The sequence below is a fragment of the Xanthomonas sp. NCPPB 1128 genome (genome assembly GCF_001043115.1).
In the GTDB taxonomy this organism is placed as follows: Bacteria; Pseudomonadota; Gammaproteobacteria; order Xanthomonadales; family Xanthomonadaceae; genus Xanthomonas_A.
The window spans coordinates 57,672-110,476 of sequence record NZ_LFME01000013.1 but is presented as its reverse complement, the minus strand read 5'-3'; the positions used below and the strand labels follow the sequence as shown (position 1 = coordinate 110,476).

Annotated in this window: 52 protein-coding genes and 1 pseudogene (1 of these 53 only partly in view); 16 read left to right on the top strand and 37 right to left on the bottom strand. The window is 68.7% G+C overall.

Annotated elements, in window-relative coordinates; genetic code table 11:
• Positions 1 to 868: TonB-dependent siderophore receptor (locus ACP93_RS10490; protein ID WP_048490641.1), on the top strand; the 868-nt coding region annotated here is incomplete at its 5' end.
• Positions 869 to 1,373: 505 nt separating this feature from the next.
• Here ACP93_RS10490 and ACP93_RS10485 read toward each other — a convergent pair.
• The 6 genes and pseudogenes from ACP93_RS10485 to ACP93_RS10460 all read right to left on the bottom strand — a co-directional run bounded on the left by ACP93_RS10485 (position 1,374) and on the right by ACP93_RS10460 (position 5,142).
• Entirely contained in the window at positions 1,374 to 1,769 is a 396-nt protein-coding gene (locus tag ACP93_RS10485; RefSeq protein ID WP_048490620.1) for a hypothetical protein, read from the bottom strand.
• Between the two features lie 46 nt (positions 1,770 to 1,815).
• Positions 1,816 to 2,583 (bottom strand): LytR/AlgR family response regulator transcription factor, encoded by a 768-nt coding sequence (locus ACP93_RS10480; RefSeq protein ID WP_048490619.1) that lies wholly within the window; start codon positions 2,581 to 2,583, stop codon positions 1,816 to 1,818.
• A pseudogene (locus ACP93_RS10475) lies at positions 2,576 to 3,895 on the bottom strand (histidine kinase). The gene ACP93_RS10480 and the pseudogene ACP93_RS10475 overlap by 8 nt, the downstream one beginning before the upstream one ends.
• Before the next feature lie 165 nt (positions 3,896 to 4,060).
• Complete coding sequence (locus ACP93_RS10470) at positions 4,061 to 4,279, bottom strand: hypothetical protein (protein ID WP_048490618.1); 219 nt, start codon at positions 4,277 to 4,279, stop codon at positions 4,061 to 4,063.
• Positions 4,260 to 4,709, bottom strand: coding sequence for a type II 3-dehydroquinate dehydratase (locus ACP93_RS10465; protein ID WP_048490617.1), 450 nt, complete (start codon positions 4,707 to 4,709; stop codon positions 4,260 to 4,262). Before ACP93_RS10465 ends, ACP93_RS10470 begins: the two co-directional genes overlap by 20 nt.
• 10 nt (positions 4,710 to 4,719) lie before the next feature.
• Complete coding sequence (locus ACP93_RS10460) at positions 4,720 to 5,142, bottom strand: hypothetical protein (protein ID WP_048490616.1); 423 nt, start codon at positions 5,140 to 5,142, stop codon at positions 4,720 to 4,722.
• A 280-nt stretch (positions 5,143 to 5,422) separates the two neighbouring features.
• Here ACP93_RS10460 and ACP93_RS10455 point away from each other — a divergent pair, with 280 nt between their 5' ends.
• The gene (locus ACP93_RS10455) at positions 5,423 to 7,015 is read left to right on the top strand and encodes an APC family permease (protein WP_048490615.1); all 1,593 of its coding nucleotides are present in this window, start codon (positions 5,423 to 5,425) and stop codon (positions 7,013 to 7,015) included.
• Between the two features lie 13 nt (positions 7,016 to 7,028).
• Here the strand turns inward: ACP93_RS10455 and ACP93_RS10450 are convergent, their stop codons facing one another.
• Both ACP93_RS10450 and ACP93_RS10445 read right to left on the bottom strand, forming a co-directional pair.
• A complete protein-coding gene (locus ACP93_RS10450) occupies positions 7,029 to 7,481 on the bottom strand; it encodes a hypothetical protein (protein WP_228136008.1) in 453 nt (150 codons plus the stop codon).
• Between the two features lie 83 nt (positions 7,482 to 7,564).
• Positions 7,565 to 9,238, bottom strand: a complete 1,674-nt coding sequence (locus ACP93_RS10445) for a M28 family metallopeptidase (RefSeq protein ID WP_048490613.1) — start codon at positions 9,236 to 9,238, stop codon at positions 7,565 to 7,567.
• Between the two features lie 303 nt (positions 9,239 to 9,541).
• On the opposite strand from ACP93_RS10445, the gene ACP93_RS10440 reads away from it, so the two are divergent.
• From ACP93_RS10440 to ACP93_RS10425, 4 genes are all read left to right on the top strand, one after another.
• Positions 9,542 to 10,945 (top strand): cellulase family glycosylhydrolase, encoded by a 1,404-nt coding sequence (locus tag ACP93_RS10440; RefSeq protein ID WP_048490612.1) that lies wholly within the window; start codon positions 9,542 to 9,544, stop codon positions 10,943 to 10,945.
• Positions 10,946 to 11,209: 264 nt separating this feature from the next.
• Complete coding sequence (locus tag ACP93_RS10435) at positions 11,210 to 12,670, top strand: glycoside hydrolase family 5 protein (RefSeq protein ID WP_048490640.1); 1,461 nt, start codon at positions 11,210 to 11,212, stop codon at positions 12,668 to 12,670.
• 161 nt (positions 12,671 to 12,831) lie between these two features.
• On the top strand, positions 12,832 to 15,729 hold the full coding sequence (locus ACP93_RS10430; protein ID WP_048490611.1) for a M16 family metallopeptidase: 2,898 nt from the start codon (positions 12,832 to 12,834) through the stop codon (positions 15,727 to 15,729).
• Positions 15,730 to 16,211: 482 nt separating this feature from the next.
• Entirely contained in the window at positions 16,212 to 16,994 is a 783-nt protein-coding gene (locus ACP93_RS10425; RefSeq protein ID WP_048490610.1) for a DUF72 domain-containing protein, read from the top strand.
• Positions 16,995 to 17,426: 432 nt separating this feature from the next.
• Here the strand turns inward: ACP93_RS10425 and ACP93_RS10420 are convergent, their stop codons facing one another.
• Positions 17,427 to 17,783: a hypothetical protein gene (locus ACP93_RS10420; RefSeq protein WP_228136007.1), complete on the bottom strand. Its 357-nt coding sequence runs from the start codon at positions 17,781 to 17,783 to the stop codon at positions 17,427 to 17,429.
• A gap of 332 nt (positions 17,784 to 18,115) precedes the next feature.
• On the opposite strand from ACP93_RS10420, the gene ACP93_RS10415 reads away from it, so the two are divergent.
• Both ACP93_RS10415 and treA read left to right on the top strand, forming a co-directional pair.
• Entirely contained in the window at positions 18,116 to 19,042 is a 927-nt protein-coding gene (locus ACP93_RS10415) for a GAF domain-containing protein (protein ID WP_048490609.1), read from the top strand.
• Positions 19,043 to 19,358: 316 nt separating this feature from the next.
• The gene (gene treA / locus ACP93_RS10410) at positions 19,359 to 21,059 is read left to right on the top strand and encodes an alpha,alpha-trehalase TreA (protein WP_048490608.1); all 1,701 of its coding nucleotides are present in this window, start codon (positions 19,359 to 19,361) and stop codon (positions 21,057 to 21,059) included.
• Between the two features lie 73 nt (positions 21,060 to 21,132).
• Here treA and ACP93_RS10405 read toward each other — a convergent pair whose 3' ends face one another.
• Positions 21,133 to 21,906: a lytic transglycosylase domain-containing protein gene (locus tag ACP93_RS10405; protein ID WP_228136006.1), complete on the bottom strand. Its 774-nt coding sequence runs from the start codon at positions 21,904 to 21,906 to the stop codon at positions 21,133 to 21,135.
• A gap of 441 nt (positions 21,907 to 22,347) precedes the next feature.
• Positions 22,348 to 23,346, bottom strand: coding sequence for a hypothetical protein (locus tag ACP93_RS10400; RefSeq protein ID WP_228136005.1), 999 nt, complete (start codon positions 23,344 to 23,346; stop codon positions 22,348 to 22,350).
• Positions 23,347 to 23,616: 270 nt separating this feature from the next.
• On the opposite strand from ACP93_RS10400, the gene ACP93_RS10395 reads away from it, so the two are divergent.
• Both ACP93_RS10395 and ACP93_RS10390 read left to right on the top strand, forming a co-directional pair.
• Positions 23,617 to 24,402, top strand: coding sequence for a transporter substrate-binding domain-containing protein (locus ACP93_RS10395; protein ID WP_048490606.1), 786 nt, complete (start codon positions 23,617 to 23,619; stop codon positions 24,400 to 24,402).
• 86 nt (positions 24,403 to 24,488) lie between these two features.
• The gene (locus tag ACP93_RS10390) at positions 24,489 to 24,962 is read left to right on the top strand and encodes a DUF4410 domain-containing protein (protein ID WP_048490605.1); all 474 of its coding nucleotides are present in this window, start codon (positions 24,489 to 24,491) and stop codon (positions 24,960 to 24,962) included.
• A 399-nt stretch (positions 24,963 to 25,361) separates the two neighbouring features.
• On the opposite strand, the gene ACP93_RS10385 is transcribed toward ACP93_RS10390, so the two are convergent.
• Positions 25,362 to 26,261 (bottom strand): AraC family transcriptional regulator, encoded by a 900-nt coding sequence (locus ACP93_RS10385; protein WP_048490604.1) that lies wholly within the window; start codon positions 26,259 to 26,261, stop codon positions 25,362 to 25,364.
• A gap of 303 nt (positions 26,262 to 26,564) precedes the next feature.
• Here ACP93_RS10385 and ACP93_RS10380 point away from each other — a divergent pair, with 303 nt between their 5' ends.
• Positions 26,565 to 26,921: a hypothetical protein gene (locus tag ACP93_RS10380; RefSeq protein ID WP_048490603.1), complete on the top strand. Its 357-nt coding sequence runs from the start codon at positions 26,565 to 26,567 to the stop codon at positions 26,919 to 26,921.
• Between the two features lie 15 nt (positions 26,922 to 26,936).
• Here ACP93_RS10380 and ACP93_RS10375 read toward each other — a convergent pair whose 3' ends face one another.
• The 4 genes from ACP93_RS10375 to ACP93_RS10360 form a co-directional block, all read right to left on the bottom strand.
• Positions 26,937 to 27,857: a CorA family divalent cation transporter gene (locus ACP93_RS10375; RefSeq protein WP_048490602.1), complete on the bottom strand. Its 921-nt coding sequence runs from the start codon at positions 27,855 to 27,857 to the stop codon at positions 26,937 to 26,939.
• Between the two features lie 267 nt (positions 27,858 to 28,124).
• Entirely contained in the window at positions 28,125 to 29,495 is a 1,371-nt protein-coding gene (gene cycA, locus ACP93_RS10370) for a D-serine/D-alanine/glycine transporter (protein ID WP_048490601.1), read from the bottom strand.
• Between the two features lie 138 nt (positions 29,496 to 29,633).
• Positions 29,634 to 29,999, bottom strand: a complete 366-nt coding sequence (locus tag ACP93_RS10365; protein WP_048490600.1) for a hypothetical protein — start codon at positions 29,997 to 29,999, stop codon at positions 29,634 to 29,636.
• A 184-nt stretch (positions 30,000 to 30,183) separates the two neighbouring features.
• On the bottom strand, positions 30,184 to 31,059 hold the full coding sequence (locus ACP93_RS10360; protein ID WP_048490599.1) for a DMT family transporter: 876 nt from the start codon (positions 31,057 to 31,059) through the stop codon (positions 30,184 to 30,186).
• A 331-nt stretch (positions 31,060 to 31,390) separates the two neighbouring features.
• Here ACP93_RS10360 and ACP93_RS10355 point away from each other — a divergent pair, with 331 nt between their 5' ends.
• The gene (locus ACP93_RS10355; protein ID WP_048490598.1) at positions 31,391 to 32,227 is read left to right on the top strand and encodes a class I SAM-dependent methyltransferase; all 837 of its coding nucleotides are present in this window, start codon (positions 31,391 to 31,393) and stop codon (positions 32,225 to 32,227) included.
• A 21-nt stretch (positions 32,228 to 32,248) separates the two neighbouring features.
• On the opposite strand, the gene ACP93_RS10350 is transcribed toward ACP93_RS10355, so the two are convergent.
• Complete coding sequence (locus ACP93_RS10350; protein ID WP_048490597.1) at positions 32,249 to 33,142, bottom strand: LysR family transcriptional regulator; 894 nt, start codon at positions 33,140 to 33,142, stop codon at positions 32,249 to 32,251.
• Positions 33,143 to 33,226: 84 nt separating this feature from the next.
• Between ACP93_RS10350 and ACP93_RS10345 the strand changes: the two genes are divergently transcribed.
• Together ACP93_RS10345 and ACP93_RS10340 are read left to right on the top strand one after the other, a co-directional pair.
• On the top strand, positions 33,227 to 34,060 hold the full coding sequence (locus ACP93_RS10345; RefSeq protein WP_048490596.1) for an NAD(P)H-dependent oxidoreductase: 834 nt from the start codon (positions 33,227 to 33,229) through the stop codon (positions 34,058 to 34,060).
• Between the two features lie 65 nt (positions 34,061 to 34,125).
• Positions 34,126 to 35,217: a DUF1615 domain-containing protein gene (locus ACP93_RS10340; RefSeq protein ID WP_048490595.1), complete on the top strand. Its 1,092-nt coding sequence runs from the start codon at positions 34,126 to 34,128 to the stop codon at positions 35,215 to 35,217.
• 27 nt (positions 35,218 to 35,244) lie between these two features.
• On the opposite strand, the gene ACP93_RS10335 is transcribed toward ACP93_RS10340, so the two are convergent.
• From ACP93_RS10335 to ACP93_RS10325, 3 genes are all read right to left on the bottom strand, one after another.
• A complete protein-coding gene (locus ACP93_RS10335) occupies positions 35,245 to 35,586 on the bottom strand; it encodes a hypothetical protein (RefSeq protein ID WP_228136004.1) in 342 nt (113 codons plus the stop codon).
• 112 nt (positions 35,587 to 35,698) lie between these two features.
• Positions 35,699 to 36,037: a DUF3817 domain-containing protein gene (locus tag ACP93_RS10330; protein ID WP_228136009.1), complete on the bottom strand. Its 339-nt coding sequence runs from the start codon at positions 36,035 to 36,037 to the stop codon at positions 35,699 to 35,701.
• Between the two features lie 190 nt (positions 36,038 to 36,227).
• The gene (locus tag ACP93_RS10325; protein ID WP_048490637.1) at positions 36,228 to 38,315 is read right to left on the bottom strand and encodes a beta-galactosidase; all 2,088 of its coding nucleotides are present in this window, start codon (positions 38,313 to 38,315) and stop codon (positions 36,228 to 36,230) included.
• A gap of 335 nt (positions 38,316 to 38,650) precedes the next feature.
• Here ACP93_RS10325 and ACP93_RS10320 point away from each other — a divergent pair, with 335 nt between their 5' ends.
• Positions 38,651 to 39,868, top strand: a complete 1,218-nt coding sequence (locus tag ACP93_RS10320; protein WP_048490592.1) for a glycoside hydrolase family 30 protein — start codon at positions 38,651 to 38,653, stop codon at positions 39,866 to 39,868.
• 149 nt (positions 39,869 to 40,017) lie between these two features.
• Here the strand turns inward: ACP93_RS10320 and ACP93_RS10315 are convergent, their stop codons facing one another.
• From ACP93_RS10315 to ACP93_RS10310, 3 genes are all read right to left on the bottom strand, one after another.
• Complete coding sequence (locus ACP93_RS10315; protein ID WP_048490591.1) at positions 40,018 to 40,842, bottom strand: alpha/beta fold hydrolase; 825 nt, start codon at positions 40,840 to 40,842, stop codon at positions 40,018 to 40,020.
• Between the two features lie 101 nt (positions 40,843 to 40,943).
• Complete coding sequence (locus tag ACP93_RS21755; protein ID WP_131721614.1) at positions 40,944 to 41,171, bottom strand: hypothetical protein; 228 nt, start codon at positions 41,169 to 41,171, stop codon at positions 40,944 to 40,946.
• A gap of 309 nt (positions 41,172 to 41,480) precedes the next feature.
• Positions 41,481 to 42,116 carry a DUF2076 family protein gene (locus ACP93_RS10310; RefSeq protein ID WP_048490590.1) on the bottom strand — a complete coding sequence of 212 codons (636 nt, stop codon included), beginning with the start codon at positions 42,114 to 42,116 and terminating at the stop codon, positions 41,481 to 41,483.
• 248 nt (positions 42,117 to 42,364) lie between these two features.
• Here ACP93_RS10310 and ACP93_RS10305 point away from each other — a divergent pair, with 248 nt between their 5' ends.
• Complete coding sequence (locus ACP93_RS10305; protein WP_204243670.1) at positions 42,365 to 43,684, top strand: acetamidase/formamidase family protein; 1,320 nt, start codon at positions 42,365 to 42,367, stop codon at positions 43,682 to 43,684.
• 25 nt (positions 43,685 to 43,709) lie between these two features.
• On the opposite strand, the gene ACP93_RS10300 is transcribed toward ACP93_RS10305, so the two are convergent.
• From ACP93_RS10300 to fliF, 14 genes are all read right to left on the bottom strand, one after another.
• Positions 43,710 to 43,910, bottom strand: coding sequence for a hypothetical protein (locus ACP93_RS10300; protein WP_048490588.1), 201 nt, complete (start codon positions 43,908 to 43,910; stop codon positions 43,710 to 43,712).
• 326 nt (positions 43,911 to 44,236) lie between these two features.
• The gene (locus ACP93_RS10295) at positions 44,237 to 44,911 is read right to left on the bottom strand and encodes a sigma-70 family RNA polymerase sigma factor (RefSeq protein WP_048490587.1); all 675 of its coding nucleotides are present in this window, start codon (positions 44,909 to 44,911) and stop codon (positions 44,237 to 44,239) included.
• 6 nt (positions 44,912 to 44,917) lie between these two features.
• Positions 44,918 to 45,676, bottom strand: coding sequence for a flagellar type III secretion system pore protein FliP (fliP, locus tag ACP93_RS10290; RefSeq protein ID WP_048490586.1), 759 nt, complete (start codon positions 45,674 to 45,676; stop codon positions 44,918 to 44,920).
• Positions 45,660 to 46,004: a flagellar biosynthetic protein FliO gene (locus ACP93_RS10285; protein ID WP_048490585.1), complete on the bottom strand. Its 345-nt coding sequence runs from the start codon at positions 46,002 to 46,004 to the stop codon at positions 45,660 to 45,662. The genes fliP and ACP93_RS10285 overlap by 17 nt, the downstream gene beginning before the upstream one ends.
• The gene (locus ACP93_RS10280) at positions 46,001 to 46,255 is read right to left on the bottom strand and encodes a FliM/FliN family flagellar motor switch protein (protein ID WP_048490636.1); all 255 of its coding nucleotides are present in this window, start codon (positions 46,253 to 46,255) and stop codon (positions 46,001 to 46,003) included. Before ACP93_RS10280 ends, ACP93_RS10285 begins: the two co-directional genes overlap by 4 nt.
• Positions 46,256 to 46,272: 17 nt before the next feature.
• Positions 46,273 to 47,019 carry a hypothetical protein gene (locus ACP93_RS10275; protein WP_048490584.1) on the bottom strand — a complete coding sequence of 249 codons (747 nt, stop codon included), beginning with the start codon at positions 47,017 to 47,019 and terminating at the stop codon, positions 46,273 to 46,275.
• Entirely contained in the window at positions 47,019 to 48,194 is a 1,176-nt protein-coding gene (locus ACP93_RS10270) for a flagellar hook-basal body complex protein (protein ID WP_048490583.1), read from the bottom strand. The genes ACP93_RS10275 and ACP93_RS10270 overlap by 1 nt, the downstream gene beginning before the upstream one ends.
• Positions 48,195 to 48,203: 9 nt before the next feature.
• Positions 48,204 to 48,668, bottom strand: a complete 465-nt coding sequence (locus ACP93_RS22460) for a flagellar hook assembly protein FlgD (RefSeq protein ID WP_204243669.1) — start codon at positions 48,666 to 48,668, stop codon at positions 48,204 to 48,206.
• Entirely contained in the window at positions 48,610 to 49,374 is a 765-nt protein-coding gene (locus ACP93_RS21750; protein WP_131721613.1) for a hypothetical protein, read from the bottom strand. The genes ACP93_RS22460 and ACP93_RS21750 overlap by 59 nt, the downstream gene beginning before the upstream one ends.
• The gene (locus ACP93_RS10255; RefSeq protein ID WP_131721612.1) at positions 49,371 to 49,817 is read right to left on the bottom strand and encodes a hypothetical protein; all 447 of its coding nucleotides are present in this window, start codon (positions 49,815 to 49,817) and stop codon (positions 49,371 to 49,373) included. Before ACP93_RS10255 ends, ACP93_RS21750 begins: the two co-directional genes overlap by 4 nt.
• Positions 49,807 to 51,150: a FliI/YscN family ATPase gene (locus ACP93_RS10250; protein ID WP_048490580.1), complete on the bottom strand. Its 1,344-nt coding sequence runs from the start codon at positions 51,148 to 51,150 to the stop codon at positions 49,807 to 49,809. Before ACP93_RS10250 ends, ACP93_RS10255 begins: the two co-directional genes overlap by 11 nt.
• Positions 51,147 to 51,806: a FliH/SctL family protein gene (locus ACP93_RS10245; protein ID WP_053069731.1), complete on the bottom strand. Its 660-nt coding sequence runs from the start codon at positions 51,804 to 51,806 to the stop codon at positions 51,147 to 51,149. The genes ACP93_RS10250 and ACP93_RS10245 overlap by 4 nt, the downstream gene beginning before the upstream one ends.
• Positions 51,803 to 52,228 carry a hypothetical protein gene (locus ACP93_RS10240; protein ID WP_131721611.1) on the bottom strand — a complete coding sequence of 142 codons (426 nt, stop codon included), beginning with the start codon at positions 52,226 to 52,228 and terminating at the stop codon, positions 51,803 to 51,805. Before ACP93_RS10240 ends, ACP93_RS10245 begins: the two co-directional genes overlap by 4 nt.
• A gap of 20 nt (positions 52,229 to 52,248) precedes the next feature.
• Positions 52,249 to 52,805: the 3' end of a flagellar basal-body MS-ring/collar protein FliF gene (gene fliF, locus ACP93_RS10235; RefSeq protein ID WP_228136003.1), read on the bottom strand. 799 nt of this gene lie beyond the right edge of the window; the window shows 557 of its 1,356 coding nt (coding positions 800–1,356); its start codon lies beyond the right edge, outside the window; it ends in the stop codon at positions 52,249 to 52,251.

Genomic DNA, 52,805 nt, shown 5'->3' with positions numbered 1-52,805 from the left:
CCCCACCCGCGACAACCTCAGCGTGGTGACCTCGGGCGGCCTGTACCTGCGCGACCGCATCCAGTTCGCGCCCGACTGGCAGTTGTTGCTCGGCCTGCGCCACGACCGCAGCCGCAACCGCAGCGAGGACCACCTGGCCGGCAGCGACACGCGCAACGACAACAGCGCGACCACGGGCTCGGCCGCGCTGATGTTCGACGCCGGTGGCGGCCTGCGCCCGTATGTCAGCGTCGCCACCTCGTTCTATCCCAACGTTGGCACCGATGCGCAAGGCGCGCAGTTCGATCCCGAGCGCGGGCGCCAGGTGGAACTGGGCGTCAAGATGGAAGTGGGCAGCGGCACCAGTCTGAGCATGGCCCTGTACGACCTGCGCCGGCGCAACGTGCTGCAGACCGACCCGCTCAACGACGGCTACAGCATCGCCGTGGGCGAACAGCGCAGCCGCGGCCTGGAACTCAACGCCGCCGCCGACCTGGGCAACGGGCTGAGCCTGTTCGGCGGCTACGCCTACACCGATGCGGTGGTCACCGACGATGGCGGCCAACGCGTCAGCAGCGTCGGCAGCCGCCTGAACAACGTGCCGCGGCACAGCGGTTCGCTGTGGCTGCAGTACGCCGCCCATGGCGCGGCCGACGGCTGGAGCGTCAGCGGCGGCGCCCGCGCCGAAGGCGAGAAGACCGCCTACGGCCACCGCATCCCCGGCTACCTGGTGTTCGATGCCGGCCTGGGTTACCGCCAGGGCCATTGGCGCTATGCGCTGAACCTGAAGAACGCCTTCGACCGCGACTATTTCACCGGCGGCCTGCAGCGCGCGGTGGCCCTGGGCGATCCGCGCACGGTGCTGTTCTCGGTGGGCGTGGATTACTGAGTGGGCGCGCGTCGTTCCGCACGACGCGACACCGTTCGTAGCATGTGGCGCCGGATCGCGGGACAGCCTCTTGTGGGAGCGACTTCAGTCGCGACGCGGGACGCCATCCGGCAGTTCCGTTGCAGAGGCTTCGGGACTGAAGTCCCTCCCACAACAGCAGCGATCGGATCACTGCATCAATGAGGCAATGACCGATTCGGCAACGCGATGCGGCACATCGGCTGACATCGGATCACGGGTCGCGGCTGAAGCCGCTCCTACGATGTCCAGTCGGATCGCAGCGAGGCGCCCTGTAGGAGCGGCTTCAGCCGCGACGCATGATGTCAGCCGGCAGCTCCGCGAGAACCCCTCCTGTGGGAGCGGCTTCAGCCGCGACGCGGGGCGCAATCCGCTAGTCCTGTTGCAGCCACGTCGGGACTGAAGTCCCTCCAACAACAACCGCGGTCATCGCGACGTCGCTGGACGCAGCGGGCTGTCGTATCGACCCGCCCTTGCCTATCGCCTCTCACTCGCGTGCACACGCCGAGGCCGGAGCATCCGACACCACGCACTGCCGAAAATCGCGCGGCAGCCCGGCGATCTCGCGACGCTGACCGACCGGCAGGTCGAACGCCTGCAGCACGCGCGGGCGACAGGCAGCGCCGTCGCCGCCGCGCGCCGGCTGCGGTGCCGTGCAGGCGGCATAGACCTGGTAATGGCAGCGTCCGCTACGGCTGTCGATGCAGCGGAACGTCGCCAGGCCACCGCGATAGGTGGTGCGACTGAACAGCAGCGGCACGCCGCCCTTGCTGGCCTGCACCACGGTCTCGCGATGGGCGCCGACGGACAGATCGAGATCGGCATGCCCGTGGCAGCCGAGCAGGCCAAGCAGGCACGACCACAGCAAGGAGAGCAGACGCATGGCGGAGGTTCCTTGTTCCAGTGTGAAGCGGAAGGCGATGCCGCGGCTACATGCCGCGGAACAGGCTCATGTACGGCTGGCTGACGGTCAGCACTTCGTCGCGGTGGCGCAGCTTCAGCCGGCCCTTGCCGGTGTCCTCGCGCACCACCGAGGCCACCGCCTTGAGGTTGACGATGGTGGAGCGATGGATCTGCCGGAACGCGGTCGGATCGAGCACGTCCAGCAACTCGCGCAGGGAGGTGCGCAGCACCGCCTCGCCGTCGCGGGTAAGCACGGTGGTGTACTTGCTGTCGGCCTGAAAATACAGCACGTCGTCGAGCAGGATCAGCCGCGTCTCGCGGCCGCTGCTGGCGGTGACCCAGGCCAGCGGCGGTGGTGCCGACGGCGCGGCCGGGCGCTGCTGCAGGCGCTGCAGGAGCGCGTCGAGCACCGCCGGATCCGGCCCTTGCGCCGCGCGCGCCTGTAGCCGCTGCACCGTGGCCTGCAGGCGCTCGCGCACGATCGGCTTGAGCAGGTAGTCCACTGCCCCGTGTTCGAACGCATCGATGGCGTACTGGTCGTAGGCGGTGACGAACACCACCTGCGTGTGCGGGCTCAGTTCGCCCAGCGCGCGCGCCACCTCGATGCCGCTCAGGCCGGGCATGCGGATGTCCAGGAACGCCACCTGCGGGCGCAGCTCGGCCAGCCGCTCCAGCGCGCTGGCGCCGTCCTCGCACTCGGCGACGATGCGCAGCTGCGGCCACACCTCGCCCAGCAGCGCGACCAGCGCGTCGCGCAGCAGGGTTTCGTCCTCGGCGACGATCGCGTCAATCATGGTGCGCTCCGGTGTGCATCGCGACCGGCGCCGGCAGTGGCGGCGGTGGCGGCGTCGTGCCCGCCGGCCATGGCAGGGTGATGGTGGCGGCCACGCCGCTGGGGAAGTTGGAGACGATGGCGAAGCTCGCCGCGCCGGCGTAGGTCAGGCGCAACCGTTCGCGCAGGTTCTTCAGGCCGATGCCGGTGCCGCTGGACTGGGTATTGAAGCCCAGGCCGTCGTCGGCCACGGTCAGGGTGACGTGGTCGTCGACCGCACGCGCCAGGATCCAGATGGTGCCGCCGCCGGGCTTGGGTTCCAGGCCGTGCTTGATCGCATTCTCCACCAGCGTCTGCAGCATCATCGACGGCAGCGGCAGCGTCTTCATCGTCTCCGGCACCTGCACCTGCAGTTGCAGGCGCGCGCCCATGCGGATGCGCAGGATCTCCAGGTAGGCCTGGGTCCGTTCCAGTTCGTCGCCGAGCGAACTCATCGCGTCCTCGGTGCTGGGCAGCGAGCGCCGCAGGTACTGGATCAGGTAGCCCAGCATCAGGTCGGCGCGCGGCGGGTCGGTGCGCGCCAGCACCTGCGCGCTGGCCAGGGTGTTGTAGAGGAAATGCGGCTCGACCTGCGCGTGCAGCAGGTTCAGCCGCGCCACGGTCAGCTCCTGCGCGGTGGCGGCCTGCGCGGCGGCGGCCTGCGCGGCGGCGGCCTGCTCGTCGCGGCGCAGCTCGGCCACGCGCCGCGCCAGCGCCCGGCCCAACGCCTCGGCGTTCTCGTAGTTGCTGCCTTCGTCGACCGCGAACAGGTCGATCCAGGCGCTGGCGTCCGGCTCCAGCAGCAGGGTCAGGCTGCTGGTGCCGGTGCCCGGGGTCACCGTCGCCAGTATCTGGTTGCGCTTGACCGCAAAGCGCGCGGCCAGGTTCCAGCGCGACGGCGGGCGGCCGTTTTACGGATCGATGCGGCGCACCTTGGCGCGCACCTGCAGGCTGTCCAGCGTGCTTTCGACCTCCTCCACCCGCGGCAGCTCGCGCACCGCCGCATCCAGCAGCGCGAACGCCTCGCGGGTGTCCAGCGGAATCTCGATCTGGCGCCGCTGGCGGCTCGCCAGGGTGCCCCAGTCCAGGCGCCCGGCGATCAGCCAGACCTTGCGCAGATGGGTGATGCCGGCGATCAGCGCCGACAGCATCAACAGCATCGCCAGCAGGCCGAACAGCCAGCCCGGCCCGGAATTCATGCCGTAGAACAACCCGGCCCAGACGAAGGCAGCGACGACCACCGCCACTGCCCAGGCGCACAACAGGCGAACGAGGAAGAACAGGCTGGCGAGCATGGCGGCCGGGTGCTGGGAAGTTCCGGCGAGGATAGCCGTGGCATCGCACGGCGCCAGCGGCGTGCGACGAAACCGCGGTTGGCACGGACGGGACAGCGCCGCGGCAGGACGAAATCGCCCACGCGTGGAGGCGCGGCGGAAGCATTCCGGCGATCGCGCGTGCCGCTACAGCCGGCTCACGCTGCGGATGCGGATCTCGGTGCTGTCCACGCCGTGGCGTTGCGCCGCTTGTGCGCGCAGGCGGCCCAGCAACCGCTCCGGGTCCAGCGGCGCGGGCTCGGCCCAGGTGTGCGCCAGCGTGCCCCAGGCCACGCGCTGGCCGAAGCTGTAGGCCTCATAGTCGGCCAGGTAGTGGCGCGCGCGCTCAGGTGCCGACGTGGACATCGCCTTCGTAGCCATTGCAGCCCAGGTGTTCGAGCGCGATCGACAGCGCCAGCGCGTAGCCCTGCGCGCAGTAGCCGCCGACCTGGCCCAGCCGCTGCCCCGAGGCCGCGCACAGGCAGGCTTCGCGGCGATCGCTGGCGTCGTCGTGCACTTCCACGTAAGGCCGGCGCAGGTACGCCACCGCGTCGGCGGTGACGGCGCTGTCCGAGCACGCACCCGGATCCAGCAGCAGCATTTCGACGCCAGCCTGGTCGGCCTGGGCCAGCGCCTGCAGCAGTTCGCGCTCGCTGGCGCAACCGCGCACGGCCAGAGTCTTGCCGGCGCGGCCGGCATTGGCGAGCAATTGCCGCATCACCGGCGGGGCGATGCGCGCCGGGCGGCCGCGATGGCCGGCCACGCAGTCCGGGCCACGGAGCAACAGGATCGACATGGCGGCGCCCTCAGTTGGCCAGCGCCGCGCGCGTGCCGAGCCGGCGCTGCGCCACGCCGAGGGCGATGGCATAGCTGTCGGCGAGCGCACCATTGGCGATCACCGTCAGCAACGGCGCATGCCGTGGGTGCAGCAGCGGCTCCAGCGCCTGCGCGCTGGCATCGTGCATCTCGATGTACGGATGGCCCAGCGCCTCCAGCGCCGCACACAGCTGCGCGCCGTGGTCGGCCAGCTCCGACGCCGGCAACTCGCCGGAATCCAGCAGCACCAGTTCAGTGTCGTCGCACGCACCTTGCCGCAGCCGCGCCACGATCTGCGCGGCATCGGCGCAGGCCACCGGCACCACCTGCGCGGCATGGGACGCGGCCAGACACTGCGCCGCGGCGATGGCCGACGCATCGCGATGCGGGCCCTGGATCAGCAGAATCGACATGGAACACATCCAACAGGAAGGACGTGGCGCAGTCTGCGCGCGCCCCGCATAAGCGTTCCATGGCAGAAGTGGGCCTGGGGCGTAAAGCTTGCGTAAGGGCGGGGATTGGGGATTCGGGATTGGGCATTCGCAAAAGCGGATGACGGCGCTGCGCTTCCACCAATCCCGAATCCCAAATCCCGAATCCCGGCTTTTCAGCCAATCCCCATTCCCCAATCCCGATTCCCGGCTTTATGCGATCATCCCCGGCTTCCCGCCGCCACCGCCGCCCGGACCCGCCATGACCCAAACCGCCCTGCGCCGCGATGTCGGCCCGTTCGCCCTGATGCTGACCGGCCTGGGCTCGATCATCGGCTCCGGTTGGCTGTTCGGCGCCTGGCGCGCCGCCGGGTTGGCCGGCCCCGGCGCGATCTGGGCGTGGGTACTGGGCGCGGCGATCGTCACCACCATCGCCCTGGCCTATGCCGAACTGGGCGCGATGTTCCCCGAGTCTGGCGGCATGGTCCGCTACAGCCACTATTCGCATGGCTCGCTGGTCGGCTTCATCGCCGGCTGGGCCAACTGGATCGCGATCGTCTCGGTGATCCCGGTGGAGGCCGAGGCCTCGGTGCAGTACATGGCGTCCTGGCCGTGGCAGTGGGCGCAGGACCTGTACGTGCAGCAGCCCGGCGGCGCCGGCGAGCTGTCGGTGCCCGGCCTGTGCATCGCCGCGGTGCTGGTGCTGGTGTACTTCCTGCTGAACTTCTGGAGCGTGAAGCTGTTCGCGCGCTCCAACAGCCTGATCACCGTGTTCAAGCTGGTGGTGCCGGCGCTGACCGGCGTGGCGCTGATCGCCAGCGGTTTCCACAGCGAGAACTTCAGCGTCGGCCTGCACGGCGGCAGCCACACCATCGACTTCGCCGCGGTGCTCACTGCGGTGGCCACCGCCGGCATCGTGTTCAGCTTCAACGGCTTCCAGAGCCCGGTGAACCTGGCCGGCGAGGCGCGCAATCCCGGGCGCAGCATCCCGTTTGCGGTACTCGGCTCGATCGCGCTGGCCACGGTGGTCTACGTGCTGCTGCAGGTCGCCTACCTGGGCGCGGTGCCGCCGGACCTGCTGGCAAAGGCCGGCTGGCACGGCATCGACTTCCGCTCGCCGTTCGCGCAGCTGGCGATCATCGTCAACCTGCACTGGCTGGCGATGCTGCTGTACGTGGACGCCTTCGTCAGCCCCAGCGGCACCGGCATCACCTACACCGCCACCACCGCGCGGATGATCTACGGCATGGAGCGCAACGGCACCATGCCCAAGGTGCTGGGCCGGGTGCACCCGACCTGGGGCGTGCCGCGCCCGGCGATGTTCTTCAACCTGCTGGTGTCCTACCTGTTCCTGTTCTTCTTCCGCGGCTGGGGCACGCTGGCGGCGGTGATCTCGGTGGCCACCATCATCTCCTACCTCACCGGCCCGATCAGCGCCATGGCGCTGCGCAAGCACGCGCCGGAGATGCACCGCCCGCTGCGCATCGCCGCTCTGCCGGTGCTGGCCGCGGCGGCGTTCGTATTGGCCACCGAACTGCTGTACTGGGCGCGCTGGCCGCTGACCGGCGAGATCATCCTGCTGATGCTGGTGGCCCTGCCGGTGTACGCGTACTACCAGCAGCGCAACGGCTGGAAGGATTTCCGCCGGCATCTGCGCGGCGCCAGCTGGCTGATCGCCTATCTGCCGACCATCGCCCTGCTGTCGTGGGCCGGCAGCACCACCTTCGGCGGCCACGGCTATCTGTCCTACGGACCGGACCTGGTGGTGGTCGGCGTGGTCGCGCTGGGCTTCTACTTCTGGGGCGTGCGCGCCGGCTGGCGCACCCCGTCGCTGCAGCAGGCCAGCGCCGGCTGAGCCGCGGCGGCGCTCAACCGCCGCGCAGGAATTGCAGCGCGCGCGACGACAATAGGGCGCCGACGAAACCGGCCAACGCGCACAGGCCCACTGCGATGGCGCTCTGGTGGAACGGGGCGTAACGTCTGTCGAACACAGCCAGCACCGCGGCGATGCAGACCGCCGAGGTGCCCGCCCCGATCAGGCCGAGACGCAGATGCGCGCGCCAGCCGCGCAGGCGGGGCCAGGCGCGTGCGGCGAACAGACCGGTCAGCAGTGCCGGCAAGGCGCCGAAGACGTAGGAAAACATCGCCATCAGCAGGAGCACCGGCAGCGTATCGGTGACCAGGCTCTGCCCCCAGGTCAGCGCGATCGCCACCGGCAACCCGACCACCAGGGTGCCCAGCGGCGGGCCGACGAACAGGAAGGTCATCACCACCCCGACACCGACCAGCCAGCGCGGCAGCGGGTCGTTGCCCGCGTCCATGTCGGCCTGATCGGTCCCTTCCGCGAGCGTACCCGGCAGCGGCTCCGGAGCCGCCTGCGACGCAGGCGGCAATGCGGCATGGCTCACTTGGCGGGCGCGGCTTGGCGCTGCGCGGCGCTGGCGTCGCGGGTGGCGCGGAACTCGGAGTCGCGGCTCCAGTTCGGCCACTGCGGCGAATTGGCCAGCTCCTCGCCCAGCGTGTACAGCACCTGCATGTCGCGCGCGGCGCCGGCGAAGGTCCAGTTCGGCTGCCACTCGTCGCCAGGCTGGTGGTAGCGTTTGGCGGTGTAGTCGTCCGAGGCGGCCTTGCCGGCCGCCACGCCGCCGTCCACCCAGTCCTGGCCGGCGGCGAAGGACAGCGCCGGCACGCCGCGCTTGGCGAAGGAGAAGTGGTCGGAGCGGAAGAAGTAGCCGGCCTCCGGCTTCGGATCGGGCGTGTAGCGCAGATCCCAACCCTTTGCCACGCGCTTGAGGTCGTCGAGCAGTTCCAGCTTGGCGGTGCCGTAGATGCCGAAATCGCGCGACGGCCCGAACGGGCTCATGCCGTCCATGTTGATCACCGCCACCGTGCGCGCCAGCGGATACAGCGGCTTGGACGCGTAGTACTCCGAGCCGAGCAGGCCCTTCTCCTCGGCGGTGACCGCCATGAACACCACCGAGCGCTGCGGCGCCGGGCCCTTGGCGAAGGCGCGGGCCAGTTCCAGCAGCGCGGCGACGCCGCTGGCGTTGTCCAGCGCGCCGTTGAAGATGCGGTCGCCCTTGGCGTCGGGCGCGCCCACGCCCAGGTGATCCCAGTGCGCGGTGTAGATGAGGGTGTCGTCCGGGTGGGTCGTGCCGGGCAGCCGCGCGACCACGTTGCGCGAGGTGATCACCTCCGACTTCACCGCGTAGTCGGCGTACAGGCGCTCGCCCTTCAGTTCCACCGGCTTGAAGTCGCGCGATTGCGCCTGCTTCTTCAGCGCATCGAAATCCAGCCCGGCGCGCTTGAACAGGTCCACCGCCAGGTCGCGCTGGATCCAGCCCTCCAGTTCCGGGTGCACCGTCTTGGGATCGTCGCGGACCACGTCGAACATGCTGTTGGTATTGGAGTTGGCGACGGTGGCCCAGCCATAGGACGCCGGTGCGGTCTCGTGCACGATCAGCACGCCGGCCGCGCCCTGCCGTGCGCCTTCCTCGAACTTGTAGGTCCAGCGGCCGTAGTAGGTCATGCCCTTGCCGTCGAACGCGCCCTTGCCGGTCTCGAAATCGGGGTCGTTGATCAGCACCACCGCGATCTTGCCCTTCAGGTCCACGCCCTTGAAGTCGTCCCAGCCACGCTCCGGCGCCTTGACGCCATAGCCGACGAACACCAGCGGCGCACCGTCCAGGGTCACCTGGCTGCTGCCGTCGAGGGCGGCGCGCACGGCGATCTGCTGGCCCTGGGTCAGGGCCTGGCGCTGGTCGCCGCTGGCGATGGCCAGGCGCGGGGTGCCGACGATGTCGGCGCGGCGCAGCGGTACCGCCTGGGTCCACAGGCGCTTGCCGTCGCGCAGGTCACCGCCCGGCTGCAGGCCGGCGGCCTGGAACTGCGCGCTGAGGTAGGCCACGGTCTTCTCCTCGCCCGCCGACCCCGGGGCGCGGCCCTCGTAGGCGTCGGAGGCCAGGGTCTTGACGTCGTTCGACAGGCGCTTGGTGTCGAAGGTCGGTGCGGACGGCGGCGCCGCCACGCAGGCGCCGGACAGCGCCAGGGCCAGCAGGCTCACGATCGGTCGTTTCATGGAGTTCCCCTCGGCGGACACAAAGAACGTCGAGTGTAGCGGTGCGCAACCCGGGCCAGGGTGGGCCGAATGACCGCCATACGTGCGCTGTCGCAAAAATTTATTGTGATAAACCACTCAAATATGAAACTGAACATGCTCTAATGCCGCGCTCGCGCATCGCGGGGCCGCGGGGATCGGTGGCCACGCCGATCCGTGCGCCCGCCCCCGCTTCCACCCGAGCCGAGCGCGGAGTGCTTCATCCCCACCATCACCTGGGCCGCTCCGACTGCGGGGCCGGCCCACTTCCGGAGACCTGCAGAGATGTCGATGTCCCCCCTCACCCGCATCACCCGTTGCGTGCTGGCCGCCGCGCTGCTGGCCGCCAGCGGCTCGGCCTGGAGTTACGCGATCAGCAAAGGCACGGTGGTGGACGACCGCGGCAACGCGGTGCAGCTGCGCGGCGTCAACTGGTTCGGCTTCGAAGGCAGCGCGCACACCGTGCACGGCCTGTGGGCGCGCAACTGGAAGGACATGATCACGCAGATGCAGGGCCTGGGCTTCAACGCCGTGCGCCTGCCGTTCTGCCCGCAGACCCTGCGCGGCGTCGCCCCGACCAGCATCGACTACGGCCGCAACCCGGACCTGCAGGGCCTGAATTCGCTGCAGGTCCTGGATAAGGTGGTCAACGAATTCAGCAGCCGCGGCATGTACGTGCTGCTGGACCACCACTCGCCCGATTGCCAGGGCATCTCCGAGCTCTGGTACACCGACTCCTACAGCGAGCAGCAGTGGCTCAGCGACCTGACGTTCGTGGCCAAGCGCTACGCGGCGGTGCCGGGCGTGATCGGCATCGACCTGAAGAACGAGCCGAACGGCCGCAACACCTGGGGCACCGGCAACCTCAAGACCGACTGGAACAAGGCGGTCGAGCGCGCCTCGGCGGCGGTGCTGAAGGTAGCGCCGAAGTGGCTGATCGTGGTCGAGGGCATCACCGACAACCCGACCTGCTCCAGCAGCGACGGCTACTGGTGGGGCGGCAACCTGGAACCGCTGACCTGCACCAAGCTCAACGTGCCGGCCAACCGCCTGCTGTTGTCCCCGCACGTGTACGGCCCCGACGTGAACTGGCAGCCCTACTTCGGCGACGGCAGCTTCCCGGCCAACATGCCGGCGATCTGGGAGCGCCAGTTCGGCCAGCTGACCCAGCGCGGCTACGCCATGATGATCGGCGAATTCGGCGGCAACGAAGGCCGCAACCAGGCGCAGGACCCGGTCCTGCAGAAGGCGCTGATCGACTACCTGATCAAGAAGAACATCCGCAGCGGCTTCTACTGGGCGTGGAACCCCAACAGCCGCGACACCGGCGGCGTGCTGGACGACGACTGGACCACCGTGCGCAGCGAGAAGATGGCCGGGCTGAAGCGGTTGTGGGGCGACACCAGCGGCACCACGCCGACCCCGGCACCGGGCAACGCCAGCTTCAGCACCAAGATCATCGTCGACAGCGACTGGAACGCCGGCTACTGCGAACGCGTGCAGGTGACCAACAGTGGCAGCGCCACCGGCAACTGGGCGGTCACCCTGTCCATCAGCGGCACCGTCAACAACCTGTGGAACGCCACCTGGACGCAGTCGGGCACCACGCTCAGCGCCAGCGGCGTGGACTGGAACAAGACCCTGGCCCCCGGCGCCACCGCCGAGTTCGGGTTCTGCGCCGCCCGCTGAAGACGGCGCCATCGCCCCGCGCACCGCGCGGGGTAACACGCCAACGGCAGCGTCCTCCGACGCTGCCGTTGGCGTTTCTGCGTTCTGCGCCACGCTCCTGCCCGTCCGCCGGCACATCGCAGCGCCTGCGCGCAATCCGTGGACAAGCCTGTCTTCTGCAACGGCAGTCACGGCCGCCACGGCGGACACTGCCGATCATCGCCGCCAAGCATCCGCCCCCCTTTGGCCGGCGCGCTCCGCGCCGGCCGCCATCGGAGCACCGCGATGAATCGATCCCTGCATTCCCGCCTCACCCGCTGCCTGCTGGCCGCGGCACTCGTGATCGCCAGCGGCTCGGCCTGGAGCTACGCCATCCAGCAGGGCAAGGTGGTGGACGACGCCGGCAACGCCGTGCAGCTGCGTGGCGTCAACTGGTTCGGTTTCGAAACCTCGCAGCACACCGTGCACGGCCTGTGGGCGCGCAACTGGAAGGACATGATCACGCAGATGCAGGGCCTGGGCTTCAACGCCGTGCGCCTGCCGTTCTGCCCGCAGACGCTGCAGGCGGTCTCGCCCGGCAGCATCGACTACAGCCGCAACCCGGATCTGCAGGGCCTGAACTCGCTGCAGTTGCTCGACAAGGTGATCAACGAACTCAGCAGCCGCGGCATGTACGTGCTGCTCGACCACCACACCCCGGACTGCAACGCGATCTCCGAACTCTGGTACACCGGCAGCTACAGCGAGCAGCAATGGCTGAATGATCTGAGCTTCGTCGCCAAGCGCTACGCGTCGGTGCCGGGGGTGATCGGCCTGGACCTGAAGAACGAGCCGCACGGCGCCGCCACCTGGGGCAGCGGCAATGCCGCCACCGACTGGAACAAGGCGGCAGAACGCGCGTCGGCGGTGGTGCTGAACGCGGCGCCGAACTGGCTGATCGTGGTCGAGGGCATTTCCAACACGTCCACCTGCTCCAGCAACACCGCCCACTTCTGGGGCGAGAACCTGGAACCGCTGGCCTGCACGCCGCTGGCCATTCCGGCCAATCGCCTGCTGCTCGCCCCGCACGTGTACGGGCCGGACGTCTACATGCAGCCCTACTTCAGCGCGTCGAACTTCCCGGCCAACATGCCGGCGATCTGGGAGCAGCACTTCGGCCAGTTCGCCCAGGCCGGCCACGCGCTGCTGCTGGGCGAGTTCGGCGGCAAGTACGGCCAGGGCAACCCGCTGGACGTGCAGTGGCAGAACGCGCTGGTCGACTACCTGATCGGCAAGGGCATCCACAGCGGCTTCTACTGGTCGTGGAACCCGAACAGCGGCGACACCGGCGGCATCCTCAACGACGACTGGAGCACGGTGCGCAACGACAAGGTGACCCTGCTGAAGAAGCTCTGGGACGGCGGCAGCAGTGGCGGTGGCAGCGGTGGCAGCGGTGGGGGCGGTAACGGTGGTGGCAATGGCGGCGGCACAACGCCCACGCCGCCGCCGTCCGGCAGCAGCTTCAGCACCAAGGTGCTGGTCGACAGCGACTGGAACGCCGGGTACTGCAACCGTGTGCAGGTGACCAACACCGGCGCCAGCAGCGGCGACTGGACCGCCACCCTGTCGATCAGCGGCACGGTCAACAACCTGTGGAACGCCACCTGGACGCAATCGGGCACCACGCTCAGCGCCAGCGGCGTGGACTGGAACAAGACCCTGGCCCCCGGCGCGACCGCCGAGTTCGGCTTCTGCGCCGCGCGCTGAGCGCTGCGCTGCATTCCTGAGGCCACGCACGGCCACGCTCCCCGCGTGGCCATGCGTGGTACCGCCTCCACCCGGGCACCCCGCGGTGTGCCATCAGTCACGTTCCCGCGGCCGCCGCCGCCCCTCTATGCTGGCGCACTGTCCACACTCAGGCCCGGCCCATGCTCCGTCCCTTGTCGCTGTTGATCTCCAGCATCCTCACCCTCGGTACCGGCGCCGCCCTGGTCGCCGCGCAGTCGGCCCTGGCCGCGGCCACGCCGGGCCAGGCGACCGCGCCGGAGATCGCCTACACCCGCTTCACCCTGCCCAACGGCCTGACCGTGGTGGTGCACGAGGACCACAAGGCGCCGGTGGTGGCGGTGAGCATCTGGTACCACATCGGCTCAGGCGACGAGCCGGCCGGCAAGACCGGCTTCGCGCACCTGTTCGAGCACCTGATGTTCTCCGGCTCGGAGAACCACAAGGGCACCTACTTCCAGCCGTTCGAGAAGGTCGGCGCCACCGACATGAACGGCACCACCTGGTTCGACCGCACCAACTACTTCGAGACCGTGCCGACCACCGCGCTGGACACGGCGCTGTGGATGGAATCGGACCGCATGGGCCACCTGCTCGGCGCGATCGGCCAGAAGGAACTGGACACCCAGCGCGGCGTGGTCCAGAACGAGAAGCGCCAGGGCCAGAACCGCCCCTACGGCCGCGTCGACGAGAACATCCTGGCCAACATCTTCCCGGCCAACCATCCGTACCAGCACGACACCATCGGCTCGATGGCCGACCTCGACGCGGCCTCGCTGGACGACGTCAAACAGTGGTTCCACGACAACTACGGCGCCGCCAATACCACCCTGGTGCTGGCCGGCGACATCACCGTGGCGCAGGCCCGCGCCAAGGCCGAGCAGTACTTCGGCGACATCCCCGCCGGCCGGCCGGTGCCGCGCGAGCAGCCGTGGATCACCCCGCTGGCCAAGCAGACCCGCGGCGTGCAGCACGACCACGTCGCGCAGCCGCGCATCTACCGCACCTGGGTGGCGCCGCAGTTGGGCACCGACGACGCGGTGCTGCTGGACCTGGCCACCACCGTGCTCGGCGGCGGCAAGACCAGCCGCCTGTACCAGCGCCTGGTCTACCGCGACAAGCTGGCCGACGACGTCTCCGCCGGCCTGCAGTCGTTCGCGCTGGCCAGCCAGTTGCAGATCACCGCCGACGTGAAGGAAGGCGTGGACCCGGCCAAGGTCGAGGCCGCCATCGCCGACGAACTGCAGAAGTTCCTCGCCGAAGGCCCCACCGCCGACGAACTGCAGCGCGCCCAGGTCGGCTACCGCGCCGGCTTCGTGCGCGGCCTGGAGAAGGTCGGCGGCTTCGGCGGCAAGGCCACCGTGCTGGCCGAGGGCCAGGTCTACCGCAACGATCCGGGCGCCTACAAGAAGGATCTGGAACGCGCGCAGGACGCCACCGTCGCCAGCGTGCGCAAGGCCGCCGACACCTGGTTCGGCAAGGGCGACTACCTGCTGACCGTGCTGCCGGCGCCGGAGGGCTTCGATCCGGCGGCCGAGGACAAGGCGGTCAAGCCGCTGGCGGCGGCCCCGGGCAAGCCCGCACCCAAGGTGCCCGCCAAGGCCAACTACAGCGTCGGCAAGTCGCAGGTGGACCGCACCGCCGGCGTGCCGGAGACCAGCCAGTTCCCGAGCCTGAGCTTCCCGCAGCTGCAGCGCGGCAAGCTCAAGAACGGCATCGAGGTGGTGCTGGCCGAGCGCCACACCATCCCGGTCACGCAGATCCAGCTGCTGTTCGACGCCGGTTACGCGACCGACCGCGGCAGAAAGCTCGGCACCGCCAACTTCACCGCGGCGCTGATGAACGAGAGCACCCGCAATCTGGATTCGGTGGACGTGGCGCAGCGCCGCCAGCGCCTGGGTGCGATGACCAGCGTGTCCTGCGAACTGGACAGCTGCGATGCCTCGCTCAACGCGCTCAACGACCAGCTGGCGCCGTCGCTGGACCTGTTCGCCGACATCGTGCGCAACCCGGCGTTCAAGGCCGACGACATCGAGCGCATCCGCGGCCAGTGGCTGGCCTCGATCGCGCAGGAGAAGACCCAGCCGCAGGGCCTGGCGCTGCGCACCCTGCCGCCGCTGCTGTACGGCCCCAGCCATCCGTACGGCGTGCCGCTCACCGGCACCGGCACCGAGGCGGCGATCAAGAGCCTGACCGCGGGCGACCTGAGCGCGTTCCAGAACAACTGGCTGCGTCCGGACAACGTGCGCATCCTGGTGGCTGGCGATACCACCCTGGCCAAGATCATCCCGCAGCTGGATGCCGCGTTCGGCGACTGGCAGGCCCCGGCCGGCAAGCGCCCGACCAAGACCCTGCCGCAGGTGGCCGCGCAGCCCAAGCCGCGCGTGTTCCTGATCAACCGCGACGATGCTCCGCAGTCGCTGATCCTGGCCGGCCTGCTGGCGCCCTCGACCAAGGCGCCGAACAACCTGGCCATCGGCGTGGCCAACGGCGCCTTCGGCGGCACCTTCACCTCGCGGCTGAACATGAACCTGCGCGAGGACAAGCGCTGGGCCTACGGCGCCAACAGCTTCATGATCGACGCGATCGGCCAGCGCCCGTTCCTGTTCTTCGCCCCGGTGCAGACCGACAAGACCGCCGAATCGGCCGCCGAGATCCTCAAGGAAGCCAAGGCCGTGGTCGGCGACAAGCCGCTGACCGCCGCCGAGATCGCCAAGATCAAGGAACAGCGCGTGCGCGCCCTGCCGGGCAGCTTCGAGACCACCGGCGCGGTGCTCGGCGCGATGGAAGGCATCGTCCAGTACGGCCGCCCGGACGACTACGTGCAGACGCTGAAGACGCGCCTGGAAGCGATCGACCAGCCGGCGGCGGAAGCGGCGATCAAGGAGATCGTGGCGCCGCAGGCGATGACCTGGGTCATCGTCGGCGACCTCAAGCAGATCGAGGCGCCGGTGCGCGCACTGAAGCTGGGCGAGGTGCAGGTGCTGGACAGCGACGGCCAGCCGGTCAAGGCGAAGGCCACGGCGGCCGCCAAGCCGTAACGCCGCACACGCCTGGCGGGACGGTCCCGCCAGGCGCGACGCGCCGGCCCCCGCATGGGTGGCCGGCGTCATCGCATCGCCATCGCCATCGCCATCGCGCGATGCGACATGCGACATGCGACATGCGACATGCGACATGCGACGGCCATGACCTCGCACGCTGCGCTCCGGCGCAACCGGCATGCACACACACGCGGGCACAGCGCGCAGCCATCGCGGCGCGCTGCATCCATCGGCCGCGCGGGCATGCGTGCGCTGCACGGACGGATGACCACGGCTGCGCGCCGCGCCTTGCGATGTCCGTAACACTGTCCGGCCCGGCATCCTCCAAGAATCGACTCGCCTCCTGGACGCTGTTGCCGATCGGAGATCGCGATGCACGAGAACCACCCGGCAAGGCCGTTACAGGGCCGGCCATGCCCTTCACGGCACTTGGCCGCAGCGCTTGATATCCCGAAAGCCTGTTCCCGCCCGCCATCGCCATGCCGACCGCTTCGCCCCGCCGCGCCGACGCCGTGCCCCGCATCCGCGTCGGCTGCGCCGGCTGGTCGATCGCCAGCACGCAGCGCGCCCTGGTCGGCGACGGTGCCAGCCAGCTGGCGCGCTATGCCACCCGCTTCGACGTGGTCGAGATCAACTCCACGTTCTATCGCGCCCACCGCGCGAGCACCTACCAGCGCTGGGCCGACAGCGTGCCGACGGGGTTCCGCTTCTCGGCCAAGTTGCCACGCGCCATCACCCACGACGCGCGCCTGTACCGCGTCGCGCCACTGCTGCAGGCCTTCCTCGGCGAAGTCGGCCATCTCGGCGACAAGCTCGGCTGCCTGCTGGTGCAGCTGCCGCCGAGCCTGGCCTTCGATGCACGCACCGCCGCCACCTTCTTCGCCATGCTGCGGCGCCGCTGGCACCGCGGCATCACCTGCGAACCACGCCACGCCAGCTGGTTCAGCGCGCGCGCCGAGGCGCTGTGGCAGCGCCCCGGCATCGCGCGCGTGGCCGCCGACCCGGCCCTGGACGCCACTGCTGCACAGCCGGCAGGCACGGCGACGCCGGCCTACTGGCGCTGGCACGGCACGCCGCGCCTCTACTACAGCGACTACGCCGACGACACATTGCGCAGCCTGGCCGAGCGCGTCGCCGCCGCCACGCCGCATCCGGACGAAGCCTGGGTGATCTTCGACAACACCGCGCTCGGCCACGCCCTCGACAACGCCGCCACGCTGCAGGCGCAGCTGCGCGCGTTCGGCGCTCGCGCAGCCGGCTGACCCGCCACGTTCCGCTGATTCCCACGATGTGCGGGAAAAGCCCGCGCTACGACTGGAACCCGCCTCGCGTTCGCCGCCCCTGCAGGAGTGGCTTCAGCCGCGCCCTCAAGCAGATCGAAGCGTCGGTGCGCGCGCTGAAGCTGGGCGAAGTGCAGGTATAGGTGCAGGTGCTGGACAGCGACGGCCAGCCGGTCAGGCACGGATCGGCCAACGCATGTTGCGCTGCGAGGGGATCACAGCGCGACGTGGGCGTCGCGGCACGTGTCGGCAGGTCTTCAGTCGATGGCGCGCTTCGCTGCCGTCGCTGGGCAAGCGTGCGATCGCGCGCACAAAGGCATACCGCGTCTGGGCGCAGTCCCATCGCGGTCGTTGCAGGACCGCATCCGCGCGAACGCACTGGCGTTAAACGTCTTGGCGTGCGACCCGTGTCGCTCAGTGGAAGCTCACCGTGCGGATGTCTTCGCCATCGCCCCATCGGGTGCAGGTGTCGCCGCCTTCGATCCAGACCGGTTTTCCCGCCATATAGGCGGACAGCAACATCGCCAGCTGCGCTTTCCCGGTATCGGACTTCTCGTCCTTGATCATGTAGTACGTCGTGCTGGCCGCGCAGGTCGGACGCTGCGTGGGCGTCGCGTTGACCACGACGTAGTGGATGCCATCGGTCGCGCGGACCGACAGGTCCTTGACGGTCCCGGTCACGCTGCTGGCCGACGCCAGGCCTGGCAACAGGGCGAGGGCGAGCAGGGACGTGGCGAGCGTACGCACATGGCGAGGGTCGAACAGGGTCACGGCAAGGATCCTTGTTGAGTGGCAGCGCGCGCTCCCTGCAGCACAGAGACGTCCGGACAGGCCATGCGACAGGCGTTGCAGGCGCATCGATCGCAGATCCCCGCGATCGATGCCATGCATCGGACATGGCGATGGGGCCGAGGTGAAAGTGTGCATCCTATCACTGCAAGTCACGCCCTTGCGGCGGTGCAGCGCCGAGGTCGACGCCTACAGTCCGGCAGTGCGTCGAAGCCTTCAATGTGCGCCGTATCACGCATGCGACGTCGTCTACGGTCCGGCTTCGCACACTGCGGTATCGTGACGCGCTTTGCGATCCATGCACGAAGCTCAGCATGCCCATGACCGATGAAGCCCAGCGCCAGCGTGTCCTCGACAGCTACCGCATCGTCGACAGCCTGCCCGAGGACACTTACCAGGACATCGTGCAGATCGCCGCCGCGCTGTGCGATACGCCGATCGCATTGCTGTCGCTGGTGGACCGCGACCGGCAGTGGTTCAAGGCCAGGATGGGCCTGGAGGTGCCGCAGACCGAGCGCAGCCAGGCGGTGTGCGACCACGCGATTCGGGAACCCGAGCAATTGCTGGAAGTGCCCGATCTCGCCGACGACCCGCGTTTCGCCGACATTTCGGTGGTCCGCGGCGATACCGGCGCGCGCTTCTACGCCGGGATGCCGCTGGTGACCGATGAGGGCATCGCCTTGGGCACGGTGTGCGTGCTGGACACCACGCCGCGCGAGCTCAAGGACACCCAACGCGACGGCCTGCGCGCGCTGGCGCGCACCGCCATGCGCCTGCTCGACGAACGCCGGGACACGCTGCAGCGCGAACGCGAGGCGCTCTTGCAGGCGCACCCGGTGGCAGACAGCGCAGATGCGGGCGCCCACGGCCGCTACTGGTTGGTGATCCTGGAGGTACAGGAACTGGCCGCGCTGGCCGAACGGCAGAGCGAGCGCATGCTCGGCAGCCGCCTGCAGCAGTTGGACCAGACCCTGGCCAGCTACGTGCAGGACGGCGGTGCCGACAGCGTGGACCGCGCCACCGATAGCGCGGAATTCATCGTGATGCTGCATGGCGCCGATGCCGAACAGAAGCTGCGTGGCCTGCGCGAGATCGCATCCCGGCAGCAGGCGCTCGGACTGACCGTGCTGGTCGGCGACGCCCAGGCCGCGCGGGCGGACGAGTCGATCGGGCTGGTGTTCCTGCGCGCCGAAGCCGCGCTCAGCGCCGAGAAGGACCGCCTGCATTCGCAGACGCCCTGAGCCGCGCCGCGGACGCCGACCTGCTGCGTGCATCGGCGCCGGCGGAAGGCTGAACGACCCGCCGTCCGACCTGGGAGCAGCGCCAACCACCCGGCAGACGGCATGTCTCCAAGGCTGGCCCTGGCGACGGACAGCTCGCCGCAACGGCGGCCCCGTTCTTGCATATCCCAAGATGTTGCGGTCCCTCACCGGTGCGAACCGGACGACGCGCGGCCGCCAAGGAGGATCGGCGCGCCGCGCATCGGATCCGGCCGCGCCCGCCCCGTCTCCGCTTCGGTCGTTTACCATGCCGCACGCATCCTGCTCTGGACCCGACATGAGCCATGCCGCTCCTCCCTGCTGCACCCCACTGCTGAGCCTGTCGCTCGGCCTGTTGCTCGGCAACGTCGACACCGCCATGGCCGAGGCCGGTCCCGCGACGACGCTGACCGCACCGGTGCCGCCGCCGCAGACGCCCGACCTGGCCTACCCGGAACTGTTCCAGGCAGTGCAGCAGCAGGAGCTGTTCGACGACCAGAAGCACTTCGTCGATGCGCTGCCGCTGCGCGACCCGGCGCTGATCAACGCCGACTATCTGGCGCAGCGCCAGCAACCCGGCTTCGACCTGCGCCGCTTCGTCGCGGCCAACTTCGAGGAATCCGGCCCGGTGCAGACCGAGGCGATCCGCCAGGACACCGGCCTGCGCGAGCACATCGACGCGCTGTGGCCGCTGCTGGTGCGCCGCCAGGTCGACGTGCCGGCCTACAGCAGCCTGCTGTCGCTGCCGCATCCCTACGTGGTGCCCGGCGGACGCTTCCGCGAGGTCTACTACTGGGATTCCTACTTCACCATGCTCGGCCTGGTGGAGAGCGGCGAGCACGAACGCAGCCGGCAGATGCTGGACAACTTCGCCTACCTGATCGACACCTACGGGCACATCCCCAACGGCAACCGCACCTACTACCTGAGCCGCTCGCAGCCGCCGTTCTTCTCGCACATGGTGCAGTTGCAGGCCAAGGTGGAAGGCGATGCCGCCTACGCGCGCTACCTGCCGCAGTTGCAGAAGGAATACGCCTACTGGATGGAGGGCGCGCAGACCCTGGCCCCGGGCAACGCGCATGCGCACGTGGTGCGGCTGGCCGACGGCAGCCTGCTCAACCGCTACTGGGACGCCCGCGACACGCCGCGCCCGGAAGCCTGGCTGCACGACGTGCGCACCGCCGCCGAGGCCAAGGACCGCCCTGCCGCCGAGGTCTACCGCGACCTGCGCGCCGGCGCCGAGAGCGGCTGGGACTACTCCAGCCGCTGGCTCGGCGACCGCAAGACCCTGGCCAGCATCCGCACCACCGCCATCGTCCCGGTCGACCTGAACAGCCTGCTCTACCACCTGGAGAGCACCCTGGCCCTGGCCTGCGCCAAGAACCCGGGCGCGGCCGGCTGCGATACCGACTACGCCGCCCTCGCCAGCGCGCGCAAGACCGCGATCGACAAGCACCTGTGGAGCGATGCCGGCTACTACGCCGACTACGACTGGCAGCAGCGCCGGCTGCGCGAGCAGGTCACCGCGGCGGCGCTGTACCCGCTGTTCGTCGGGGTCGCCTCGCCGGCCCGGGCCAAACGCAGCGCCGACACCGTGCAGGCGCAGTTGCTGCGCCCCGGCGGCGTCGCGACCACGCGCCTGCACACTGGCCAGCAGTGGGACGAACCCAACGGCTGGGCGCCGCTGCAGTGGATCGCCGTGGACGGCCTGCGCCGCTACGGCCAGGACGCGCTGGCGCAACGCATCGGCAGCCGCTTCCTGGCGCGGGTGCAGGCGCTGTTCGCGCAGCAGCACAAGCTGGTGGAGAAGTACGCGGTGGACGCGCAGGCCAAGGGCGGCGGCGGCGGCGAGTACGCCCTGCAGGACGGCTTCGGCTGGACCAACGGCGTGACCCTGCTGCTGCTGGACCTGTACGCGGCACCGGCCGCCGCGCCGGCAGCGCCGCACGCGCAAGCGCAGGCGGACGCCGAGGCGGAGGCGGAGGCAGTCGCGCTTTGAGCCGCTGCGGCAGGCACCCGCGGCCACCTGCTTCCCTCTGCGCACGCGTTAGGGCGAGCGATGGACGCCACGGCTACTGCGCCGGCGTCTCCACAGGGATGCCCATCGCGACGCGATAGCGCTGGTACAGCGCCATCACCTTGTCGATGTACTCGCGGGTCTCCGCGTACGGCGGCACGCCGCCGTAGCGCGTCACCGTGCCGATGCCGGCGTTGTAGGCCGCCGCGGCCAGCACCCGGTCGCCGGCGTAGCGGCGCAGCAGCGCGCGCATGTAGCGTGCGCCGCCGGCGATGGACTGGTCGGCCGCGAACGGATCGCGCACGCCGTATTCCTTCGCCACCTCCGGCAACAGCTGCATCACCCCTTGCGCGCCCTTGGGCGAGACCGCGGCGGCGTCGAAGCCGCTCTCGGCATGTGCGATGGCGCGCAGCCACGGCTCGTCCACCCCGGTGGCGCGCGCCGCGGCGCGGAACTGCCTGGCGTGCGGTTGCAGTTGCGGCGCCCCGACCTTGCCCAGCCCGGGATGCGCCGCCTCGCCCGGCGGGGTCACGGCGGTGAAGCGCAGGTAGGGCCGCGAGCCCGGCAGGTTGCGCGTGGAGTAGACCAGTTGGCCGTCCTGCTCGCGCTCGTACAGGGTGCCGCTGAACACGCCCAGGTTGCCCCACGGATTGGGCGTGGCGATCGCCGCATCGTCCAGCTCCTTCGGCGTGCAGCGCGAGCCCGGTTCCGGCGCGGTGGCCAGGCTGACCGTGCCGTCGCGCACGCAGCGGTACACGGTGCGCGCGGAGGCGCCGGGGACGACGCCACAGCACAGCAGCAGACACAGCGCGGCACGGGCAAGCGGCATCGGCGGCATGATCGGACGGGACGGGCGCGCATCATCGCGCAGCGCGCGTCGAGGCGAGTGATGGCGGGGCTCTGTACGCTGCCCGACAGTTCCCTCCCTCGTAAGAGCGGCTTCAGCCGGGACCACGATTTCCCTGTAATGCATCGCGGCTGAAGCCGCTCCTACAGAAATCCGCAACCAGATAACTGGGTGCACGGTGGGAGGGACTTTCAGTCCCGACGCTTCCAAAGTCGGATACACCGCATCCTCCGCTTCCGCGGCCGAAGCGTACCTCTGACAACCCGAGGGGAGCACACTCGTAGGAGTGGCTTCAGCCGCGACGAGGAATTCCCTGGAAAGCCATCGCGGCTGAAGCCGCTCCTACAGCAATCCGCAACAAGCTGGCTGGATGCACTGTGGGAGGGACTTCAGTCCCGACGGCTGCCAAGGTCGAATCGCCGCCTACGGCGCGCAGGCCGCCAGTTTCTGATCGGCGTACCACAACGCGCGCCGTGCCAGGTCGTAGGCGCTGTCGGCCTCGCGCGGCAGCAGTTGCTGCGCGCGGATCGGGTCGGCGCCCTTGGCCATCGCGGTTTCCACCTGCAGCAGCGCGTCCAGGTGCTGCTGCACCGGCGCCAGCAGGCGCGCGCGCTGCGCGGCGGGGCAGGCGCCGCGGCGTTGCTGCAACTCGGCCAGCGCCTGGCGGATCCGCCGGCTGGCTTCGCCATCCAACCCCGGCGCCTTTTCGAAGGCGATCGGCGCGGCCTTGTAGGCATCGCCGGTGGCCTCGCTGCCGAGGTCGCTGGGGCGTTCGTGCAGCGCCGGGTTGAAGCGCACGTCCGGCGGCGGCCGCGCCACCGCCGACTGATGGGTGTTCTTGGGCAACAGTTGCCTGATCGCCCGGTCGATGCCCTGCACGGCGACGTCGCCGAGGGTGCCGTCGCTGGCCCAGTCCTTGTCGAAGCGGGTGGACCGGTAGTCGATCGGGTTCGGCCGCTCGAGCAGGCGCTTGGACTTGGCGACGTCGCGCGGATTGAGCGTTCCCGGTGGCGTGCCCTGCGCCTGCGCGAACGGATCCACCGCCACCCCGTCCGGCAGGCGCGGATGGCCATCGCCGGTATAGAGCGTCGCCGCCATCCGCGCGTCGGCCGCGGTCGCCGCAGCCGCCGTCCGCGGCGGCGTCGACGAAGACGGCGGCGCGGCGGCGGCACGCGACTGCCGTGCCACGGCCGCCTTCCGTGCGGCCGCCGACGGCGCCCGCACGGAAGGCGGTGGCGGGACCGGGGCGCGCTGCACGGAGTGCCGTGGCAGAAACACCAGCCGCAGCGCATCCTCGGCCGCCACGGGTGGCGGCGCCGACGGCGCGCCCCACAGCAGGCGCCCCAGCAAGGCCAGGATCATCGCGGTCGCCAGTGCCGCCCACAGCTGCAGCCAACGGTCTTGCGCAGGGAGGGCGGTCACGAGGGTCGAGAATCCATGGGCAGGCGGCTGGGGCGAATGTGGGGGACGGACCGGTACAGCGTGCCGGGAGTTCCGTTGCCGGCGCGTGCCGCCATGCGCGGCGGGCGGCGACACGGCGTCACCGGCGACCGCCCGGCGCACGCAAGGCCTTGTCGCGTCAGGGATTGCGTCGGCGCATGCGCAAAACGGCTAAGGTGGCGCGCACCGCCGGCGCGACAGCCGGCGTACAGCCAGCGGGCACCGACGCCCGCCCTGCCGCAGGAGAACCGCATGATCCGACGCCTGGCCGCCGCGCTGCTCGGCGCCGCACTGGCGCTGCCGACGCACGCTGCCCCCTCGCACCTGGACAGCGTCCTGCAACGCGGCACGCTGCGCGTGTGCACCACCGGCGACTACGCGCCCTACAGCCGCCTGCGCGCCGACGGCAGCTACGAAGGCATCGACATCGCCCTGGCGCAATCGCTGGCCGAGAGCCTGGAGGTCAAGCTGCAATGGGTGCCGACGCGCTGGCCAACGTTGCTGCCTGACCTGATCGCCGACCGCTGCGACATCGCCGTCGGCGGCATCTCGGTGTCGCTGCCGCGGCAGCGCCAAGCCTGGTTCAGTGCGGTGCTGGAGGTCGACGGCAAGATCCCGCTGGTGCGTTGCGGCGACCGCGCGCGCTACCGTGACATCGCCCGGATCGACCGCCCCGAGGTGCGGGTGATCGAACCGCGCGGCGGCACCAACGAGGCCTTCGCCCGGCGCGAACTGCCGCATGCGCAGCTGATCCTGTCCGATGACAATCCCGCCATCTTCCGCGACCTGCGCGAGGGCCGCGCCGACGTCATGATCACCGACGCCTCCGAGGCGCACTTCCAGCAGCGCCAGGTGCCCGGCCTGTGCGCGGTGGCGCCGCAGCAACCGCTGCAGTACAGCGAGAAGGCATTCCTGCTGCCGCGCGACGACATGGCCTGGAAGGCCTACGTCGACCAGTGGCTGCACCTGAGCAAGGCCAGCGGCGCCTATGCGCAGATCGTGGCTGCGTGGCTCGGCGATCCGGAAACGATCCACTAGGCCTCCCGCCTGCCTGCGCGCAGCCGCTATGCTGCCGCGGCCGGCGGCATTCGCCCCGGCTTAGGGGATCCAAACAAGGAGAGAGCATGAAACTGCAATGGAGAACGCTCGCGCTGCTGGGCGTGCTGTTGCTGGCCACCGGCTGCGCGACCAACAGCGTGGTGCACCAGAGCTACAAGGCGACCACCGCCGAAACCTACTGGTACCAGCTCACCGGCAACGACGATACCGATGCCGAGAGCGTGGCCATGTTCCGCCGCCAGCTCGACGCGCAACTGGACGCGGCGCACCTGCACGGCGCGCAGGGCCAGGCCAATGCGCGCAAGATGACCATCGTCATCGATCACTACTACATGCGCAGCAATGGCGCGCGCTTCTGGGCCGGCATCATGGCCGGTCGCGACAAGATCAAGAGCCGCGTGAGCATCGCCGATGCCAGCGGCAAGACCGCGGCGCAGTTCGACGTGGAATCGACCAACAGTACCGCCTGGGGCACCTCCGAGGGCCTGATCGAACGCCATGCCCAGGAGATCGTCGCGCGGCTCAAGCAACTGCAGTAGTACGTGCCGCCCGTGCAGGACCGCATCGGTCCTGTACGGGCGCCGAAGCGCATCAACGCGCTGCCTGCAGCGCATCTCGAATCGCTTGATCCCTCGACACGCAAGCCGGATGCAGCTTGCTCTGTAGGAGTCAACTGCATGCAGCCGCGACGCGCGACGTGGCGTGCGTTCCGATGGCGCAATGCGTCGGGACTGAAGTCCCTCCCACAGTGCACCCGGCAGGCTCGCCGCAAGCCCCTGTAGGAGCGGCTTCAGCCGCGACGAAGCGTTCCCGGTAAAGCCCGTCGCGGCTGAAGCCGCTCCTACAGGACACGCTTCGAATTGATGCGAAATGCGCTGTCGTCGATCAAGCAGCAGCACGTCAGATGCGCAAGGCAGCCCGCGCAGTATCAGTACCGCTCAGCCGGCCAGACCCAGCTGCTCGGCCAGATCGCTGCGCGGCGAACGCCCGTACAGCCGGCTGTATTCGCGGCTGAACTGCGACGGGCTCTGGTAGCCGACGCGGTAGCCGGCCGCACCCACGTCCATCCGCTCCACCACCATCAGCCGCCGTGCCTCGCGCAGGCGCAACTGCTTCTGGTACTGCAGCGGCGTCATCGCCGCGACCGCGCTGAAATGGTGATGCAGCGAGGACACGCTCATGTTGACCTGGCGCGCCAGGTCCTCGATCCGCAGCGGTTCGGCGTAGTGCTGGCGCAGCCAGGCGATGGCCTTGGCGATACGGTTGCTCGGGCTGTCCTCCTGCGCGATGCGCAGCAGGTTCGGCCCGCACGGCCCGGCCAGCAGGCGGTACAGGATTTCCTGTTCGATCAGCGGCGCCATCGCCGCGATGTCGGCCGGCCGCTCGAGCAGCCGCAGCATGCGCAGCGTCGCGTCCAGCAGGTCCGGGCAGGCGGTATTGACCGACACCCCGCGCGGACGCTCGGCACCGACCTGCGGCGGCAACGGAATGCGCTCGAGCAATTCGCGCAGCCGATCCGGCCGGATCGACATGCCCACGCCCAGCAACGGGTGTTCCGGGCTGGCCTGGGTGATGCGCGAGACCACCGGCAGATCCAGCGTCACCAGCAGAAAGGTGCCGACCCCGTAGCGGTATTCCTCGCTGCCCAGGGTCAGGCACTTCTCGCCCTGCAGCACCAGCGCAAAGACCGGCCATTGCGCGGTATGCGTCTTCGGCGACGGCGCGGAGCGGTAGGAGCAGAAGAAGCCGTCGATGGCGGTGTCGTGGTCGCCATCGGGCGTGGCCAATCGGGCAACCAGGGCGGCCATTTCCTGGTAGCGGTGGGCGAGCGCGGTCATCGGCAAGGGCGCCGTAGCGTGCGAAAGGAGGCAGTCAAGCTTGCACGATGCTGCGCCGGCACGGACCACGGCGCGACGCGGCTTGCAGGATCGTACAAGAATTCCGTTGGATCGCGCTAACGCGCGCGCCGCGCGCAGCAGCATCCTGTGTCGGCCGGTTCCCGTACCGGCGCCGTCCCGGAACGCCCGCCTCCGTCTGCCTGTTCCGGCCATACGGCCCTGTCCCTTCCCCATGCCCCGCCGTCGCGCTGCCGCGTCGCCGCCAGCGCGCCATGTGGGCGACGCAGATCGCAGGAGAGACCGATGCACCCCCATACCGAAGCCCTGGAAATCGCCACCTTCCGCCTGCTGGACTGCACCTGGCGCACCTTCCTGCGCGCCAATGCCGAAGTCGATGCCTGGCTGCAGCGCCAGCCCGGCTTCCGCTCGCGGCGCATCGCCCGCCGCCGCGACGGCAGCGTGGTCGACATGGTGCTGTGGGACAGCGTGGCGCACGGCACCGCGTCGGCGCGGCGGCTGATGCGCGAACTGCAGGGCGCGGCGATCCACGCCCTGATCGATCCGGACACGGTGTCGTGGGACATCGCCGCGGTGCAGCACGTCAGCGGCGAGGAACACGATGCGGCGGAGGCCGCAGAGGCAGACAGCCTCGCGGCGTGATCCTATGCGGCTGGCTCAGACCCAGCCGCGGCGGCGGAACCACGCCAGCGGCACCAGCATGCTCAGCGCGATCACGCCCAGCGCCCAGTAATAGGCGTCGTGCCATTTCAGTTCAGGCATGTGCGCGAAGTTCATGCCCCAGATGCCCACCAGCACCGTCGGCGGGATGCCCACCACCGAGGCCACCGCCATCACCTTCATCACGTTGTTCTGGTCGACGTTGATCATGCCCAGCACGCTGTCGAGCAGGAACTCGATGCGGTCGTCCAGGTGCTGCTCGAATTCGATGAGGGTGGCCAGATCCTTGTGCAACAGGCCGATGCGCTTGGCCGCGTCCTCGCCGAACCAGTCCGGCGCGGCATCGTCCAGATAGGTGGCCAGGCGCAGCAGGCCATGGCCGGCGTTGTGCATGCCGCCCAGGCGCCGGCCCATGTCGCCGACGTCGTGCAGCATCCGCTCCAGGTGCCGCGACTTGTGCCGCGCATGCGGCTTGGCGAACGCGGCACGCGTGGCCTCGGTGATCTGCGCCTCCAGCGCTTCCAGGCGATCGGCCAGGCGCCCGACCAGTTCGTCGAGCAGCCGCAACAGCAGATCGTCGCTGCTGCGGCAGGGGCTGTGCTGCAACTGCGCGGCCACCGCGTCCAGCGAGGCCATCGGCTGCTCGCGCTGGGTCACCAGCACCCGCGGCGACACCGCAAAACCCAGCGGCGCGGTGGGACCATCCTCGTCCTGGAAGCGCGGCACGTTGAGGAACAGCACATCGCCCTCCACCCGCACCCGGCTGCTGAACTCGATCTCGCCGATGGCCGCACGCGTCGGCACGGCGAAGCCGACCTTGCTATCGACCTCGGCCAGGTCCGCCTCGCTCGGCCGGCACAGGTCCACCCAGCACACCGGCGTGTCGGAGGTACCGCCGAAGCGATGGATGGTGATCATCGGGACTGGCTCGCGCGGGAAAGGCCGCGAGCATCCGCCAGCGCGCGTGGAGCGTCAACGATCGCCGCGCACGCCGGTTCAGGCTAGGGCGTGTCATCAATCCCCGAGCATGCCGCGCCGCGATTGCGCGCGCCTCTGGCAAGGAAGAGCGAGGACGTGGACGTGCGTCCACGCCCGAGCGATGACGCGGCCACGGGCGCGCGCAACCGCGGCCCTTCGGGTTGGGCCTGGCAGGCGCGCGGCATACTCGGGAATGGGCGACACGCCCTAGGCGCTGCGGCGCTTCAACGCGTAGCCCACGCCCAGCAGCAGGAACCACACCGGGCTGGCGAACAAGGCCTGGCGAGTATCGGCCTGCAGGGTCAGCAGCGCCAGCACGAAGGCGAAGAACGCCAGGCACACGTAGCACATGACCACGCCGCCGGGCATCTTGAACGCGGACGCCGCATGCAGCTGCGGGCGCTTGCGCCGGTAGGCGATGTAGGCGCACAGGATCAGCGACCAGACGAACATGAACAGCACCGCGGCCAGCGTGGTGACCAGGGTGAAGGCGGTGACCAGGTTCGGGATCAGGTACATCAGCACGGTGCCGCCAAGCAGGCAGGCGCAGGAGAACAGCAGTCCGCGTGCCGGCACCGCCGCGCGCGAGAGCCGGGCGAAGCCGCGCGGCGCGTGGCGCTCCTCGGCCAGGCCGTAGAGCATGCGGCTGGTGGAGAAGATGCCGCTGTTGGCCGAGGACGTGGCCGAGGTCAGCACCACGAAGTTGATCAGACTGGCCGCGGCCGGCACGCCGGCCAGCACGAACAGCTCCACGAACGGGCTCTTGCCCGGCACAACCTCGCGCCACGGCGTCACCGCCATGATCGCGACCAGCGCCAGCACGTAGAACACCAGAATGCGCACCGGGATCGAGTTGATCGCCTTGGGCAGGTTGCGGCGCGGGTCGGCGGTCTCGGCCGCGGTGGTGCCGACCAGTTCGATGCCGACGAAGGCGAACACCGCGATCTGGAAGCCGGCGAAGAACCCGCCCAGCCCCATCGGGAACATGCCGCCGTCGTTCCACAGATTGGCCAGCGAGGCCACGTGCCCGGACGGCGACTGGAAGCCCCAGGCGACCAGGCCGGCGCCGGTGAGGATCAGCGCGCAGATCGCGATGATCTTGATGAGTGCGAACCAGAATTCCATTTCGCCGAACAGCTTCACCGTCACCAGGTTCAACCCCAGCAACAACAGCACGCACAGCATCGCCGGGATCCAGGGCGCCAGCGTCGGGAACCAGAACTGCGCGTAGGCGGCGATCGCGATCACGTCGGCGATGGCGGTGATGATCCAGCAGAACCAGTAGGTCCAGCCGCAGAAGAATCCGGCCCAGGGCCCCAGCAGGTCGGTGGAGAAGTCGATGAACGACTTGTACTCCAGGTTCGACAGCAGCAGCTCGCCCATCGCGCGCATCACGAAGAACAGCATCACGCCGATGATCAGGTACACGAACAGGATCGACGGCCCGGCCAGGCTGATGGTCTTGCCCGAGCCCATGAACAGGCCGGTGCCGATCGCCCCGCCGATCGCGATCAGCTGCAGGTGGCGGTTGGAGAGGCTGCGCTGCAGGTGGTCGGGCTGGGCGGACGGATCGGTCATGGGCGCAGGCCATCGCGTGGGGTTAGCCTGCAAACATAGAAGATGGCGGCAGCGCGCGCCAGCCGCGCATCGCGTCGGCGGCGCCTGCGGCGCCCCGGACGGCGTCGCATGCCGCCCGGGACGCACGGGCGCGGCCGCTCAGGCCAGCGCGCCGCCCTGGCCGATCGCGACGAAGCTGAAGTCGCGGTCGGACTGGTTGCCGCCGCCGTCGCCGGTCTTGAGCAGCACCTGGCCCGCGTCCAGGCGGATGATCACCGCGTTGTCGCAGGTGCTGCCGTCGCCCGGATAGATCTGGGTCACCGAAACGCCGTCCAGCGCCTGGAACGGCGGCTGGAAGCTCACCAGGTAGTGCCCGGTGCTGACGTGCGCCACCGTGTATCCCGCACCGTTGCGGACCGCGCCGTCCGCCCCGACCACGCCCGCCACCACCCGCACGCCCGTCGCGCCCGTCGCGCCTGCATGGGCCGCGGCGTCGAGCAACTGCCCCATCGCATTGTTCGTCATGCCATTCTCCGATCTTGATGAAGGAAAGTCCGATGGCGCGGCGACCGTAGCGGTCCGTTGCGGCCGCGCGCCGGCCCTGCCTCGTCCATGAACCGGCAGCATCGCCGCGCTGCACGCGCGGCCGTATCGGCGATTTCCTGATCGGTGCCGGGGCGGCGACCGAGATCGGCTCAGGCAGCGACGCTCACACCAATTTGGTGCGCCGCCACCACTGCGTGACCTTTTCCTCGCGCACCAGGGTGAACAGGCCGGCGCCGAGGATCAGCGCGATGCCCACCGCCATCGGCCAGTCAAGGTGGTCGTGGAACAGCCAGTAGCCGAAGCCGATCGCCCACAGCATCTGGCTGTACTGGGTCGGCGCCACCGCGCTGATCGGCGCCGCGCGCGAGGCGTACATCATGAAGATCGCAGCCAGGCCGGCGAGCAGGCCGTAGCCGGCCAGCAGGATCCACTGCTGCCAGGTCGGCCAGACGAAGGTCGGCAGCATCAGCAGCCCGCCCATCAGCAGCGGGCCGAGCACGCCGGCACCGTACAGGGTCAGGCGCTTCTCGCCGGGCCCGGCCATGCGCAGGCTGATCACCGACACCGCCCCAACCAGGCCGCAGACGATCGCCGCGACATGGCCCTGGCCCAGGTGCCGGAACCCCGGCCGCAGCACCACCAGCACCCCGATGAAGCCGACGATCACCGCCAGCCAGCGCCGCCAGCGCACCTCCTCCTTGAGCAGCAGCACCGACAGCACGGTGACGAAGATCGGCATCAGGAAGATCAGCGCGAACGCCTCGGCCATCGGCAGCAGGGTGAACGCGGTGACCGCGGACAGGTTGCCGGCCGCACCGGTGAACGCGCGCAGCAGCCAGATGCTGGGCCGCTGCGCCACCACCACCTCGCGCCAACGATCGCCCGGCTTCTTCAGGAACGGCAGCGCGGCGAGCATCAGCAGCGCGCCGAAGAACACCACCTCGTAGGCCGGCAGCGAACCCTCCAGACCCTTCACGAAGGCATCGCTGATCGAATAGGCGGCATAACAAGCGAAACCGAGCAGCACACCCTTGAGCATGGCGATCCTGGCCGGCAGCGGCGCTGCGACGGCGTACGTGGGGGGGGATGGCCAGTATCGCTCTTTTGCTGTGGCGCTGCCGCCACGTTGGCCCTGGAAATGGCAGGCGTTCCAATCGCGCGGCTCGTTCGTTGCGCCCGCCGCCCTGCTGGCCGGCATCGTCGCGCGGTGTGGTCATCGCGCTGCGGTTTGCCGCATCCGGCGCCGCCTTTTCCCTCAGGAACATGCACACGACGACGTGCACCAGCGATGCGGTTGCACGGAGGCATCGGTTACGATGCGCTCCCGCATCCGAGCCCCGTGCCGCGCGCCTGGCGCCGGCAGATCCGACGTGACCCGCTATTCCGGCCCCCTGCTGACCCGTCCGCTCGCCGCCGCCCTGCTCGCCGCGCGCGATGCCGGCGCCGCCACCTGGTCCGGCTCGCTCGACCTGGAGCGCAGTCAGGGCCAGGCACTGCTCGGTGTCGACCGCTGGCAGTGGCAGGGACGCGTTTACCCCTATCCGGGCAAGCTCAAGGACCGCACACTGTACTACTGGGACGGCGAGGACTTCGCCGCGGTGTCGCGTTTCGGCGGCGCACTGATCAAGCTGGTGCCGACCGAGTGGGGTGCGCCGACCTTCGAGATCGACGGCATCAAGATGTTGCCCAGCGCACAGCTGTCGCCGTTCGAGGACGCACGGCGCAAGGTGGCACTGGTGGAGCCGCGTGGCAAGCAGGTGCTGGATACCTGCGGCGGCCTCGGCTATTTCGCCGCCTGCGCGCTGGAGGCCGGCGTGGCCCGGCTGCACTCGTTCGAGAAGAACGCCGACGTGCTGTGGCTGCGCACGCTCAATCCGTGGTCGCCGGATCCTGCCGCCAGCGACGGTCGCCTGCAGCTGACCCATGGCGATGTCGGCGCCGCCATCGGCGGTATTGCCGACGCGTCGATGGACGCGATCCTGCACGATCCGCCACGCTTCGGCATCGCCGGCGAACTCTACGCGCAGACCTTCTACGACCAGCTCGCGCGGGTGCTGCGCCGCGGCGGTCGGCTGTTCCACTACACCGGCAGCCCGAACAAGCTCACCAGCGGCCGCGACGTGCCGCGCGAGGTGGCCAGGCGCCTGGAGAAGGCCGGCTTCGCCGCGCAGCTGGCACTGGACGGGGTGCTGGCCACGCGCCGCTGAGGCGAAATCGCCTCCACCCCTTCAGATCGACGCCAGGAGGTGCTCGCGCAGCCAGCGGTGCGCCGGGTCGCGGTGCACGCGCTCGTGCCAGAGCATGGCCATTTCGTAGCCGGGCAGTTCCAGCGGTGGCGCGCACACCCGCAGGCCGGGCTGGTCGCGCACCAGGCGCTCGGGCAGCATCGCCACCAGGTCGCTGCACTGGAGCGCGGCGACCACGAACTGGAAGTGCGGCACCGACAGCACCACGCGGCGCTGCAGGCCGTGCGCGCGCAATGCCGCATCGGTGACGCCGCTGAAACCGCCGCCGTCCGGCGAGACGATGACATGCTCGAGCGTGCAGAACTGCGCCAGGCTCGGCCGCCGCCGCAAGCGCGGATGGCCGGCACGCCCGACCAGCACATAGCGCTCGGCGAACAGCGTGCGGCGGCGCAGGCCGGGCGGTGAATCGGCAACGGTGTGCAGGGCCAGGTCGATCTGGCCCTGTTCGGCCTGCTGCGCGATCGCCGGCGGCGCCAACTGCAGCACCGCCAGCCGGGTCTCCGGCGCGACCCGGCGCAAGGCGGCGATCGCCGGCAGCAGCACGGTGGAGGCGCCGTAGTCGCTGGCCGCTATTCGCCACAGCGTCTGCGCGCGTGCCGGATCGAACGGCGCGTCCGGCGCCACCGCCTGCTGCAGTGCCTGCAAGGCCTCGCGCAAGGGAACGCGCAGCGCTTCGGCACGCGCGGTGGGACGCATGCCGCGCGGTCCAGGCAGCAGCAGCGGATCGCCCAGCGCCTCGCGCAGCTTGGCCAGGTGCACACTGACCGACGGCTGCGACAGATGCAGGCGCGCCGCGGCACAAGTCACGTTGTGCGTCTCGAGCAACGTGTCCAGGGTCACCAGCAGATTGAGATCCAGGCGGTGCAGATCAACCATGACAATAACGACTATCAACGCAATTCATTTCCACTATAGCGAAGCGCGGCCTAGCGTGGAGTTCCTTCCTCACCGAGAACCCGCATGAACGTCTTGCTGGTCTACGCCCATCCCGAACCCGCCTCGCTCAATGGCGCCCTCAAGCAGTTGGTAGTGCAGCGCCTGCACGACGCCAGCCACCATGTGCAGGTGTCGGATCTGTATGCGATGGGCTGGAAGACCACCGTCGACGCGCAGGACAGCCTGGACGGCGCCGCAGAGGTGCGCTTCGATCCCTCGCGTGATTCGCAGCGCGCCTTCGCCAACGGCCGCCAGCGCGCGGACATCGCCGCCGAGCAGGACAAGCTGCGCTGGGCCGATGCGCTGCTGCTGCAGTTCCCGCTGTGGTGGTTCTCGATGCCGGCCATCCTCAAGGGCTGGGTGGACCGGGTGTATGCCTGCGGCTTCGCCTACGGCGTCGGCGAACATTCCGACACGCACTGGGGCAACCGCTACGGCGAAGGCACGCTGGCCGGCAAGCGCGCGATGCTGATCGTCACCGCCGGCGGCTGGGAATCGCACTACGCGCCGCGCGGCATCAACGGGCCCATCGACGACCTGCTGTTCCCGATCCAGCACGGCATCCTGCACTACCCCGGGTTGGACGTGCTGCCGCCGTTCGTGGTCTACCGCAGCGGACGCATGGATGCGGCGCGTTTCGCGCAGACCAGCGCGGCACTGGGCGAACGCCTGGATGCGCTGTTCAGTACCGCGCCGATCGCGTTCCGCAAGCAGAATGCAGGCGACTACGCGATCCCGGCGCTGACGCTGCGGGAGGATCTCGCTCCCGCCCGCAGTGGCTTCGGCATCCATGTGGTCGATGCGGACGCGCAAGCGACAACGATCTCCGACCGCACAGCGTCGTCGCCGGCAGCGTAGGCGCGATGCCGACGCCGCGCCTGTAGGATGCAGACGATCGCCATCCCGCAGGAGCCGCCGCGCCGATGCCCACCGCCGTCTTCGTTCGCCTGCTCGCCGTGTGCAGCGCCGCCTTGCTCGGCGCCTGCGCCACGCAGGCGCCACGCATGTCCGAGCGCACGCCCAGCGAGGTCAAAGCCGACATCGCCCGGCGCATCCCGGCGACGGTGTCCGACCGCCGCGGCTGGGCCGATGACGTCTACGTGGCCCTGGCCTCGCAGAACCTGCCCACCAGCGCCGACAGCATCTGCGCGGTGCTGGCGGTGATCGAACAGGAATCGACCTACCAGACCAACCCGCCGGTGCCGGGGCTGGGCAAGATCGCAAGGGCGGAACTGCAGCGGCGCGCGGCGACGGTGCACGTGCCGGCGTTCGCGCTGGATGCGGCGTTGCAATTGCGCGGGCCGGATGGGCGCAGCTATGCCGAACGTCTCGCCGCCGCACGCACCGAGCAGGATCTCAGCACGATTTTCGAGGACATCGCCGGCAGCGTGCCGCTGGGCCGGCGCCTGTTCGGCGATCTCAACCCGGTGCACACCGCCGGGCCGATGCAGGTGAGCATCGCCTTCGCGCAGGCGCATTCCGATGGCTACCCGTACCCGCTGAGCGACGGAGTGCGCCACGCGGTGTTCAGCCGCCGCGGCGGTATCTGGTTCGGCACCCGCCACCTGCTCGGCTACCCGAACGCGGCGGCGATGCTGTACCGCTTCGCCGATTTCAATGCCGGCTGGTATGCCAGCCGCAATGCCGCGTTCCAGGCCGCGCTGGCCCGGGCCAGCGGCATCTCGCTTGCCCTCGATGGCGACCTACTGACGCCAGGTGCCGATCTCGATGCCCCTGGCGCCACGGAACGCGCCGCACGCAGCCTGGGTACGCAACTGGGCATGGACGCGCGCACGATCCGTCGCGCGTTGCAGCGCGGCAATGATGCGGATTTCGCCGACAGCGCGCTGTATCGCCAGGTGTTCGCGCTGGCCGACCGCGATGCCGGCAAGCCGCTGCCGCGCGCGGCGCTGCCGGGCATCGCCCTGGAAAGCCCGAAGATCACCCGCAAGCTCACCACCGCCTGGTTCGCGCAGCGCGTGGCCGAGCGATGGCAGCGTTGTCTGGCCAAGTGATGGCCGCGATGATTCGCCGGCTCGATGCTACTTCGGCTTGCGCAATGCCATCACCGACCAGCCGGCGGCGATGGCCAGTGCCAGCAACACCAGGCAGAGCACGCTGTCCCACGCGATCGAGAACCAATAGTGGCCGGGGTCGGTCGCCAGCAAATAGATCCGTTTCGGCCCGGCTCTCGGTACGCCAATGTACACGCCGCTCTGCAGCGCGTTCGCCAGCAGGTACAGCTTCACTACAGCGCTCGCACCGATGACCGCGACCATCAGCACCAACACCGGCCGTTCCAGACGCGCGACCAGACGCTGCAGGCGCGTGGGTGTCGGCATTGGCGGCAGTGGCTGTGGGGGGCGTCGTTTGCGTTTGCCCATGGCCTCCTCGCCTGCACTGGGGACTGCATTCTAGAGCGACCGTCGTAGAACGCAGCGTGCAACGAATCGCGGACGCGGCGTCTTCGCCCCCAGTCGAAGTGCTCTGCCGGTGCTACCGCACTGCGCGTTGCGCCGGTGCGCCGAGCAGGCCGATCCGGCGAAACCACAGTTCCAGCGGCACCGTGACCAACGGCGGCAACGCCGCCAGCAGGCTCAGCGCCCACGCCCACCAGGGCCAGCGCAGGCGCAGCGCCGCGATCAGGCTGGCGACCACATACAGCAGGAACGCCACACCATGCAGGCGGCCGAACAGCCACACGCCCAATTCGGTGGTCTGGGTGCCGTACTTGAGCAGCATGCCAAGCAACAGGCCGGCCCAGGTCAGGCCTTCGAACACAGCGGCGACGGCGAACAGCCGGCCCACTGGCGACAACGGACGAGAAGAAGACAAGGACACGCGCGACTCCAGTAAGGGAACGAGGCCGCGACGCGATGGCGGCGGCGACGCCCGCTGGCACCTGCATTGTAGAGCGTGTCTTCGCGCTTGGCCCGCAGGCGCGACGCGGCCGAGCCAGACGCGCTGCCCGCACCAATCCGTCATTGCGTGGCCGGCCATGCGCCGCAGCGCACCGCCGCAGTCCTCAGCGGCGCTGTTCCAGCACCGCCACGTCGTCGGGCGCCAGTTGCACCGTGTCGCTGCTCGGCGTAGGCCCCAGCAGCGAACGCATCGAGGCCGGCAGCCGCACGGCGTGCGCGGCGGTGCCGTGGTTGATCAACACCACGATGCGGCGCGCGCCGTCGCTGCGCACGCCCACTTCCACATCCTCCGGCACGTCGGCCAGCGGCGCCTGCACCCCGGCATCGCGCAGCCAGTCGCCGGTGAGGCGATCCAGCGTGGCGTCGTCGAACCAGCCGCCGACATAGCTGATGCGGCCCTTGCCGACGCGCCGGGTCAGCAGCGCCGGAGCGCCGTCGAGCCAGCCATTGGCCGTGCCGTACTGCAGCGGCGCGGTGGTGTCGGCGGCAGTGGCCTGCAACTGTTCGGCCCAGATTTTGGCGCTGCCGTCGGCGCCCGCACCGACCAGCGGGATCGGCTTGTCCAGCGCATAGAACTGCTCCACGCGCCCGCCCAGCAATGCCGCCAGCGGGCCGGGCTGGCGCTGCGGATGCAGGCCGTTGTCGATGTTCTTCATGCCGCTGCGCGGCCCCAGCACCAAGTGACCGCCGTGCTCGACATAGGCCTTCAGCCGCTGCGCCTGCGCCTCGGTCAGCACGTTCAGCGCCGGCGCCACCACCAACCTGTAGCGCTCCAGCGGCGCCATCGCCGAGACCACGTCGACCACCTGCGCCTGCTGCCGCAGCGGCCGGTAGAAGCTCTTCATCTGCACGACCGGATCGAAGTCGGCCGCGTGCTTCTGGAAACCGATCGCCCAGCGGCTGTCGAAGTCGTTGATCAGCGCCACCTGCGCCTGCGGCGTGGTGCCGGCCAGCGCCGGCCCGGCCTTGGCGAACTCCGCACCAACCTGCTGGATTTCCGCGTACACCGGCATCGGCGCGCCATCGGCGCCGACCAGGGTGCCGTGGTACTCCTCCTGCCCGTTGGGCGCCGCGCGCCACTGCCAGTACGACACCGCATCGGCGCCATGCGCCACCGCCTGCCAGGCCATCGCCCGCACCTGGCCCTTGCGCAACGCCACGTTGGTCGCGCGCCAGTTGACGAAGCCCGGCTGGGTTTCCATCACCCAGTAATTGCGCTGCTTGTAGCCGCGGGTGAGATCGTGGCGCGCCGCATTGTCCACCCAGTCGTAGCGCTCGCCGGCGACGTAGTCGTCCCAGGCGGCGATGTCGAGCACGCCGTGCACGGTGTAGGCATCGAAGCCGGCGAACCAACCCATGGTGTTGGTGGTGATGAACTGGCGCGGATCGGCATGCGGACGGATCGCCTCGATCTGGTTGCGCGAGTAGTCGGTCCAGGTGTCGCTGACGAAGCGCTTCCACTCCAGCAGCAACGCCGGGTTCTCCTCGTCCTCGCGTACCGGGATCTGCGCGAAATCGTTGTACGTCTGGCTCCAGTACGCCGTGGCCCAGCGCTGGTTCAGCGCATCGATGCTGCCGTACTTGCGCTGCAGCCAGGCATGGAACTGCGCCTTGGCCTCTGGATCGAACGAGGACTGCGCGTATTCGTTGTCCAGTTGCCAGCCGACCACGTGCGGGTTGTGCCCGTAGCGCTGCGCCATCTGTTCGGCGATGGCATGCGCGAAGCGCCGGTAGCGGGTGCTGGCGAAGGAGAACTGCTGGCGGTTGCCGTGCTCGTCGCGCACGCCGTCCTGGCTGACCCGCAAGGTGTCCGGATAGGCCTGGGTCAACCACGCCGGCGGCGCCGCGGTCGGCGTGCCCAGCACCACCACCATGCCATGGCGCGCGGCGGCGGCGATGGCACGGTCCATCCATTCGAAATCGTACTGCCCTTCGCGTGGCTCCATCCGGCTCCAGGCGAACTCGCCGATCCGCACCACGCGCACGTGCGCCGCCTGCATCAGCGCTAGGTCGTGTTCCCACTGCGCCTCCGGCCATTGCTCCGGATACCAGGCCACGCCGAGCAGCAACGGCGCGGCGTCGCGATAGCGGGTGGCCTGGGCCTGCGCCAACGGCGGCAGGCAGAGCGCGACCAGCAGCATCGCAGCGAACAGCGCAACGCCGCAGCGTTGCGGAATACGGAACAGTGGCATGCGCAACATCCTTCGCAAGAGGAAACGCCGGCACGCCCCCCGAATCTTGCCGGCATCTGCATTGTGCGCAGTTTTGCCGTGTTGGCACTTGTGCATCTTGCGGCGTTTGCGCGCGCAACTGCGCACAATTGGACAGCCGCTCCTCACGCTGCAACGCAGAATGCACCCGCGCTGCCATGCATCAACCAGCGCGGCACGCGTGCCGACGTGGACTGAGGACACGGTTGCGCTCGGGCTGCGTCCCCGGTCTCACTTGCCGGGTTTGGACGATCGCGACATTGAAATGGTCATCTGCGCTGGCTAGGGTCACGCCTCCCCCACCCCCTGGAAGCTCCATGAAGACCCCTCGCTTGCTCGGCACCCTGCTCGCCGTGGCCGCCACGCTGTTCCCGGCCGGCGCCGCCCTGGCGCAGACCGTCACCGTCAACCCGAACGAGGTCCACCAGACCATCCAGGGCTTCGGCGGCATGAACGGCGCCGGCTGGATTGCCGACCTCACCCCGGCCCAGGTCGACCTGGCGTTCGGCAGCGACACGGGGCAGATCGGCCTGTCGATCATGCGCATGCGCATCGATCCGTCCAGTGCCGGCTGGAGCCAGCAGGTGCCGTCGGCAGTGCGGGCACGCGCGCACGGCGCGGTGCTGCTGGCCACGCCGTGGTCGGCGCCGGCCTACATGAAATCGAACAACACCCTCAACAATGGCGGCAAGCTGCTGTCGCAGTACTACGACGCCTACGCCAAGCACCTGCTGGACTTCACCGCCTACATGGACAGCAAGGGGGCGCCGATCTACGCCCTGTCGCTGCAGAACGAGCCGGACTGGCATCCGGATTACGAATCGGGCGACTGGAACGGCACCGACTTCCTCAATTTCATCACGGCGCAGGGCGCGAAGTTCGGCAAGTTCAAGCTGCTCGCCGCCGAGTCGCTGGGCTTCAACCCGGCACTGACCGACCCGGTGCTCAACAGCAGCGCCGCCCAGTACCTGTCCATCGTCGGCGGGCACCTGTACGGCGTGCAGCCCAAGGACTACCCGCTGGCGCGCAGCAAGGGCAAGCAGCTGTGGATGACCGAGCACTACACCGACAACACCGACGGCAACGCCTGGCCGTCGGCGCTCGGCGTGGGCAGCGAGCTGCACAACAGCATGCTCGCCAACTACAGCGGCTACATCTGGTGGTACATCCGTCGCAGCTACGGGCTGATCGCCGAGAACGGCACGGTGAGCAAGCGCGGGTATGTGATGTCGCAGTTCGCGCGCTTCGTGCGCCCGGGTTCGGTGCGCATCGGCGCCACCGCCGCGCCGTACAGCGATGTCGCCGTCAGTGCCTACAAGACCCCGAACGGCAAGCTGGCCCTGGTCGTGGTCAATACCGGTACCCAGCATCGGCAGATCACCGTGCGCGTGCCCGCCGGCAGCGCCACCGCGTTCACCAAGTACAGCACCTCGTCCAGCCTCAACGTCGGCTACGGCGGCAAGTACAGCGTCGCCTCGGGGCAGACCGTGCTTTATGTCGACCCGCAGAGTGTGGCTACGTTGGTCGGCGAGTGACCTGCGCGATTGCGTGAATCAGTAAGATCGACCCGCGGCAGCTGAGCGCTGCCGCGGGTCTCTTTTTTTACAGGCTGTGTTCTCGCGTCGGTACGGCGCCGCGCCTTGCGCGAAGGCACGCGACACGCAGCCGAAGCGAGGTCTCGCGATCAGCCCAGCTTGGCCAGGAATGCCAGCAAGGCCTGATTGAACTCCTTGGCATGGCTGGTATTGCAGCCGTGCGGCGCATCCTTCAGCAACACCACGTCGCTGCCGGCGATGGCGCGATGAGTGCGCTGGCCGGAGCCTTCGTACGGCACGGTGGCATCGGCATCGCCGTGCAGCACCAGGGTCGGCACGTCGACCTTCTTGATGTCCTCGCGGAAATCGGTGGTGCCGAACGCCTGCATGCAGCCGAGCGCCGCGGCCTGGTCGCTCTGCAGGCACAGCGCGATCGCTTCCTGACGCTGTGCCTCGCTGACCTTCAGCGTGCCGTGGGCGCTGAAGAAGCCGCGGGTGAAGTCGTCGAAGAAGGTCTCGCGCGAGGCCTTCAGCCCCTGCTCCATCTCCTGCGCCTGCTCCTTGCTCAGCGGCCCTTCCGGGTTGTCGTCGGTCTTGAGCATGTAGGGCGGCACCGCTGAGGCGAACACCACGCCGGCCAGCCGTTCGGTGCCATGCCGCGCCACGTAGCGCGCTACCTCGCCGCCGCCCATCGAGAAGCCGACCAGCACCGCATCGCGCAGCTGCTTCTCTTCGATGATGCCGGCCAGGTCGTCGACCAGGGTGTCGTACTCGTAGCCGTCGGCCGGCTTCTCGGAACGGCCGAAGCCGCGGCGGTCGTAGGCGATGACCCGGTAACCGGCCTGCCGCAGCGGCCCGACCTGGTCCTTCCATGCCTCGGCCGACAGCGGCCAACCGTGGATCAGGATCACCGGACGACCGGCACCGCCGGTATCTTCGACATGCAGGCGGACACGCGCGTTGGTTGCAGTCATGGGCAAGGCCTCGTGGTGGGAAGTCGCGGCAGCTTCCACTGCGGCGCGTCCGGCCCGCGTGATGGCGATGTGCCGGGTGATTTAACGCTGTGCGAAAGCGCTCAGCCGATGCGCGGCAGGGCGCGCGTCAGCTGCGCCAGCGCATCCCGCGCGATGTTGTGGAATCCCGCGGACATGTGCGCGTCGGCGATGACGCGCTCCCAGAACTGCGCAGCCATGCCCGCCGCTGCGCGCCAGTCGTTGCACTGGTCTGGCGTCGGCAGGGCGCAGGCTCCGCATCCGCCTGGCTCAGCCAGCCATTGCGCGGCGACTGCGGTGCGAACAGCCACCAGTCAATGCGCCAAGCCGCATCCACCCTGGAAGACGACACAGAGCCGCGCGAACACACACGTCGGGCCTCGCGCATGCCTGCGATCGAATAGATGCATGAATAGATAATCGACTGGCGCAGGGCAAGGTCTTGCCTGTTCTAGGTTTTTTGCATCTATGCGTCAATCCAGAGCGCAAACCGTGAATAGATTGATGAATAGATACTTGCGCCGATCGGTCGCTTCGATGTCTCGAAGCGACCGATCGCGAGCGCCTGCTGGCGCTCGCTCGATCAATCGATCAGCGCGGTAACGCAAGCGTGCCGGGCATCACGTCCAGTTGTCGTTGCCGAAATCGCCGTCGTCCTGGAAATCCTGGCCCGTGTCCTGCTGCGGCGTATCGTCGTAGTAGTTGTTGGTGATGTTCTCGACCACCGTTTCCTGCGGCGCACCGCCGCCGAACAGGCCGCCACCATGGTGGCCGCCCAGCAGGCTTTCCACGCCCTCGAACAGGAACATGCCGCCAGCCACGCCGGCCGCGGTGGTGGCCGCGGTGCTGAGGAAGCTGGGGCCACGCGCGGCGGCCGGTGCCGGCGTCGGCTCCGCGGCCGCAGCGCCGCCACCGAACCAGCGCTCACGCCAGCCGGGTGCGCCGGCACCCGCGACGCCTGTGGCGGCCGGCGCTGGCGGCAACGGCGGCGGCGCCGCATTGAAGCCCTGTCCCAGGAAACTGGCCGGCGGCGGCGGTGGCGTGGCGGCCTGCTGCAGCTGCGCGATCTGCGCCTTGGCCGCCTCCAGCGCATGCTCCAGCAGCAAGGTGCGCTGCACCAGCAGATACGCCGCATCGGGTTGATCGGCCAGGCGCGCGTGGATCAGCGCGTCGGCCTGCGGATCTTTGGCCACCCCGCCAGCGCTGCGCAGGCGCGCCAGGAAGTCTTCGAGAAGCTGCTGCTCTTGCGGAGTCATACCCATACCTGGATGCGATGACCGGCCCAGTGCCGGCACGGCACGGTATGGGCATCGCCCGGGCGGCGCCAAGGGCAGGCCCTGCATGCCAGTGCGCCTGCATTCATCCAGTCGCGACGTCTGGGAATCGCCGACGTAGATGCGGCGCATGACTTCCGACAGGTCCGGCCACGTCACAGCATGACTACATTTGTAGTCAGACGAGACGGAGAGGCGCGATGGACGGGCATAGTGGGCGATGGGGAACCATGCTGGCATTGGCCCTGCTGGTGACGGCACCCGCCTGGGCCAGTGAGCAGTGGATCGTGGCGACCGACCTGTGGGGCAATCGGCTGTACCAGACGCTGGAGCTGGAGGCGCATGGCAGCCAGTTGCAAGGGCGACTAGATGCCGACCCGGTCCAGGGCACCCGCAACGGCAACGCGATCACGTTCACCGCCACCGGCGTCGACGGCCGCCTGTACCGCTTCGACGGACGAGTGGATGGCACGCGCATGCAAGGCCGCAGCACGCGTCCCGATCCCAATGACGCTGACGTTCGCGCCGCCCACATCTTCGACGCTTGGCGCGTGCCGGTACGCACGAGCACTGCCGCGCAGACGCACGTATTCGTGCCCCACGACTACGCCAATACCTTCAGCGCCGACCGCGCGCCGGCGCTGCTGCTGTGGCCGGGCGACAGCGTGCGCACCCAGACCCTGGACTCCGGTGGGGTGGATTCCGACGGCACCACCCGCGCCCTGTTCGGCAACCCGCAGGTCGGCCCGTTCTTCATCGTCGGCGCCGAGCCCGGCGACATGCTCGCAGTGCACCTGGTGGCACTGCGGCTCAATCGCGACACCGCCGACAGCCTCGACGGCCTGGTCGGCCGCCTGCAGACGCCGTATATGGCCACGCAGGTGGCCGGGCTCGGCAAGCAGGTGCGCTGGCGCCTGGACCGTGATGCCGGGACAGCGCGACCACTCGATGCCGAAGGTCCGATGATCACCTTCGCCGTGCCGGTCCGGCCGATGCTCGGCGGACTGGCGGTGGCGCCGGGGTTCGGAAACGCCGCGCTGTCCACCGGCGATACCGGCGTCGGCGGCGGCAACATGGACTTCAACGCGGTGGTGGCGGGCAGCACCGTGTACCTGCCGGTGCAGCAACCCGGCGCGCTGCTGTACCTGGGCGATGGCCATGCCGTGCAGGGCGATGGCGAAACCACCGAGTGGGCGCTGGAAACCTCGCTGGACGTCGAGTTCCGCGTCGACCTGGTGAAGCGCCATCCGATCGCAATGCCGCGCGTCGAATCGCCCGAGCAGATCGCGGTGCTGGGCCAGGCCGGTTCCAGCGACGACGCACTACGCCTGGCCACCTCCGGCCTGCTGCGCTGGTTGCAGCAGGATTACGGCCTCTCGCTCGCGCAAGCCACGCAAGTGCTGGGTGTCGCCGCCCGCTATCGCGTGGCCAATCTTGCAGGACGCAGCGTCGGCGTGGCCGCTAGCATCGACAAGGCGGCGCTGCGTACCTTGCAGCCGCCCGCGTCTCCAGCGTTGGACCAGAGCGCACAGCCGTCGCCTAAGAGATAGTGCCGCAAGCGCCCGTCGATCCGCGCTATTTCGACTTCTTCGCGTCGGTCGCCGCCGCATCGCGCGGCAGGCGTGCGGCCCACATGTTGTCGACCAGATTCGGATACGGGCGGCCGTTCTCCTCGGCGCGCTGTTTCGCCGCTTCCTTCTGCGACGGCGACAACGGCTGGCTGCGCTGACCACGCGGATTCGGCTTCTTCCACGGAGGCGTCTTGGACGAGGGCATGGGCGTCAGGGTGAGCGGAGACGCGTCATCGTGATCCCGGCATGCGTGCGTGGGCAGTGAAGGCGCCGGACAAGCCATCAGCTTAGTTGCCTCCGCGCGAAGTGCTGCCTTGCCACAGAACACAGTGGCAGTACCGCAACAAGTACCTCACCAAGCGCATCACGGTCCAGTTGCAGACACACCTTGGATCGAGCGAAGCATCAACGGCTTCTACGATGCTGAGGAAGTTACCGCGCTCACTGTGCCAGGTCACAATGCGGACGGAACGGGATGGCGCGCCACGAACGTCCGTGCCCATCGCGTGATATGGGCCTGTGCGTGGCACGCTAGATGAAATCGCTCTTCGCGTATCCGTGATCGGCAAGGTAAGACTTGAACATTCCCAGCCCCTTCGAATGCAGTTGCGATATCCGGCCTTTGCTCAAGCACAGATCTTCGGCGATCCTGACGAAAGGCAGATGCAGGTAGTAATGCGAGATGAAGATCAATCGAATATTGTCCGGCATGCCGAGCAATACGTTCTTGATCAGTTTTCCATTCTGCGCTTGCTGCAACGACTCGCCTTCGCAGCAGGCGTCGGCCGCTTGCTCGACCATCTGATCGAGTGCGATTCCCACGATCGCGGAGACGAAGTCGGACAAGGCGTCTTCTTCATCGCGGTCCGCGACCTCGACCTGCACCAGCTCCTTCGGATAACGCTGTGACTTGGTGCTCGCGCGGATGCCGTTAAAGACGGCGCCCCGCACTCTGGCCTTGGCGTACAGCAGAAAGGGAACGCCCTTCTGCGGCTGGTAGCGATTCATCGCCTCAAGCAAGCCCACATGCCCGTTCTGCATGTGGTCGGACCAGTCCAGATCGCGGCTCCCGGCCCGGCGCATGACCATCACGACCACAGAGGCGACCCATGGCGAATATTCGGTGAGCAGGTAATCGCGCGCGACGAGATCGTTGTCGACCTTGAACCGCCTCCACAGCTCGGCTTCAATCTCCAGGGAATCCATACGGAGCTATGTCCACAGGCTGCCCAGCAGAGTCTTCGACACCAGTACCCACCCGTCGATCAGAATGAACAACAGAATCTTGAGCGGCAGGCTGACCGTCGAAGGTGGAAGCATGATCATGCCCAGGGCCATCAACACCGCCGACACCACCAGATCGATCATCAAGAATGGCAGAAAGATCACGAAGCCCATCTGGAACGCCGTCTTGAGTTCGCTGAGCATGAAAGCCGCGGCCAGATGGGTGAAACGGATGTCCTCCACCTTCTTCGGTGGCGCGACACGCGCCATCTCCGTGACCGCAAGCAGATCCGATTCGCGCGTCTGCCTGATCATGAAATCCCGCAGAACGGGTGTCGCCCGCGACACGGCTTCTTCTGCACCGATCCTGTCCTGAAGGTAGGGGGTGATCGCCTGGGTGTTCATCCGGTCCAGGACCGGCCCCATGGAAAACAACGTCAACAGCATCGCCAGCGCGATCAAGACACTGTTCGGTGGCGTTTGCGGAATCCCCAACGCATGCCGCAACAGCGCGAGGACCACGATGATCCGGGTGAATGAGGTCATGCCGATCACGATCACCGGGATGAACGACAGCACCGTCATCAGCACCGCGATGCGCAGCGTCGAGGTGAATTCGGGAGAACCTGCGCTCTTGAGGGCATCGCCGAGCGTGTCGGCATGCGCCGGAAACCCGAACAGCAGCAGGCCGATTCCCAGCGACACCGCGCCCATCCTGGCGATCGATGGATTAGAGATTCGGATCATGGGATTCCATGTCGTCCTGCGGCAGCATGCGAATATGCGACTTCGACTCGACCACCACCATACGCCGCCCCGTCACCTCGATGAGATGGACCACCGTGCTGCGGCTCAAGCGCGTCTGCGCGATGCGCTTGATGGCAGGCGCCTGATCCAATATCGCGGACCCGCCCAACCAGCGTGCCAACCATCCCTTGCGTTTGAGCACGACCAGAGCCGCCACGGCGATGGCAAGCAACAGCAACGTGCACAGGATCACCTGGCCGACATCGGACATCTCGACGACGCCCGTGCGGCGATAGGGAATCGCTGCGAACGTGACGGCAAGGCTCATAGGATCTCGACGATGCGTACGCCCAAGGTGTCGCCGACGGCCAGCAACTCCCCGCGCGCCAGCGCCTTTCCGTTGAGAAGCAGCGTCACGATCGCCTCGCTCGGCTCATTCAGCGTCACGATGTTGTCGGCCTTCAGCGACAGCACCTCGTCGATCGTCAGTTCTGCCTTTCCGACCTCTGCCACCAAGGTGACTTTCACATGGCCGAACATCTCGTAGTCGCGCGCGACCGGATTACTCTCAGCAACCATTTCGAACTTTCCCACGTCTAGACAATGGACACGGAACGGATTCCGTGCTCGTCGCGCAGCACGCCCTGCGCCAGAATCCGGCCATCGGTCACCAGCCTCACCACGGCGTCGAGCGAGGCGTCCCCCACCAGCACCTCGCCGACGCGCAGGCCGTTGACCTCGCTCAGCGCGATCTCGCCTATATCCAATTCGGCGCGCACTACCACGCGCTGTGTGCCCAATAGCGCGGCGCGCGAGCTCAAGCCGGGGTGCTGTGCGGAGACGGCACACGCCTTGGCATTCGCCTCGCACCATCGGCGGTCGGCCCAGAACCACAGCGGCACCGCCAGTCCGGCCACCGTCCCGGCCAATCCGCCCACCTTGTCGATGTCCTGCCATGGCGGAACGCCCTCGGCGCCCTGCACGACCTCCTCCCGCAGCGCGCCGAGTTCGCACACCAACGCTGAAAGCGCCGACAGCGCGACCTCCGCCGCCAACGCCGGCGCGGCCTGATTCGGCAACTGCAGCACGGCGGCGCCGAGGGCGCTCAATGCAGGCCGTTGCACGCCCAGCACGAACCGTCCCGAACCGGTAGCACCGAGCGACAACCAGTGCAGCGAGGTATCGCGCAGCGCGGGCGTATCTCCGGCACATGGCGCGATCGCACAGGGCGCGCTTGCCTGCGGAAGCCAGGCGGCCTGCCAGCGGGCCAGCCGCTTCGCCAGCGTCCCATGCACTTCGGCGAGCGTAGCCGCCGCCTGCCAACCAATGCGGTATGTTTCCATCAGCCGCCGCGCGTACTGTTGTAGAGCTGCTCGATCATCTCGTTGCTGACCGTCATCACCCGCGAGCTCGCCTGGTAACCGCGCTGGATGATCAACATGTCGGCGAACTCGCGGGTCAGGTCGATGTTCGACATCTCCAGGCTGCCGCCCTGGATCTTGCCGAAGACACTGGTGCCCGCACGCCCCAGTTCGCTGCGCTGGCTTTCCGCGTCGGACAGCAGTCGGCCACTGGAGAGCTTCAGGGTGCTCTCGCTCTTGAACGCCGCAAGCGCCAGCTGCTGGCCCTGCTGCTTTTCCGTCGAACTGTAGGTGATCTGCAGCACCCCCTTCTCGTCGAAGGCCAGTGCCGTGATGCCCAGTACCGGCCTGCCATCGTCGACCGTGGCGCTGACGTTGTCGGTCAATCCCGACAGACTGGTGGTGCCCTGGAAGGTACCAGGCGTTCCGAAGTTGAAGGTGATCTTCTGGTTCCCGCCGGGCAGCGCCAGCGTGGCGTCGACCGTGCCGTATCCGGCCTCGAGCGAGCCGGCCGTGCTGAAACGCAGTTCGCCGCTGCCGACCTGTGCGCCGGATTCGTCGGTGATGGTGACGGTGAACCGGCGCGAACTCCCCGTGCTCGTTCCTGTGCCGGTGTTGGCCACGGCGAACGCGGCTTTCAGCGTATGCGTGGCGCCAGCGGCATCGTAGACCGAGATGTTCTTGACCTCGCTGCCGCTGGAGGTAGGCGACAGATTGCCGCTGAGCGTCACACCGGTCGTCGGCTTGGCAGCCAGCGTCCTGTGCCCTTCCAGCGTCACCGGCGAGAGGCGACCATCCGTGTCGATCGCCATGACCTCGAACTTGCTGATTCCATCGATCAGAATGCCCCGGTCGTCGAAGGCGAACTGCCCGGCGCGCGTGTAGTGGAGCGCACCGGCACTGTCGCGCAGGACGAAGTAACCCGCGCCCTCCACGGCGACATCGGTCGCGTTGCCGGTCTGCCTGAGATCGCCCGCCGTGGTACGCAACCCCTGACCGGCGATACGTGTACCGTGCTCGCCGCTCAGGTTCTCCAGAAACGCATCGCTGCCGCGAAAGCCCGGAGTGTTCATGTTGGCAACATTGTTGCTGACGGTATCCAGGCTCTTGGAGAAACTGAAGAGACCGGAAAGGCTGTTGTACAACGCCTGAAACATGGCAGCTCCTTAGGGTCGCACGAGGGAGATTTGCGGCAGGCGGATACCGGTCAGAACCGCGCCGGTCGTCTGCACGGTCAGTTCCGGACCGGACGCGGTGAACTGCACCGCCTTGATCGATCCCGTCGCCGTGGTGCCATCCGCCTTGGAGACCTCCACCGCGTGGTTCAGCAGGCTCAAGGCCTGGCTGGAGGACGTCATGGTCAGCATGCTTTCCATGTTCAGGCTGAGCTGGCGCGACTGCTCCAGGTTGCTGAACTGCGCCAACTGCGCCAGGAACTCGCGGTTGTCGACGGGCTCCAGCGGATCCTGGAACTGCAACTGCGACAGGAACAGCTTGATGAAGCCTTCCTGGTCGATGGTCTTGCTGGTCTGTGCACTGGCGCTGCCGTTGTTGACCACGCCACCGATTGCATCAATTGCCACTGCCGTCTCCCTGTCGCGTCGTGGGGCGGCGCCAGACTTCGGCGCCATTGAACATGATCCGTTGGGTTGCGCTGTTCGCGGTCTCGGACAGCAGTGCGCCGACCAAGGCCTCGGTGTCGCTACCGCTCATGCGGTAGTCCCGTACCCAGATCGTCGCCGCGCCCTCGGCATCCACCACGCGCTTGATGGAGCGCTCGCTCCAGCGCTCGGTCGCGGAAACCAGGGCCGCGCGATCCGCCGACGCCCACGCCGACGCCGACGCCGACGTGATCAAAGTGTCCGGCGAATACGCAGCACGCGTCAGGCCCGCACCGGCGACGGCTGCGGAAAGCGCCGCCGCTTCAGGCAACGCATCGGGCGCAGCGGGCAGCGTCTGCAATGGGGCACAGAATGGTGCGGGCTCAGCGCGCGCGGCAATCTGTTGTGCCACCGGCAGCGACACCGGTATCTGGGCAAGTCCCCGCGGCCGAGACAGCTGGGACAATGCGTAGCTCGGAGTGGCTTGCCATTCGTAGAGCACACTGGCTTCCACCGCATGGTCGGCGACCGCGCGGAATGCGGTAGGCGCAGCGGGCGCCATCGGCACTTCGGCTACTTGCCGGGGGGCCGGAGCGGGAGATGGCGAATGGCCCTCATTTTCCACCCACTCGCGAAAATCCTTGCGGTCCTGGTCGTCGTTCGCACGCGCACGTGCGGGTGCCCTTTCAACGTCCTGCGACGCGCGGGCAACGGGAAACACGTCGTGGACGCTCATGCGATCCCCCGAGCATTCGCCCACAGGGCGACGCTCTCTTCGTGCGCGCGCTGCTCGCGGGTCAGCAATGCGCTTCGCCGCGCGGCATCGACGCGCCGCTGCACCGCTTCATGCGCCGCCGCCGCACGCCGGTAGTCCTGCTGGCCGAGCGCCAGCTCCGATTGCGCGGCCAGCAACGCCTCTGCAGCCGCATCGCAATGCGACTGGGCAAGCGACTCGGCGACGATGGCTTCTGCGTACAACGCCAAGCGCAATCCTCCCGCTGCGTCGGTCTTCCGCTTCCACGCGGAGATGGATGCAACGGCCGTGTCTGCCTCGCCCTTTCGTGCGCGCGCACCATGCTCGCTGGCAGCTGCCAAGCGCAAGATATCCGCCTGCTGCTGCTTGCTCAGCGCCTGCAGCCTGGCGAGGGATTGCAAGGACTTCAATCGCTTATCGTGCATGACTGGCCTCCACGCGGCCGGCCGCAGGGCGCAGCGCAGCAGCGAAGTGCTCCAGGGCCTCGGTGCGGGAGGATGTCGCCTGTGCCGACTGCCGCAGCACGCGCTCGAGTACAGGCCAGACATCCACTGCCTGATCGAGTTCGGCATTGACACCGCGCTGGTGCGCGCCGAGCTCGATCATGTCACGGGACGCTTCATAGAGCGCAAGCGAGCGCCGGACCTGGGCAGCCAGGGAAAGCGCGTCCTCGGATGCCAGTCGGCCGATCAGGCGACTGACGCTGCCAAGCACGTTGACGGCGGGGTAGTGCCCACGCGCAGCCAATTCGCGGTCCAGCAGGATATGGCCGTCGAGGATCGCGCGCATATGGTCGGTCACGGGCTCGTTGAAGTCGTCGCCCTCCACCAGCACGCTGTAGATCGCGGTGATCGAGCCGCGGCCGTGGTTGCCGCAGCGTTCGGCGATCTTGGGCAGCCAGGAAAAGACCGACGGCGTATAGCCGCGGAACGTCGGAGGTTCGCCAACCGCAAGCCCGATTTCGCGCTGGGCCATCGCAAAGCGCGTGATCGAATCCACGACAAGCAACACCGACTTGCCCTGATCGCGGAAGAACTCGGCGATCGCATGCGCGGCATGGACGGCATGCGTGCGCACCAACGCCGGCTGGTCGGCAGTGGCCGCAACCACCACGCTGCGCTTGAGACCCTCTGCACCCAGCGAATGGCGCACGAAGTCGCCGACCTCTCGGCCACGCTCGCCGATCAGCGCCAGGACCACGACGTCGGCCTGCACATTGCGCGCCAGCATGCCGAGCAACGAGCTCTTGCCTACGCCGCTGCCGGCAAAGATGCCGATGCGCTGTCCCCGGCCCAGCGTCAGGAGTGCGTCCACCACGCGCACGCCGGTTTCCAGGACATGGTCGATCTCCTGCCTGTGCAGAGGATTCGGCGCAGCGGCGTGCAGCGGATAGCGGACATCTTCGCGAATGGCGCCCAACCCGTCCAGGGGATGGCAGAAGGCATCCACCACGCGCCCGAGCATCTCCATGCCGACCGGCACATCGAGCGTACGGCCTGTCGCGCGAACGTCGTCGCCCACCGACAGACCGGCGACGCCGTCGTAGGGCAGCAACAGCGTGCGTCCGTTCTTCAGGCCGACCACCTGCGCGCGCACGCGCTCTTGGAGACGGTCGCTGAGGATCTCGCATACCTCGCCGATCCCGGCGTCGGGCCCGTCGGCCTCGATCACCAGGCCGTTGAATGCCGTGACGCGCCCACGGCGCAGCACATAGGGCTGTCGCTCGATCTCCGCCAGCAGGTGCGACACCAGGGTCACGATGCGCTCTCCTCCGCCACGTGAGTGGCGAAGCCTGCAAGCAGCGCAACCTTCAACGCCTCCAGGCGGACATCGAGCCCGAGTTCGTAGTGTCCTGCGACCGTCTCGATCACGCACTGCCCGGCGGACAGCGCCGGATCGGCGATCAGGTCCACCGACAGGCCAGCCAGGTCCAGCGCCGCGTCTTGCGGAGCAAGGCGAATCGCGGTGACACGGTGTTTCGCGGTCTGTACCGCCTGCTGGCAAAGCGATCGCATGAGGGTTCGGTTGGCGTACTGCTCCCCCACCACCTTCGCGATCGCCGCGTAGCTGACTTCGACGGCAATTTCCTGCGCGCTCCTGGCCTGCACGTCGATGGCCTGCGTCAAGCCGGCCATGAGCGCCTCCAGCTGATGACGCGTCTGGGCAAGCCGTTCACGCGCTTCGTCAGCGCTCGCACGCAGCTGCTCGCTGGCAGCGGCGATCTCGCGCTGAATTTCGCCGGCCGCATCCTGCTGTGCAGCAGCCCATCCTTCCCGATAGCCGCGCTCGCTCGCTGCGGCGAACGCCTCCTGCAGCAGCACGTCCGCGGATGGGCCCGACGAGGCCTCCATCGCCGCCGAACGCGCCGTATGCCAGGGCTGATGCAGCCCCTCCTGCCAGACGGACCGCTTCACTGCGGCATCCCATCCGGCAAGCGGCCATGCGCCGCGGCCACCACTGCGTCGCGAACCGCCGGCGCCAATGCGGGGCAGTCGCGCATGTCACGGCGCACCCGCTCAGCGAAGCGCGCGTCGATCAACGAGAACAGGAAATCCGACGCGTCCATTCCGAGCGCAACAACCAGGCGGCTGTACGAACCGCTGTCCAGCATCCGCGACAGCGCCACCAGGCGATCCAGATCCATCTCGCCATGGCGCCCCGGCGCGTGGCGCGCCTGCCCGCCACAGATCGTCGTGACCAGCGCTCCACTATCCCACCGCCGCCTGCGCACGACCGCAGCGTCCGCCTCGATGCGCTCAGCCCACTCAGGCGGTAGCGAGGCCATCAATGCGCGTCTGGCGCGCGGTGGCATCACGCTCGCCAGCAATGCGGCCATTCTGATCCGTTCCGGCGCGATCATTTCGGCGCCACCGCCAGCCAGGCGCGAATCTGCGCCGCGGCGGCCTCGCTCTCGCGCGGACTCAGGTAGCGGGCACGGCGGGCCATCAGCCAACCGGCAAGGAGGCCGATCGCGATGCCCGCCAGGCCAACCAGAACCGCAACCAACATCGGAATGCCATCCCGCTGCAGCGGCGCCGACCGCACGGCAGAGCGCGATACAAGCGCAGGCGCTGCTCCGGATGCTCCGACCCGTGCAGGCGTGGGCAGTACCCCGATTTCCACGACATCGCCGCGCGTTGCATCGACACCAACCGCCGCTGCGACCAGCCGCTGCAGATGTTGCTGCTGCACGGCGTCGACCGGCGCAGCCAACACCACGGCGACGGAAATGCGCTCGATCCTGCCCATCGCCTTGGTCACTTCTTCCTTGTCCGTTCCATGCGCGTACTCGATCTGCTCGCTGAGCAGGCCATTGCCGGCCCCCTCTGTCGCCTTGTCCGAACTTGCGCTGCGGCGTACAACGGCTCCCGCCCCTTGGCCCGGCGCGTCGACCACCCGCTCGCTGGTCTTGC

What these genes read in the sequence shown, in the direction of transcription:
- ACP93_RS10385 (WP_048490604.1), bottom strand. Translation starts at nt 26,261, where the DNA reads ATGACCGCGCTCGCCCACCGCTACCAGGAAATGGCCGCCCTGGTTGCC.
- ACP93_RS21750 (WP_131721613.1), bottom strand. Translation starts at nt 49,374, where the DNA reads ATGAGCGTCCACGACGTGTTTCCCGTTGCCCGCGCGTCGCAGGACGTT.
- ACP93_RS10365 (WP_048490600.1), bottom strand. Translation starts at nt 29,999, where the DNA reads ATGACGAACAATGCGATGGGGCAGTTGCTCGACGCCGCGGCCCATGCA.
- ACP93_RS10445 (WP_048490613.1), bottom strand. Translation starts at nt 9,238, where the DNA reads ATGAAACGACCGATCGTGAGCCTGCTGGCCCTGGCGCTGTCCGGCGCC.
- ACP93_RS10280 (WP_048490636.1), bottom strand. Translation starts at nt 46,255, where the DNA reads ATGGTTGCTGAGAGTAATCCGGTCGCGCGCGACTACGAGATGTTCGGC.
- ACP93_RS10345 (WP_048490596.1), top strand. Translation starts at nt 33,227, where the DNA reads ATGAACGTCTTGCTGGTCTACGCCCATCCCGAACCCGCCTCGCTCAAT.
- ACP93_RS10335 (WP_228136004.1), bottom strand. Translation starts at nt 35,586, where the DNA reads ATGGGCAAACGCAAACGACGCCCCCCACAGCCACTGCCGCCAATGCCG.
- ACP93_RS10315 (WP_048490591.1), bottom strand. Translation starts at nt 40,842, where the DNA reads ATGACTGCAACCAACGCGCGTGTCCGCCTGCATGTCGAAGATACCGGC.
- ACP93_RS10310 (WP_048490590.1), bottom strand. Translation starts at nt 42,116, where the DNA reads ATGACTCCGCAAGAGCAGCAGCTTCTCGAAGACTTCCTGGCGCGCCTG.
- ACP93_RS10275 (WP_048490584.1), bottom strand. Translation starts at nt 47,019, where the DNA reads ATGGAAACATACCGCATTGGTTGGCAGGCGGCGGCTACGCTCGCCGAA.
- ACP93_RS10485 (WP_048490620.1), bottom strand. Translation starts at nt 1,769, where the DNA reads ATGCGTCTGCTCTCCTTGCTGTGGTCGTGCCTGCTTGGCCTGCTCGGC.
- ACP93_RS10340 (WP_048490595.1), top strand. Translation starts at nt 34,126, where the DNA reads ATGCCCACCGCCGTCTTCGTTCGCCTGCTCGCCGTGTGCAGCGCCGCC.
- ACP93_RS10435 (WP_048490640.1), top strand. Translation starts at nt 11,210, where the DNA reads ATGAATCGATCCCTGCATTCCCGCCTCACCCGCTGCCTGCTGGCCGCG.
- ACP93_RS10350 (WP_048490597.1), bottom strand. Translation starts at nt 33,142, where the DNA reads ATGGTTGATCTGCACCGCCTGGATCTCAATCTGCTGGTGACCCTGGAC.
- ACP93_RS22460 (WP_204243669.1), bottom strand. Translation starts at nt 48,668, where the DNA reads ATGGCGCCGAAGTCTGGCGCCGCCCCACGACGCGACAGGGAGACGGCA.
- fliP (WP_048490586.1), bottom strand. Translation starts at nt 45,676, where the DNA reads ATGATCCGAATCTCTAATCCATCGATCGCCAGGATGGGCGCGGTGTCG.
- ACP93_RS10425 (WP_048490610.1), top strand. Translation starts at nt 16,212, where the DNA reads ATGCCGACCGCTTCGCCCCGCCGCGCCGACGCCGTGCCCCGCATCCGC.
- ACP93_RS10325 (WP_048490637.1), bottom strand. Translation starts at nt 38,315, where the DNA reads ATGCCACTGTTCCGTATTCCGCAACGCTGCGGCGTTGCGCTGTTCGCT.
- ACP93_RS10380 (WP_048490603.1), top strand. Translation starts at nt 26,565, where the DNA reads ATGCACCCCCATACCGAAGCCCTGGAAATCGCCACCTTCCGCCTGCTG.
- ACP93_RS10415 (WP_048490609.1), top strand. Translation starts at nt 18,116, where the DNA reads ATGCCCATGACCGATGAAGCCCAGCGCCAGCGTGTCCTCGACAGCTAC.
- ACP93_RS10450 (WP_228136008.1), bottom strand. Translation starts at nt 7,481, where the DNA reads ATGGACGCGGGCAACGACCCGCTGCCGCGCTGGCTGGTCGGTGTCGGG.
- ACP93_RS10375 (WP_048490602.1), bottom strand. Translation starts at nt 27,857, where the DNA reads ATGATCACCATCCATCGCTTCGGCGGTACCTCCGACACGCCGGTGTGC.
- ACP93_RS10455 (WP_048490615.1), top strand. Translation starts at nt 5,423, where the DNA reads ATGACCCAAACCGCCCTGCGCCGCGATGTCGGCCCGTTCGCCCTGATG.
- ACP93_RS10305 (WP_204243670.1), top strand. Translation starts at nt 42,365, where the DNA reads ATGCTGGCATTGGCCCTGCTGGTGACGGCACCCGCCTGGGCCAGTGAG.
- ACP93_RS10460 (WP_048490616.1), bottom strand. Translation starts at nt 5,142, where the DNA reads ATGTCGATTCTGCTGATCCAGGGCCCGCATCGCGATGCGTCGGCCATC.
- ACP93_RS10465 (WP_048490617.1), bottom strand. Translation starts at nt 4,709, where the DNA reads ATGTCGATCCTGTTGCTCCGTGGCCCGGACTGCGTGGCCGGCCATCGC.
- ACP93_RS10470 (WP_048490618.1), bottom strand. Translation starts at nt 4,279, where the DNA reads ATGTCCACGTCGGCACCTGAGCGCGCGCGCCACTACCTGGCCGACTAT.
- ACP93_RS10360 (WP_048490599.1), bottom strand. Translation starts at nt 31,059, where the DNA reads ATGCTCAAGGGTGTGCTGCTCGGTTTCGCTTGTTATGCCGCCTATTCG.
- ACP93_RS10255 (WP_131721612.1), bottom strand. Translation starts at nt 49,817, where the DNA reads ATGCACGATAAGCGATTGAAGTCCTTGCAATCCCTCGCCAGGCTGCAG.
- ACP93_RS10295 (WP_048490587.1), bottom strand. Translation starts at nt 44,911, where the DNA reads ATGGATTCCCTGGAGATTGAAGCCGAGCTGTGGAGGCGGTTCAAGGTC.
- ACP93_RS10480 (WP_048490619.1), bottom strand. Translation starts at nt 2,583, where the DNA reads ATGATTGACGCGATCGTCGCCGAGGACGAAACCCTGCTGCGCGACGCG.
- treA (WP_048490608.1), top strand. Translation starts at nt 19,359, where the DNA reads ATGAGCCATGCCGCTCCTCCCTGCTGCACCCCACTGCTGAGCCTGTCG.
- ACP93_RS10395 (WP_048490606.1), top strand. Translation starts at nt 23,617, where the DNA reads ATGATCCGACGCCTGGCCGCCGCGCTGCTCGGCGCCGCACTGGCGCTG.
- ACP93_RS10405 (WP_228136006.1), bottom strand. Translation starts at nt 21,906, where the DNA reads ATGCCGCTTGCCCGTGCCGCGCTGTGTCTGCTGCTGTGCTGTGGCGTC.
- ACP93_RS10285 (WP_048490585.1), bottom strand. Translation starts at nt 46,004, where the DNA reads ATGAGCCTTGCCGTCACGTTCGCAGCGATTCCCTATCGCCGCACGGGC.
- ACP93_RS10440 (WP_048490612.1), top strand. Translation starts at nt 9,542, where the DNA reads ATGTCGATGTCCCCCCTCACCCGCATCACCCGTTGCGTGCTGGCCGCC.
- ACP93_RS10320 (WP_048490592.1), top strand. Translation starts at nt 38,651, where the DNA reads ATGAAGACCCCTCGCTTGCTCGGCACCCTGCTCGCCGTGGCCGCCACG.
- ACP93_RS10430 (WP_048490611.1), top strand. Translation starts at nt 12,832, where the DNA reads ATGCTCCGTCCCTTGTCGCTGTTGATCTCCAGCATCCTCACCCTCGGT.
- ACP93_RS10270 (WP_048490583.1), bottom strand. Translation starts at nt 48,194, where the DNA reads ATGTTTCAGGCGTTGTACAACAGCCTTTCCGGTCTCTTCAGTTTCTCC.
- cycA (WP_048490601.1), bottom strand. Translation starts at nt 29,495, where the DNA reads ATGACCGATCCGTCCGCCCAGCCCGACCACCTGCAGCGCAGCCTCTCC.
- ACP93_RS10240 (WP_131721611.1), bottom strand. Translation starts at nt 52,228, where the DNA reads ATGGCCGCATTGCTGGCGAGCGTGATGCCACCGCGCGCCAGACGCGCA.
- ACP93_RS10300 (WP_048490588.1), bottom strand. Translation starts at nt 43,910, where the DNA reads ATGCCCTCGTCCAAGACGCCTCCGTGGAAGAAGCCGAATCCGCGTGGT.
- ACP93_RS10390 (WP_048490605.1), top strand. Translation starts at nt 24,489, where the DNA reads ATGAAACTGCAATGGAGAACGCTCGCGCTGCTGGGCGTGCTGTTGCTG.